58 protein-coding genes and 1 tRNA gene (1 of these 59 running past the window's edge) are annotated in these 57,671 nt (G+C 42.6%); 29 read left to right on the top strand and 30 right to left on the bottom strand.

Annotated elements, in window-relative coordinates; all coding sequences use genetic code 11:
* The 11 genes in view from ACLI09_RS09795 to ACLI09_RS09745 are tightly spaced (at most 45 nt apart) and all read right to left on the bottom strand, a layout consistent with a single transcriptional unit that may run on beyond the window.
* A protein-coding gene (locus tag ACLI09_RS09795) for an ArsR/SmtB family transcription factor (RefSeq protein ID WP_411419436.1) crosses the window boundary here: on the bottom strand, positions 1-253 show its 5' portion. It extends 29 nt beyond the left edge of the window; the window shows 253 of its 282 coding nt (coding positions 1-253); its start codon is at positions 251-253; its stop codon lies beyond the left edge, outside the window.
* Between the two features lie 45 nt (positions 254-298).
* Positions 299-850, bottom strand: coding sequence for a cupin domain-containing protein (locus tag ACLI09_RS09790; protein ID WP_411419435.1), 552 nt, complete (start codon positions 848-850; stop codon positions 299-301).
* A complete protein-coding gene (locus ACLI09_RS09785) occupies positions 850-1,377 on the bottom strand; it encodes a hypothetical protein (protein ID WP_411419434.1) in 528 nt (175 codons plus the stop codon). Before ACLI09_RS09785 ends, ACLI09_RS09790 begins: the two co-directional genes overlap by 1 nt.
* A 24-nt stretch (positions 1,378-1,401) precedes the next feature.
* On the bottom strand, positions 1,402-3,447 hold the full coding sequence (locus ACLI09_RS09780) for a M48 family metallopeptidase (protein ID WP_411419433.1): 2,046 nt from the start codon (positions 3,445-3,447) through the stop codon (positions 1,402-1,404).
* Positions 3,448-3,472: 25 nt separating this feature from the next.
* Positions 3,473-4,264 (bottom strand): TrmH family RNA methyltransferase, encoded by a 792-nt coding sequence (locus ACLI09_RS09775; RefSeq protein WP_411419432.1) that lies wholly within the window; start codon positions 4,262-4,264, stop codon positions 3,473-3,475.
* A gap of 21 nt (positions 4,265-4,285) precedes the next feature.
* Positions 4,286-5,305: a hypothetical protein gene (locus tag ACLI09_RS09770; protein ID WP_411419431.1), complete on the bottom strand. Its 1,020-nt coding sequence runs from the start codon at positions 5,303-5,305 to the stop codon at positions 4,286-4,288.
* Between the two features lie 21 nt (positions 5,306-5,326).
* Positions 5,327-6,679 carry a DUF58 domain-containing protein gene (locus ACLI09_RS09765; RefSeq protein WP_411419430.1) on the bottom strand — a complete coding sequence of 451 codons (1,353 nt, stop codon included), beginning with the start codon at positions 6,677-6,679 and terminating at the stop codon, positions 5,327-5,329.
* Positions 6,679-7,797: an AAA family ATPase gene (locus ACLI09_RS09760; RefSeq protein WP_411419429.1), complete on the bottom strand. Its 1,119-nt coding sequence runs from the start codon at positions 7,795-7,797 to the stop codon at positions 6,679-6,681. Before ACLI09_RS09760 ends, ACLI09_RS09765 begins: the two co-directional genes overlap by 1 nt.
* Positions 7,794-8,981: a DUF4350 domain-containing protein gene (locus tag ACLI09_RS09755; RefSeq protein ID WP_411419428.1), complete on the bottom strand. Its 1,188-nt coding sequence runs from the start codon at positions 8,979-8,981 to the stop codon at positions 7,794-7,796. Before ACLI09_RS09755 ends, ACLI09_RS09760 begins: the two co-directional genes overlap by 4 nt.
* Before the next feature lies 1 nt (position 8,982).
* The gene (locus ACLI09_RS09750; RefSeq protein ID WP_411419427.1) at positions 8,983-9,801 is read right to left on the bottom strand and encodes a DUF4129 domain-containing protein; all 819 of its coding nucleotides are present in this window, start codon (positions 9,799-9,801) and stop codon (positions 8,983-8,985) included.
* Positions 9,802-9,822: 21 nt separating this feature from the next.
* Positions 9,823-10,800, bottom strand: a complete 978-nt coding sequence (locus tag ACLI09_RS09745; protein WP_411419426.1) for a stage II sporulation protein M — start codon at positions 10,798-10,800, stop codon at positions 9,823-9,825.
* Positions 10,801-10,823: 23 nt separating this feature from the next.
* On the opposite strand from ACLI09_RS09745, the gene ACLI09_RS09740 reads away from it, so the two are divergent.
* The 13 genes from ACLI09_RS09740 to ACLI09_RS09680 all read left to right on the top strand — a co-directional run bounded on the left by ACLI09_RS09740 (position 10,824) and on the right by ACLI09_RS09680 (position 22,597).
* Positions 10,824-11,567, top strand: a complete 744-nt coding sequence (locus ACLI09_RS09740; RefSeq protein ID WP_411419425.1) for an RDD family protein — start codon at positions 10,824-10,826, stop codon at positions 11,565-11,567.
* 85 nt (positions 11,568-11,652) lie between these two features.
* Entirely contained in the window at positions 11,653-12,009 is a 357-nt protein-coding gene (locus tag ACLI09_RS09735; RefSeq protein ID WP_411419424.1) for a LysM peptidoglycan-binding domain-containing protein, read from the top strand.
* Between the two features lie 101 nt (positions 12,010-12,110).
* Positions 12,111-14,054, top strand: coding sequence for a LysM peptidoglycan-binding domain-containing protein (locus tag ACLI09_RS09730; protein WP_411419423.1), 1,944 nt, complete (start codon positions 12,111-12,113; stop codon positions 14,052-14,054).
* A 4-nt stretch (positions 14,055-14,058) separates the two neighbouring features.
* Positions 14,059-14,457 (top strand): OsmC family protein, encoded by a 399-nt coding sequence (locus tag ACLI09_RS09725; protein WP_411419422.1) that lies wholly within the window; start codon positions 14,059-14,061, stop codon positions 14,455-14,457.
* 86 nt (positions 14,458-14,543) lie between these two features.
* The gene (locus ACLI09_RS09720) at positions 14,544-14,774 is read left to right on the top strand and encodes a DUF3820 family protein (protein ID WP_411419421.1); all 231 of its coding nucleotides are present in this window, start codon (positions 14,544-14,546) and stop codon (positions 14,772-14,774) included.
* Between the two features lie 183 nt (positions 14,775-14,957).
* Positions 14,958-16,574, top strand: coding sequence for a CTP synthase (locus ACLI09_RS09715; protein ID WP_411419420.1), 1,617 nt, complete (start codon positions 14,958-14,960; stop codon positions 16,572-16,574).
* 54 nt (positions 16,575-16,628) lie between these two features.
* Positions 16,629-18,527 carry a membrane protein insertase YidC gene (yidC, locus tag ACLI09_RS09710; RefSeq protein ID WP_411419419.1) on the top strand — a complete coding sequence of 633 codons (1,899 nt, stop codon included), beginning with the start codon at positions 16,629-16,631 and terminating at the stop codon, positions 18,525-18,527.
* Between the two features lie 118 nt (positions 18,528-18,645).
* On the top strand, positions 18,646-19,359 hold the full coding sequence (locus tag ACLI09_RS09705; protein WP_411419418.1) for a hypothetical protein: 714 nt from the start codon (positions 18,646-18,648) through the stop codon (positions 19,357-19,359).
* Positions 19,360-19,403: 44 nt separating this feature from the next.
* Positions 19,404-20,591 (top strand): tRNA 2-thiouridine(34) synthase MnmA, encoded by a 1,188-nt coding sequence (gene mnmA / locus ACLI09_RS09700; RefSeq protein ID WP_411419417.1) that lies wholly within the window; start codon positions 19,404-19,406, stop codon positions 20,589-20,591.
* A gap of 23 nt (positions 20,592-20,614) precedes the next feature.
* Positions 20,615-20,830, top strand: a complete 216-nt coding sequence (locus tag ACLI09_RS09695; RefSeq protein ID WP_411419416.1) for a hypothetical protein — start codon at positions 20,615-20,617, stop codon at positions 20,828-20,830.
* Positions 20,820-21,227, top strand: a complete 408-nt coding sequence (locus ACLI09_RS09690; protein ID WP_411419415.1) for a putative toxin-antitoxin system toxin component, PIN family — start codon at positions 20,820-20,822, stop codon at positions 21,225-21,227. The genes ACLI09_RS09695 and ACLI09_RS09690 overlap by 11 nt, the downstream gene beginning before the upstream one ends.
* Positions 21,228-21,240: 13 nt before the next feature.
* Positions 21,241-21,903: a TatD family hydrolase gene (locus tag ACLI09_RS09685; RefSeq protein WP_411419414.1), complete on the top strand. Its 663-nt coding sequence runs from the start codon at positions 21,241-21,243 to the stop codon at positions 21,901-21,903.
* Positions 21,878-22,597: a ThiF family adenylyltransferase gene (locus ACLI09_RS09680; protein ID WP_411419413.1), complete on the top strand. Its 720-nt coding sequence runs from the start codon at positions 21,878-21,880 to the stop codon at positions 22,595-22,597. The genes ACLI09_RS09685 and ACLI09_RS09680 overlap by 26 nt, the downstream gene beginning before the upstream one ends.
* A gap of 57 nt (positions 22,598-22,654) precedes the next feature.
* Here ACLI09_RS09680 and ACLI09_RS09675 read toward each other — a convergent pair whose 3' ends face one another.
* From ACLI09_RS09675 to ACLI09_RS09660, 4 genes are all read right to left on the bottom strand, one after another.
* Complete coding sequence (locus tag ACLI09_RS09675) at positions 22,655-24,121, bottom strand: GyrI-like domain-containing protein (protein WP_411419412.1); 1,467 nt, start codon at positions 24,119-24,121, stop codon at positions 22,655-22,657.
* Positions 24,122-24,421: 300 nt separating this feature from the next.
* On the bottom strand, positions 24,422-25,033 hold the full coding sequence (locus ACLI09_RS09670; RefSeq protein WP_411419411.1) for a response regulator: 612 nt from the start codon (positions 25,031-25,033) through the stop codon (positions 24,422-24,424).
* On the bottom strand, positions 25,030-25,830 hold the full coding sequence (locus ACLI09_RS09665) for a sensor histidine kinase (protein WP_411419410.1): 801 nt from the start codon (positions 25,828-25,830) through the stop codon (positions 25,030-25,032). Before ACLI09_RS09665 ends, ACLI09_RS09670 begins: the two co-directional genes overlap by 4 nt.
* A gap of 116 nt (positions 25,831-25,946) precedes the next feature.
* On the bottom strand, positions 25,947-26,144 hold the full coding sequence (locus ACLI09_RS09660; RefSeq protein WP_411419409.1) for a hypothetical protein: 198 nt from the start codon (positions 26,142-26,144) through the stop codon (positions 25,947-25,949).
* A 76-nt stretch (positions 26,145-26,220) separates the two neighbouring features.
* Between ACLI09_RS09660 and ACLI09_RS09655 the strand changes: the two genes are divergently transcribed.
* Positions 26,221-26,604, top strand: a complete 384-nt coding sequence (locus ACLI09_RS09655) for a MazG nucleotide pyrophosphohydrolase domain-containing protein (RefSeq protein WP_411419408.1) — start codon at positions 26,221-26,223, stop codon at positions 26,602-26,604.
* Positions 26,605-26,771: 167 nt separating this feature from the next.
* Here the strand turns inward: ACLI09_RS09655 and ACLI09_RS09650 are convergent, their stop codons facing one another.
* Positions 26,772-27,839 carry a branched-chain amino acid aminotransferase gene (locus ACLI09_RS09650; RefSeq protein ID WP_411419407.1) on the bottom strand — a complete coding sequence of 356 codons (1,068 nt, stop codon included), beginning with the start codon at positions 27,837-27,839 and terminating at the stop codon, positions 26,772-26,774.
* Positions 27,840-28,038: 199 nt separating this feature from the next.
* Between ACLI09_RS09650 and ACLI09_RS09645 the strand changes: the two genes are divergently transcribed.
* The 4 genes from ACLI09_RS09645 (at position 28,039) to ACLI09_RS09630 (ending at position 30,191) form a co-directional block, all read left to right on the top strand.
* Complete coding sequence (locus ACLI09_RS09645; RefSeq protein ID WP_411419406.1) at positions 28,039-28,737, top strand: DUF4920 domain-containing protein; 699 nt, start codon at positions 28,039-28,041, stop codon at positions 28,735-28,737.
* Entirely contained in the window at positions 28,737-29,195 is a 459-nt protein-coding gene (locus ACLI09_RS09640; RefSeq protein WP_411419405.1) for a hypothetical protein, read from the top strand. Before ACLI09_RS09645 ends, ACLI09_RS09640 begins: the two co-directional genes overlap by 1 nt.
* Before the next feature lie 2 nt (positions 29,196-29,197).
* Positions 29,198-29,860, top strand: coding sequence for a tRNA (5-methylaminomethyl-2-thiouridine)(34)-methyltransferase MnmD (gene mnmD, locus ACLI09_RS09635; RefSeq protein WP_411419404.1), 663 nt, complete (start codon positions 29,198-29,200; stop codon positions 29,858-29,860).
* Positions 29,861-29,990: 130 nt separating this feature from the next.
* A complete protein-coding gene (locus tag ACLI09_RS09630) occupies positions 29,991-30,191 on the top strand; it encodes a hypothetical protein (RefSeq protein ID WP_411419403.1) in 201 nt (66 codons plus the stop codon).
* Positions 30,192-30,266: 75 nt separating this feature from the next.
* On the opposite strand, the gene ACLI09_RS09625 is transcribed toward ACLI09_RS09630, so the two are convergent.
* Positions 30,267-31,277 carry an aldo/keto reductase gene (locus ACLI09_RS09625; protein WP_411419402.1) on the bottom strand — a complete coding sequence of 337 codons (1,011 nt, stop codon included), beginning with the start codon at positions 31,275-31,277 and terminating at the stop codon, positions 30,267-30,269.
* A 97-nt stretch (positions 31,278-31,374) separates the two neighbouring features.
* The gene (locus tag ACLI09_RS09620) at positions 31,375-32,760 is read right to left on the bottom strand and encodes a TlpA family protein disulfide reductase (RefSeq protein ID WP_411419401.1); all 1,386 of its coding nucleotides are present in this window, start codon (positions 32,758-32,760) and stop codon (positions 31,375-31,377) included.
* Between the two features lie 151 nt (positions 32,761-32,911).
* Between ACLI09_RS09620 and ACLI09_RS09615 the strand changes: the two genes are divergently transcribed.
* Positions 32,912-34,534, top strand: a complete 1,623-nt coding sequence (locus ACLI09_RS09615) for an ABC-F family ATP-binding cassette domain-containing protein (protein WP_411419400.1) — start codon at positions 32,912-32,914, stop codon at positions 34,532-34,534.
* A gap of 115 nt (positions 34,535-34,649) precedes the next feature.
* Here ACLI09_RS09615 and ACLI09_RS09610 read toward each other — a convergent pair whose 3' ends face one another.
* From ACLI09_RS09610 to ACLI09_RS09600, 3 genes are all read right to left on the bottom strand, one after another.
* A complete protein-coding gene (locus tag ACLI09_RS09610) occupies positions 34,650-34,940 on the bottom strand; it encodes a chaperone modulator CbpM (RefSeq protein WP_411419399.1) in 291 nt (96 codons plus the stop codon).
* 2 nt (positions 34,941-34,942) lie between these two features.
* Complete coding sequence (locus tag ACLI09_RS09605) at positions 34,943-35,857, bottom strand: DnaJ C-terminal domain-containing protein (protein ID WP_411419398.1); 915 nt, start codon at positions 35,855-35,857, stop codon at positions 34,943-34,945.
* A gap of 537 nt (positions 35,858-36,394) precedes the next feature.
* On the bottom strand, positions 36,395-37,483 hold the full coding sequence (locus tag ACLI09_RS09600) for a M42 family metallopeptidase (protein ID WP_411419397.1): 1,089 nt from the start codon (positions 37,481-37,483) through the stop codon (positions 36,395-36,397).
* 80 nt (positions 37,484-37,563) lie between these two features.
* Here ACLI09_RS09600 and ACLI09_RS09595 point away from each other — a divergent pair, with 80 nt between their 5' ends.
* Positions 37,564-38,223, top strand: a complete 660-nt coding sequence (locus ACLI09_RS09595; RefSeq protein WP_411419396.1) for a DUF4294 domain-containing protein — start codon at positions 37,564-37,566, stop codon at positions 38,221-38,223.
* A 475-nt stretch (positions 38,224-38,698) separates the two neighbouring features.
* Positions 38,699-42,511 carry a glycosyl hydrolase gene (locus ACLI09_RS09590; protein WP_411419395.1) on the top strand — a complete coding sequence of 1,271 codons (3,813 nt, stop codon included), beginning with the start codon at positions 38,699-38,701 and terminating at the stop codon, positions 42,509-42,511.
* Between the two features lie 67 nt (positions 42,512-42,578).
* Here ACLI09_RS09590 and ACLI09_RS09585 read toward each other — a convergent pair whose 3' ends face one another.
* Positions 42,579-43,121 (bottom strand): hypothetical protein, encoded by a 543-nt coding sequence (locus ACLI09_RS09585; protein WP_411419394.1) that lies wholly within the window; start codon positions 43,119-43,121, stop codon positions 42,579-42,581.
* 148 nt (positions 43,122-43,269) lie between these two features.
* On the opposite strand from ACLI09_RS09585, the gene ACLI09_RS09580 reads away from it, so the two are divergent.
* Positions 43,270-43,545, top strand: coding sequence for a hypothetical protein (locus tag ACLI09_RS09580; RefSeq protein WP_411419393.1), 276 nt, complete (start codon positions 43,270-43,272; stop codon positions 43,543-43,545).
* Between the two features lie 7 nt (positions 43,546-43,552).
* Positions 43,553-43,846 (top strand): hypothetical protein, encoded by a 294-nt coding sequence (locus tag ACLI09_RS09575; protein WP_411419392.1) that lies wholly within the window; start codon positions 43,553-43,555, stop codon positions 43,844-43,846.
* A 123-nt stretch (positions 43,847-43,969) separates the two neighbouring features.
* On the opposite strand, the gene ACLI09_RS09570 is transcribed toward ACLI09_RS09575, so the two are convergent.
* Both ACLI09_RS09570 and ACLI09_RS09565 read right to left on the bottom strand, forming a co-directional pair.
* On the bottom strand, positions 43,970-44,611 hold the full coding sequence (locus tag ACLI09_RS09570) for a DUF1579 family protein (RefSeq protein ID WP_411419391.1): 642 nt from the start codon (positions 44,609-44,611) through the stop codon (positions 43,970-43,972).
* Between the two features lie 70 nt (positions 44,612-44,681).
* Entirely contained in the window at positions 44,682-46,265 is a 1,584-nt protein-coding gene (locus tag ACLI09_RS09565) for a hypothetical protein (protein ID WP_411419390.1), read from the bottom strand.
* Between the two features lie 169 nt (positions 46,266-46,434).
* Between ACLI09_RS09565 and ACLI09_RS09560 the strand changes: the two genes are divergently transcribed.
* From ACLI09_RS09560 to ACLI09_RS09545, 4 genes are all read left to right on the top strand, one after another.
* Complete coding sequence (locus tag ACLI09_RS09560) at positions 46,435-46,872, top strand: PaaI family thioesterase (protein WP_411419389.1); 438 nt, start codon at positions 46,435-46,437, stop codon at positions 46,870-46,872.
* 79 nt (positions 46,873-46,951) lie between these two features.
* A complete protein-coding gene (locus tag ACLI09_RS09555) occupies positions 46,952-48,010 on the top strand; it encodes a chorismate-binding protein (RefSeq protein ID WP_411419388.1) in 1,059 nt (352 codons plus the stop codon).
* Positions 48,011-48,114: 104 nt separating this feature from the next.
* On the top strand, positions 48,115-48,831 hold the full coding sequence (gene bshB1, locus ACLI09_RS09550; protein WP_411419387.1) for a bacillithiol biosynthesis deacetylase BshB1: 717 nt from the start codon (positions 48,115-48,117) through the stop codon (positions 48,829-48,831).
* A 63-nt stretch (positions 48,832-48,894) separates the two neighbouring features.
* Positions 48,895-48,970 (top strand) — tRNA-His (locus ACLI09_RS09545).
* 39 nt (positions 48,971-49,009) lie between these two features.
* Here ACLI09_RS09545 and ACLI09_RS09540 read toward each other — a convergent pair.
* The 6 genes from ACLI09_RS09540 to ACLI09_RS09515 all read right to left on the bottom strand — a co-directional run bounded on the left by ACLI09_RS09540 (position 49,010) and on the right by ACLI09_RS09515 (position 54,955).
* The gene (locus ACLI09_RS09540; RefSeq protein WP_411419386.1) at positions 49,010-49,744 is read right to left on the bottom strand and encodes a hypothetical protein; all 735 of its coding nucleotides are present in this window, start codon (positions 49,742-49,744) and stop codon (positions 49,010-49,012) included.
* Positions 49,745-49,774: 30 nt separating this feature from the next.
* Entirely contained in the window at positions 49,775-50,983 is a 1,209-nt protein-coding gene (locus ACLI09_RS09535; protein ID WP_411419385.1) for a hypothetical protein, read from the bottom strand.
* Positions 50,961-52,109, bottom strand: a complete 1,149-nt coding sequence (locus ACLI09_RS09530) for a phage tail tape measure protein (RefSeq protein WP_411419384.1) — start codon at positions 52,107-52,109, stop codon at positions 50,961-50,963. Before ACLI09_RS09530 ends, ACLI09_RS09535 begins: the two co-directional genes overlap by 23 nt.
* A gap of 384 nt (positions 52,110-52,493) precedes the next feature.
* Positions 52,494-53,699: a hypothetical protein gene (locus ACLI09_RS09525; RefSeq protein WP_411419383.1), complete on the bottom strand. Its 1,206-nt coding sequence runs from the start codon at positions 53,697-53,699 to the stop codon at positions 52,494-52,496.
* 579 nt (positions 53,700-54,278) lie between these two features.
* Complete coding sequence (locus tag ACLI09_RS09520; protein ID WP_411419382.1) at positions 54,279-54,548, bottom strand: hypothetical protein; 270 nt, start codon at positions 54,546-54,548, stop codon at positions 54,279-54,281.
* A 2-nt stretch (positions 54,549-54,550) separates the two neighbouring features.
* On the bottom strand, positions 54,551-54,955 hold the full coding sequence (locus ACLI09_RS09515; protein ID WP_411419381.1) for a hypothetical protein: 405 nt from the start codon (positions 54,953-54,955) through the stop codon (positions 54,551-54,553).
* A 647-nt stretch (positions 54,956-55,602) separates the two neighbouring features.
* Here ACLI09_RS09515 and ACLI09_RS09510 point away from each other — a divergent pair.
* Together ACLI09_RS09510 and ACLI09_RS09505 are read left to right on the top strand one after the other, a co-directional pair.
* Positions 55,603-55,815, top strand: coding sequence for a hypothetical protein (locus tag ACLI09_RS09510; protein WP_411419380.1), 213 nt, complete (start codon positions 55,603-55,605; stop codon positions 55,813-55,815).
* Positions 55,816-56,208: 393 nt separating this feature from the next.
* Positions 56,209-57,471 carry a hypothetical protein gene (locus ACLI09_RS09505; RefSeq protein ID WP_411419379.1) on the top strand — a complete coding sequence of 421 codons (1,263 nt, stop codon included), beginning with the start codon at positions 56,209-56,211 and terminating at the stop codon, positions 57,469-57,471.
* Positions 57,472-57,671 lie beyond the last annotated feature (200 nt).

Below are 57,671 nucleotides of genomic sequence, written 5' to 3'. Positions count from 1 at the left end.
AAAAAGTTATGTAATGGCCAAATACCTCTTTATCAATACTGTATTTAATATTACGTCCTTCTTTTTCGGGTATGAGCAGCCCGGCATCAACAAGCTGCTTAATGTGGTGCGATACAGATGGTTGCGCAAGGTCGAGCATATCGCAAATTTGTGCGCACGGCATCCATTCCAGTCGTTTTACCTCCTGCATTATACGCAGCCTGTGCGGGTCGCCCAGTGCTTTTGATATGCGTTCTATTTCTTTTGGCTTCATATTCAGATTGAAAAATGCAAATTTATCAATTAAAATCGTGATTACCTAACGGCAGTATTTTTCCAGCAGGCTTTTTTCGATTCCCTTTGCCACAGCGCGCTTATAGAACAGCCCGAAAATGGGCGCTATGGCCTTTGCAGCAGGATTAGAAAAATGAGTGTCGCCCCAGGTGTACATTATCGCGGTATGGTAAATATTCTTAGGGATTTGGTTTTTAGTTACTGTAAGCCCATCGTTAACCATACCAAACATTGCCTTTAAAAAATCTTCAAATTTTGGCTGGCCCGGCGTAAGCTTTACCCTGAAAATAATATCTTCAGTACTGTCGTTATAAAAACGATGGTGGGTGCGGGGCGGCACCACAAAGCTTTTGCCGGGTGGCAGATGCAGCTTTACACGCCCTTCCTGTAACCCAAGGCTGCCTTTTACAGCAAAAAATTCTTCCGAAAATTTAGTATGGTAGTGCAGGGGATTACTGCCTCCCGGCTTCAGGCATACCTCAAAGTGCGTATAGGCACCATCCGTATCGGCAGCACTTTGCAGTATAGTAGTATACTCGCCGTTTATGGGGTTGTGGTATGTTTTAGGGTTAGCCATCAGTCGCAGCTAAATTCGCACACTATCCTTTGCAGCTTATTATCCTTAAAATAAAACTTCCATTCGCAATCGGCTTCTGCTTCCGGAGGCAGCAATGAAATCACCTGAGTAGGCTCGTCATTTTCATCGTATTCTGTTACCATAATAAGCGCCGCATCAGGGTAGGTTTTGCTAAAGCTTTTAAGGGTAGTGGTATGGTCAAACCAATCGTCTTTTTGCTGGAAGTACATATTTTTTCGGGGTGTAAAATCAAGCTCCCTAAAGTTCATAATACCGTTGTCCATTTCATAACGGGCACCTTTGTAATATACCATTTTTACATTGGCTTCGTCGGCAGTGCCGCAGGTCTGTCCCGGTTCAGCGTCTGCAATGCGGTCGGCTTTTTTATATATTTTCTGGAAGTCGCTGTACGATACCGTAAGCGGCAGCCTGTTACTCACCTTTGCGGTTTCCCAGCTAAAGGTTTCGTCCTGAGCATGGCAGGTAAGTGTTAATAAAAGTGCAGAAAGGAATTGTAAAAACTTCATGGTGTAAATTTACTAATATCTTCTTCAGGATTCTAAGCCGGCCTGAAAATCAAGGAAATCTTTTTTGTGCGTAAAAAACTGTTTGCTTACCGACTCGTTAAACAGCCTTAATGCATCAAAAAGTATACCCAGCGCATTTTGATTATAAGTGCCACCGGCAAAATAAATATAATTTTTATCAAGGTACTGCTGTATCTTTTGTACTGTTTCTTCAGGAATATAATCTTTATATGCAGCTTCTGAAATGTATTGCTGCATTACTTCCTTAAGCTTAAGTTCATGGGGAAATAACCGCCTCAGGTTGTTTTCAATTTCATTTATAACGGTAGAAGTATTTAAAAACTGCACGTGCTTGTACACGTTGTTTATACAGGTAAATGCTGTAGCCTGAAAGTCGTTAAAGCTTATGTAGGTATCAAGTAACAGCTTGTATTCTTCCGCTGTGCCTTTCAGCCGGGCTTTACTGTAAAAATACTGCACTATCTTAGTGTTATTATCGTCTATCGCTGCCTTAAATTGTTGTAGCTGTTTTTCGAGTTCCGGCAAAAGGCTGTCAATATCCGTTTTGCTGTAACGTTTGCCGTCGTAATCAAATGATTTAACACCTGTATTGCCGGTTTTTACCTGCTTTAATATTTCAATATCATTTTCTATTCCAATAGCGTTATATACCAGTTCGATTTTTTCATTACTGAACAATTCAATTGCGCTTGTAACTGTGCTTTGGCCCTCATAATCTGATACGTTTATTTTGCTGAGGTTGGTATCATCAAAATAATTGTTATACATTTTTGAAAACGAGTTATTCCCGCGCTCTTTAGTATATTCCTGTTCAAAATCTTCATACGTATGCCAGCTTACTGCCCCATCATAATTTACCGCGCTAAACAGCTTTTCGGTAATGTCCCGCTGCATTTTTTCAGGATTTGAAAACAACGTCATTGCGGCAGTGCCGTTTTGCTGCTTGTCGGGCAGGTTCAGGCTTATTAACCTGTTTATGCGGTCTTTGTTGCTGGGGTGGCTCATCCACTGGGTGCCTATCTCTATTTTAGATTTATTAAACCTGCTTCCATGCTCATAGGTTAGTAAAGGCAGGCCGTCTTTAAATGGCAGGTCAAATTCTTTTGCCAGTACCGACATGGCAAAAAACTGCTTGGGGAATATATTTTGCGGCTTCAGGTTTTGGGACGCCCTGTTGCCGTAAAAACTGTAAATTTCATTTAATGATTTGCTGGCCAGTTCCATGCGTACCAGCGAAGTTATAAGCGTTTGTGGCCCGGCGATGTTTGCAGCCACCTCATCCGCATGAAACTCCATCTCGCGCGAAAGTGCCATATAGCTTATATTTACCACCTTATACACCTGTTGCAGCGTAAGCTGTATACCATATACTATGCGCATGCCTGCTATTATGGGCAGCGACATTGCCGCGTGTATATTGGCCAGTTTGCTTACAATATTAGTGTATCCTTCATTTTGGTACAGCATGTTGTGTATTATATAATTTACGTTATACACATAACTGCCTACCTTCATGCTGCGCTGCGAAAAATGCCCAAACTCATGGGCTATAATGCCTTTAAGTTCGTCTACTGTTACGGTATTCATTAGCCCAAGGCCGATGTGCAGGTTTTTGCGTACGGGCAGGAACATACTCCAAAATCCGGAATCGTAAAATACAGAGGCGTTTACCTCGTGGGAGATATAAACTTTTTTAGGAAAATCAGTACCGGCCTGTTCTACGACGCTGTCTATAAGCGCAAATATGCCCGGCTCTTCGTTACGGGTAATTTCGGTAAAGCCGGAAAGGTCGGTTTTATTGCGGGTAAACATAAATTTAATAAGGAAGAACAGGGTAAGCAAACCTACACCCACGCAGCCCAGTGCCAGCATTATGGTAATGATGCTTACATGAAACGATAATATATAAATGGCAGCATAGCCGCACAGTATGGCAAGCCCCACCGCGAGCGCCATAAGCGCTATGTAGGTTGCTACAAATAAAACAATAGATAAAATAGCCCGGTAGGCTTTCTTTTTAAATTGGGGGGTAACGGCTACATTCTGCATACGCTAATTGGTGGTTGGTTAATTATTATTTAAAATCGCGCTGGCGTTTCGCTTCAAATATAAGTATAGCGGCAGCAACCGAAACGTTCATAGAGTCGATAGCGCCCTGCATAGGTATGATAATGTTTTGGGTAGCGGCATAGCGCCATGCCTGGGTTAAGCCGGTAGCTTCGGTGCCCACCACAAGGGCGGTACCGGTAGTATAATCCTGCTCATGATACAAGGCGGAATCCTGTAGGGTAGCGCAATATATATTTATATTTTTTGATTTAAGGTAGGCAATAACTTCGTCAGTAGTGCCGGCTGCTATCTGGTTTGTAAAGAGGCAGCCCATACTGTTGCGTACTATGTTAGGGTTATAAAAATCAGTTTTGGCATTGGCAATAATTACCGCGTCAAGGTTTGCCGCGTCGGCAGTGCGCAGCATTGCACCAAGGTTACCGGGTTTTTCGGGTGCTTCCATCACCAGGATGAGTGGATTTTCTTTCAGTTGTAAGTCTTCAAGATTAAGGCTTTTTGTCTTGGCAATGCCTATCACACCCTCGGTACTGTCGCGGTAGGCCAGTTTTTGATACACTTCGCGGTTTATTTCTATACGCTCGGCATTGGCTCCGGCCAGCTGCGATACCTGCTGCTCGCTGAGCATATCGTGCACAAACAGCACCGTTTCTATCTCGTACCCGCCTTTACGTGCCAGTTCCAGCTCGCGCTGGCCTTCTATTAAAAAAGTACCGCTTTGTTTGCGGGCCTTGCTTTTTTCCTGAAGCTGTACAAGTTGTTTTATAAACGGGTTCTGGGCGCTGGTTATTTGTTTCATGGTTAAGTATGTGCGACAAATTTACCTTAAAAATTTTAAATACAGCCGTTCCTTCACTTCCATAAAACTGCGGTGGTTTAGAGGAAACTCCAGCAGCACGTGCCCAAAGCTGAGCAGGAACAGCCATTTAAGCCCGGTTTTATAATCTAATATATACAATGCCACTGAGGCTACCCATACGGCGATTATCGCCACGAGGTTAATACGTTTTGTATTATGCCATTGTATTACCGATGTTTTGCTGAACCAGTTGAGGTAGTGGTAGGTGTATGCAAAGGCAATAAAACGCATTACCTTGATGCCTGTGGTGGAGAAATAAATCATCAGGTCGGCATTAGTTAGGGAGGAACCGTCCGGAGTAGGTAAAATGGTGCCGTTTTGTGCGCCAAACATACCAAACAGCGCCATGAGTACTTTGCTCAACTTCCTGAAGCTACTATAGTTATTTTGAATGGCTTCTCCGGCTATTTCCATATTAAGTCCGGTACCTGCAAAAAGTGTTACAAGCGCACAGGTTACAAACACCCCTAATGATATTTTACCCGTAGTGCTGCTTGATTTCAGTGCGCCTATCAGTATAAAAAGGCCCGTAAACACAAACACGTGTATTATGGTAGGCATTAGGGTAGAGAAAATAATGCGGAAATACGTATTGAGCCCAAAATAAAACAGTGCGCCTACAATGGCAAACAGCATGGTAAACACTACTTTTTGCCTGTTGTTTTTTAACGTAATAAACCCCAGTGTACCAAAAAATACTATGAATGTAAGCAGCGGCACGTACCTCCGCAGTGGCGATTTAGTGAGTATCAACAGGCCTATTATGGCTATTAGCAGGTAGATAAAGCCATACTCATACCGGTTTTGTGTAAAGTACTTTTTTTTGTGCAGCCAGTTTATTTCAGTAAGATAATGCAGCGGACCCAGGAACGCGTACACAAACAGGAAGGTACTAAACGGCAGTAAAAATGCAGGCACTAATGACAGCAGCATCAGTGCTATATTGAGCCTGTCGGTTTCTAAAACAGTAAGCCTTCTCATAATTCTCCTGCATTTTATGGCTTATAATATTCCGCGTGCCTTTATTTCAAGGTATTTATTTATGCTTTCTACGGTAAGATTTTCCGGTTTTGTAAGCACCGAATGGATGCCATATTTTTTAAGTTCCTGTACAATGAGCCTCTTTTCAAAAGCAAATTTCTCGGCAATTACCTGGTCATAAATCTCGCGGGTGTTTTCGGCCTTTTTCTGTATGAGGTGGTCCAGCTCTACATTCTCAAAAAATACCACCACAAGCAAATGGTTTTTAGCTATGCCTTTAAGATAGTTCATCTGCCGTTTAAGTCCGTCGAGCGTTTCAAAGTTGGTATATAAAATAACCAGGCTGCGCTGGGTAATATTCTTTTTTATTTCGGCATAGAGCCTGCTGTAATCGCTTTCAAAAAAGTTGGTAGTTACATTATATAACCCCTCCTGAATTTTTTGCATCTGTATGGGGCGCCTGTCGGCAGGTATAAAGTTCTCTACCTTTTTACTAAATGAGAACATACCGGCTTTGTCCTGTTTTTTAATGATAACGCTGCTCAGTACTAACGATGAGTTTACGGCATAGTCCAGCAGGCTCAGGCCGTTAAACGGCATTTTCATTACGCGGCCTTTATCTATGGCCAGATATACACTTTGCGACCGCTCATCCTGGAACTGGTTTACCATAAGCTGGTTTTTCTTGGCCGTAGCTTTCCAGTTAATGGTGCGAATGTCATCGCCGGAAACATATTCCTTAATCTGCTCAAACTCCATGGTATGGCCCAGGCGGCGTATTTTTTTGATGCCGTACTCAAACAACTGGTTACTAAAAGCCATCAGTTCATACTTACGCAGTTGCTGATATGAAGGGTAGGTGGGTACCATGGCACCTTCGCCAAAGGCAAACCTCCGGGATACCAACCGCAGCGGGCTTGATACATAAATGTTTAATTTGCCAAAATGGTATTCGCCGCGCTCTACCGGGCGTAAAAAATAACCAAAGGCTATCGCCTTACCGGCAGGCACATGCTTTACCAGGCTAAAGTCGCGCACCTGGAACTGAAACGGCATTTCGTCAATAACCTTCACGCGTACCGGAAAACTATAGCCGTTTTCTACCGTTATGGTAACCTGGTTATCGTCGCCGTTACTGAATTTTTCAGGTGTTTTTCGGCTGGCCTCCATACGGTGGTTGCTTAAAAAAACAAGCAGGAAATCTACCAGGACAAAACCTAAAAACAGGTAGGTAACAAGCCAGGTAGCCTTATATAACGCCGGAAAAAGATAGGACAGTAAAAACAGCGCCAGTATACCCATAAAAAGGTAAAAGGCGAAATTATTAATATAAATCCCCTTGATAAAAGCGTATATGCGTTTTAAAACATCCATTAACGCGGAATTTCTACGGTATCTACTATCTGCTTGATAATCTGCTCGCTGGTAAGGCCTTCCATCTCACGTTCCGGCGCTACCACCACGCGATGCTGCAGTACCGGTATGGCGGCATCTTTAATGTCATCGGGCGTTACAAAATCGCGGCTCCTTAGCGCAGCATAGCCTTTTGCAGCGTTCAATATGGCAATTGACGCCCTTGGCGAAGCGCCCAGGTACAGGAACGCATTTTCGCGGGTGTTAACCACTATCTTGGCGATATATTCTATAAGCTGCGGCTCTATCACTATTTGTTTTACAATATGCTGAAAGCTGATAATGTCCTGCTGAGTAAGTACCTTGCGGATATTGCCTAATTTATCGTGGTCCTTAAGGGCATTTTCACGCTGTAATATGGCTATTTCCTCATCAATTTTAGGGTAGCTGATGTTTATTTTGAATAAAAACCTGTCCAGCTGGGCTTCGGGCAGTCGGTAGGTACCTTCCTGCTCTATGGGGTTTTGTGTGGCAATAACCAGGAACGGTGCATCTAAAATATAGGTTTCGCCCTCTACGGTTATCTGGCGCTCCTCCATTACCTCAAACAGTGCCGCCTGTGTTTTTGCCGGGGCGCGGTTTACCTCATCTATAAGTACAAAGTTTGAAAAGATAGGCCCCTTTTTAAAATTGAATTCTGATTTTGAGAGGTCAAATACCGATGTGCCCAGTATATCGCTCGGCATAAGGTCGGGCGTAAACTGTATACGGCTAAAATCAAGCGAAAGCGCTTTGCTCAATAGCTTTGCGGTAATGGTTTTTGCCACGCCGGGCACCCCTTCAAGCAATACGTGGCCGCCGCTCAGTATGGCTACAAGCAACTGGTCTACCATTTTATGCTGGCCTACTATTACAGAGCCTATTTCATGTTTTACGGCTTCTATACTACTGCGCAGGGCGTTAAGGTCGAGCCTGGTACTAAAGTTAAGGGTCTCGCTTTCGGGTACGGCCACAACAGGTACTTCAGGCGCTTCGGGTACTCCTAATGTGTCTGGCACCGGGGGCACTATATTTTCTAACGGGCGGTGCTCATTGTTTTCCGGTTCCTGGCCGGGGGCGGTGTTTTCAAATTCTGTCATAACCTGAGTTTTTCTATGGCTTTATTTATGGCTGCCAGATCATTGGCAGTACTTGTAAAATTATTGCGGTGCTTTTTTATCAGGCCTACCGCTGTGGTAATATCGTTTATGGATTTGCCGCTTTTAAGGTGCAGGCGTTCGATAAATTTTTCGTCAAGGCTAAATGTGTCAATAAGATACTCATTACGCACATGCTCCAGGAAATAGATAATTTTTTTATCAATTATGGTATGGTGGTCGCCTTCCTGAAAGTACAGGTTGCCTATGGTCTTAGCAAAATCTATAGTAGTGTTTGTAACCGGGTTGATAACCGGCACTACCCGCTGCCGGCGCCGTGCGTTAAAAAATATAAATATAAGCAGCGCCAAAAGCCCAAGGTACCAAAAAGCCCTGAATGCGGGCTGGTTAAGAAAATAACTTAGTTTAGACCTTTTATCCTGGTAGGTAGCGTTACCCACCTGCCACAATACCGCACCCTTAGGTATGCCTGCTAAAACGGACTCTGTATACTTATAATAATCATCCTTAAGCAGGTAGTAATTTGTAAAGGCGGCGGGCTGGGTGTGCAGTATAATGCGGCCATAGCCAAATTTTGCCTCTACAAAGTTAGGTAGCATGGCTTTCTTATTTTTTTGGTAGCCTTTTATAGTGATGCTGTCATTGCTAACCTTAAGGCTGTCGAAATAAGTAAACAGCCGGCCTTCGGCAAACTCATATTTCATGCTGTTATTATCGGCCAGGCTAAGGTTTAGGGTATCCCGGTTTTTGTGTGTGGCCACTGTAAGCCCCAGTGTGTCAAGTATTATCTGTGGGAACTCGGGCATTGATAAGAAAACCGTATTGCCGTAATCGGCATAATTAAGCAGCGACCGTGCCGACTCATCATCCATTTCATTCTCGGCCGTAATTTTCAGGTAGGTGCCTTTTACTGTGTAATCGCTTTGGTCGTAATCATACAAGCCGTCTATATATTCGTAAGGCGATGTATTGAATTGCTGTATGTCCTGGCCTTTAAAAAAATGTTTTGCTTCACGGTCAAAAATATACAAACCCAAAGGCCTTTTATCCGTTACGGATGCAGAGAAGGTCCAGTCTATTTTTTTTGGTGCCGATGCCTCCGCGGCGATAATTAACCCTATTAGCACCACCAGTACTGCCGAAACTATAATTATTGTTTTGCGCATGTTAAATGGTGTTTAAGGTTTTTTGAAAGGCGGCTTCGGCTTTGCCGAAACTTTTTTCGTCAATGGGGAACTCCCCATACCAGCTATGGTCGTATACATAAGAGAGGTACTTAAAATCATCCCTTAGGGTATTGTCTTTTATTTCATAATAATAGTCGCTGTTGGTTTTTTCCCAGTTCCAGTCTATAATATTTCTGGCAGCCATTTTTTTTAGCAGCCACAGGTAATAGTAGCGCAGTGCCAGCCTGTAATCGTTATTTGCTTTTGTCTGGCTTATCCGGGTTGCAAAATCTACCTCATGCAGGTTTTCTACGGTAAGGTCGTTGCTCACAATACGCTTAGACGACCGGCCAAAAATCCAGTAGCCCTCTTTTTGCAAGATGGCACGGGCTATAAAATATACTACAACCAGTAATACTATAACAGCCATAATTTCATAAATAGGGAAGCTGCGCCCTGTATTGCTGCGTGTACGGGTTTCTCCTTTACTGCCAAAAATAGCATCTAATACGCTGCGTATCCAGCTAAAAAATTGTTGCCCCCAACTGTCTCCCGCCTTTTCTTCTTTATAATTGAAATCGTCGTCGGTATAGCGTTTTTTAAAATCCCTGTCAAAAGATTTCTTTACATATACCGGTGGAGGCGGAGGTGTTGCCGCAGTTTGTTTTTCTTCGTAGCCGTCTTCTTCATAATTGCCGGAACCATACCCGTCAACAGTTGCAGAATCGCCTACCACAACAGTGTCAACATCTGCATCCTGCCAGGCGTAGTTAGATAGGGGTAATAATAAAAAAGATATATAAATAAGTATTCTGGTCACTTTAAATAGGCTTGGTTGGTTTTAAAGGCTTTTTAGGGCTTTTTTAATTTTGCGATGCACTATAAACGGGTAGATAAGATAATACCACGAAATTAGTGAAAGCGTAGATAATATTATAAAAATGTTTAATACCATGGGCATTTCTTTGCTGTAGCGGGTTACAAAGCCCTCCAGTATGCCGGCAAAAAGAATAAAAGGAAGCGTACTTAACCATATCTTGATACCGTTTTTAAACCCTGTTTTAAGCGAGTCTATGCGTGAATAGGTTTTAGGGAACAGCAGCCCGGCGCCAAATATAAATCCCGCCGCAGCGCATATAACTATAGAAAATATTTCCATAGCGCCGTGTATCCAGATACCACGCACGCTGGCCCAGAATACACCATGGTCATAAAAAAAATACTGAAATGCCCCAAGCATAATCGAGTTTTCAAATAGTTTCAAGGCAGTGCCAAAGCCACCTAAAAGTCCCAGGGCAAACTCTACTGCCGATACCTGAAGGTTGTTAAGGGTAATACCTATAGCGCTGCTCCAGCCGTCTGACGATTTGTATACCGCCACAGGGTCTCCGTTTTTAATATTTTGCAGCGTTTCATTAACATATCCGTCTCCAACAATCATTCGTAAAAGAGAATCGTCATATGAAGCAGAAAAGGCGCCGATACCTGTAAAGAGTGTAAACAGTAAAAAGGCATACAATATGTAGCGGCGGTTTTCATAGACTATTAACGGCACTTCTGTTTTAAAAAAATGTATGAGCCTGTTTTTTTCTTCGCGCTTGGTTTTATAAATCTTTTGGTAGGTTACCGCCGCAAGGTTATTAAGGTATACCACGCTTTTGCTTTTTGGGTAAAAGCTTTGTGCATAGGCAAGGTCATTAACCAGCTGGATATAGAGGCTGGCAAGGTCGTCAGGATTTTTTTTAGCTTTGCTAAAAATAGCCTGCTCAAATTCCAGCCATTTTTCTTTATTTTGTTTTATAAAAGCAACTTCTCTCATAGTAGGGCTAAAAATATAAAATTATGTCGCAACTAGCTATAACAACTACACAAAATGTTAATATAAATTTTAATACCGCGGGGGTGGGCGAGCGTGTTATTGCGTACCTTATAGACTTAGCAATATTTTATGCTTATTACTTAGTGGCTTATTCGGTAATTTTTGAATTGACCGGCTTTAACAGCTATCTTGCAGAGCAGGATTACTGGACTCAAAAATCAGTATATGGCCTATCTTGGCTGCCCATGCTGTTTTATGCGCTATTGTGCGAAACCTTTCTTGATGGGCAAACCATAGGCAAAATGGTAATGAAGATAAAAGTTATAAAAATAGACGGCTACCAGTCTTCCTTTGGCGATTACCTTATCCGGTGGATTTTCAGGATTGTAGAGGTTACCCCTCCAATGAGTATCATCGGCCTCATAGCAATGATAGTTAATAAAGACGACCGCCGCCTGGGCGACCTTGCCGCCGGTACCGCCGTTATATCGCTTAAGCGCGACATAAGTATCAACCACACTATTCTCCGCGAAATAGATACCCGCTACAAGCCTGTTTATCCGCTTGTAATAAAGCTTACCGATAACGATGTACGCATTATAAAAGAAACCTACGAAGCCAGCTACCGCCAGGCCGACTTTAACATGATGCAGAAACTACAGTATAAAATAGAGACCGTAACAGGTATAAAATCGGTAAGCGCTAATGCCACTGCCTTTGTAGATACGGTTTTAAACGACTATAATTTTTATACCCAGAACATGTAAACTTTAACAGTTAAATAGTTAAAACTTAAATAATTTCTTTTGTATATTGCCGTTAAATAATTCACAACAAAAACGACGGAAGGATATGAAAAGGAAAATGATTTTAACATTTGTCGCGGCATTGTTTTTTGGGATAGCAGCCAGTGCGCAGGAGAACGCTGAATTGAAAGAAAATTCTGAATTAACTGATAATAAATCGGTTAATGCAAATGAAGATGAGGTAGTAAATGTGGTTTCGCACAAAGTTCTGATGGGAGAAACCGTTATGTTAATCGCAAAAAAATATCACATTACCCCTAAGGATATTTATGAGCTAAACCCCGATGCAACCAAGGGGATTAGTTATAATATGATGATAAATATCCCTGCCGATAAAATAAATAAAAAGTATGACCGGAGGGCAACAACGGGCCACTTGGTTTCCGATAAGGGCGAAGAATAGGGAAAAATTGTTTTTAACGTAAAATTAGAAATAAAATCAGGCATACAGCCGTTACAAAATGTACCTTTGTAACGGCTTATTTATTATAAAACACACCGCACATGAAATTTATTTTGGTATTTGTTTTTGCATTATTTCTTTTTCCATCTGCTGTTAGCGCGCAGGGCCACCACAGTCATAAGGTTGAAAAAGGCGAAACAGTAGTAAGCATTAGCAAAAAGTACCAAATAACGCCTTACGATATTTACCGCCTTAACCCCGATGCGCGCAACGGCATACAGTTAGGCAGCACACTGCTGATACCTGACCCGCCCGTTAAGCCCCTGCCAGCAGGTACACCGGTAAAAGAAGTACCCACTAAAGTTGTAAATACAATACATAAGGTAGAGGCTAAAGAAACCTTGTACAGTATATCAAAAAAATATAATATTACACCAGAGGCGCTTGAAAAGGCTAACACGGCGTTGGTTAAAGACGGCCTTAAAGCAGGCGATGAACTCATTATTCCCATAAAAGGGAGTGGTGTTGCAGCACAGGCTGCCGTTGCCGAAAAGCAAATTGCAGCCGGGAAAGGGACTACATACATGTACCATACGGTTGAAGCGGGTGAAACGGTATACAGCATTGCAAAAACCTATGGCATGACCGTTCAGCTTGTAGAAGAGCTAAATCCCGAAGTTAAAGATTCGCTTCCCTTAGGGTTTAAGCTTAAGCTAGCAAAAAATGCCGTGATTGCAGAAAGCAAAGTACCACAGGTAGCGCCTGTAAATACCGGGGTTGTAAAGCCGTCTAACCCCCCAGTTGAGGACCTGTATATAGATTATACCGTACAGCCGAAAGAAACCATATACAGCCTGAGCAAAAGGAGCGGCCTGACCGAGCCCGAACTGATAAGTCTTAACCCCGAAATTAAAGACGGCCTGCGCGATGGAATGGTTATAAAACTACCTAAAGACAGCGGTACCTTTATACCGGGCCAGGTAGCCAGCCTTCAATCATCATTAGTAAAAACAAAACCAAAAAAACTGGCGCTTTTGCTGCCGTTCAACACCTATAGGATTGAAAGCGATACTGTAAGGGGTAAACTGCTGCGTACCGATAAGCTGCTTAACCTTACGCTCGATTTTTATGCAGGTGCGTTGGTAGCGATAGATTCTGCCAAAACACTTGGCCTGCCGCTCGATGTAAAAATACTTGATGCGAAAGAAACCTCACCGCGCAGCAGTGATGTAGCTACCCTTAAAGGACAACTTACAGGCGTAAACGCCGTAATAGGCCCATTCTTCCAGACAAATACTGAGAGTGCTGCCCTGCTGATGCCCAATGCTGCAGTAATTTCTCCCCTCGCTAAAGATACCGGCAGGGCATTGCCAAACCTGTATTACTCTATACCTACTGACGATATAATGCGCAAGGCACTGTTTGATTACATACGTAGTAAAGAAGGCAATGTAATAGCAATTATAGATAAAAAGAAAACCGCTTCTCGCGATTTTATAAAGGCAAATTATACGGCATTCCGTATTATTGACGCGGGCAGTACTGCCGAGGCGATAAAAGCCCTGCTTGTAGCAGGTAAAACAAACTATGTAATACTGGATGCCGAAAGCCTGGCCCATATTAGCGGTGCGTTACGTATTCTTACTGATGCCCAGAAGGACTATACCATACAGCTTGCGTTGCCCGATAAAACCGAGCGTTATGACCATGATGAAGTGGCGCTTGATAAGCTTGTAAAGTTAAAGTTGCTGTATCCCTCCATCACACGCGATGATAATGACGCGCAACACGAGTTATTTGCCAAAGTATTCCGGGAAAAGAACGGCTTTAACCCTACAGCCTATGCTATAAGAGGTTTTGATATTACCTTTGATACCATACTGCGCCTGTTTCAGGAGGAGGATTTTAAAACTACCATGGCGCAAAAAAACAGTGAGCAGGTAGAAAATAAGTTTATGTACCTCTCACAAGCCGGGGGTAACTACAATAACGGCGTTTACATTATGCAGTTTGAAGAAGGCCTTAACGTAATAAAAGCACAATAATAGCATGACATCTAAAGTAACTTACCTGGGCGATTTACGCACATCATCGATACATATACAGTCGGGAAGCGAAATAATTTCAGACGCTCCGCTGGACAACAACGGTAAAGGCGAGGCATTTTCGCCTACCGATACCGTAGCAAATGCATTGGCAAGCTGTATGTTTACTATAATGGGCATTAAAGCACGCGACATGGGTGTGGCGCTGGAAGGCAGCACAGCCGAAGTAACCAAATTTATGGCAGCCGACCCACGCCGTATTTCGGGTATAAAAATTGTTTTCAGCCTTAAAAGTGATGCAGATGAAAAAAGCCGCATTATACTTGAACGTGCCGCTATGACGTGCCCGGTACACCAAAGCCTGCACCCCGATATAGAAAAAGACATTACATTTAACTGGTAATCACCAGGCAGAAATAATTACAAGATTAAATTGCATGTTTGTAAAGCGAACTGTAATAACTTTAAACCTGTAACCTGAAACTTTTCTTGGACGACCAAAAACAATTTCTTATAAAGCTTGCACATACAAAAATGCCTTTTGGTAAGTACGAGGGTAAGTACCTTATAGACCTGCCCGAATATTATGTAGTGTGGTACAGTAATAAAGGCTTCCCGGCAGGTACACTCGGCCTGCAGTTGCAGCTTGTTTATGAGCTTAAGCTAAACGGGCTTGAAAATATTGTTCGCAACATAAAAGCGCAATACCCTAAGCCGTGATTAAATGCAGCAATTGTTTAATTTTTTAATGTATTCATTCTCTTATAGCTGCCATAAAAGGTTATCTCATAAATTGTTATATTAAGTCATTGTTACATTGTTTTATTCCTTTCGCAATCAATTAATTTTCGTACTTTTGCCACGTTTTTTTGCAACAACAACACAACTACAGGAGTAAAAACAATGAATCAGACTAAGTATATTTTTGTTACCGGAGGCGTTACTTCTTCCCTTGGGAAAGGGATAATTGCGGCTTCGTTAGCAAAATTATTGCAGGCAAGGGGCTATAGGGCCACCATCCAGAAATTTGACCCTTATATTAATGTAGACCCCGGTACGCTCAACCCGTATGAGCATGGCGAATGCTATGTAACCGATGATGGTGCGGAGACCGACCTGGACCTTGGCCACTACGAGCGTTTTCTTAACGTGCCTACATCGCAGGCAAATAACGTTACCACAGGCAGGGTATACCTTTCGGTTATCGAAAAAGAGCGCCGCGGCGAGTTTTTAGGTAAAACGGTGCAGGTGGTTCCGCATATTACAAACGAAATAAAGGAGCGCATGCAGCTTCTGGGCAACACCGGCAACTATGATATTGTTATTACAGAGATAGGCGGTACTGTGGGTGATATCGAGTCGCTGCCGTATATAGAGTCGGTAAGGCAATTAGTATACGACCTTGGCGAGAGCAACAGCATTGTAATACACCTTACGCTGGTACCCTATTTAGCGGCGGCAGGTGAACTTAAAACCAAGCCTACGCAACACTCGGTTAAAACTTTAATGGAGAGTGGTATCAAGGCGGATATACTGGTATGCCGTACCGAACATGAACTTAGCTCTGACCTTCGCCAGAAGCTTGCGCAGTTTTGTAACGTAAAGCGTGAGGCGGTAATACAGTCTATAGACGCTTCCACAATATACGATGTTCCTAACCTTATGCTTGAAGAAGGGTTGGACAAAGTAGCCCTTAAAAAACTTGACCTTCCTGAGAAAAACGCACCGGACCTTAGCCAGTGGAACGAGTTCCTGTTCAGGCTTAAAAACCCTAAGCATACCGTAAACATTGGCCTTGTAGGTAAGTATGTAGAGCTTCAGGATTCATATAAATCAATACTGGAAGCCTTTATACACGCTGGTTCTGCAAACGAAACCAAGGTAAATGTAATAAGTGTGCACTCTGAGTATATTGATAAAGAAAACGCAGCTGATAAGCTGGCAGGCCTGGACGGTATACTTGTAGCGCCGGGCTTTGGCGGCAGGGGTATAGAGGGTAAGATAGAAACGGTGCGCTACGCCCGTGAAAATAATGTACCCTTCCTGGGAATCTGCCTGGGTATGCAAATGTCTGTTATAGAGTATGCCCGTAACGTACTGGGCTGGAAAGAGGCAAACTCTACCGAGATGAACGAGCACACGCCATACCCGGTTATAAACATTATGGAGGAACAAAAAAACATTACTGATATGGGCGGCACCATGCGCCTGGGTGCATGGAAATGCCAGCTTGATGCAGGTACGCTTGCAAGCAACATATATAACGGGCAAAGCGAAATAAGTGAGCGCCACCGCCACCGCTATGAGTTTAACGGCGCTTACCTTGGCGAGATGCAAAAAGCGGGCCTTAAGCCATCGGGCCTTAACCCGGATACCGGCCTTGTAGAGGTTATAGAGCTTGATACGCACCCGTTTTTTATAGGCGTGCAATATCACCCTGAATATAAGAGTACCGTGGCAAACCCTCACCCGCTTTTTGTGGGTTTTGTAAAGGCTGCAGTACAGAAAAAGAACAAATAGCACGTGTAACAAAAGTAGCCTGATGCTTACTTATAGTGCAGAACTAAAAAAATAATGGAAGAAAAAAAATTAGACGTTAAAACAATTATTGGTTTCGGTCTTATCACGCTTTTGTTGTTATACATGATTTATAACAATACCGCCAAAAATGAAAAAGAAGCGCTTGAAAAAGAAAAGCAGGAACAAATAGATAAGGCTAAAAAAACTCAGATACCAGAGGAGGCTACCGCAGCTGTTGTAGCAGATACCACTGTAAATGATTCTGTAAAAACTGCAAAGCTTAAAAGTACGCTGGGTGCTTTTGCATATAGCGCTGCACTTCCATCGGCTAAAAGTAACGTTACCGAAATTAAGAACGCGCTGCTAACTATTAAGGTGGCAAATAAAGGTGGTTATATACAAGAACTTACCCTCAATAACTTTGAGCAGTTTAAAAAAGGCTCAGGGCAACGGGTTGAGCTCATTAACAAAGGTAATGCCGCACTCAACCTTCAGTTAAAAACGGCTGATAACCGCCTGCTTAACACCAGGGAAATGTATTTTGAACCTGTATATACTAAAGAAGGCCAAAACGAGGTGCTTACCATGAGGCTTAAAGCGGGTGCAAACCAGTTTTTAGAATATCGTTATGTGCTGAAGCCTGATGAGTATATGATGGATTTTTCTATCCGTTCGCAAGGTTTGGCACAAGTTGTTGACACATCTAAACCGGTAGACCTGGATTGGAGCATGAAAACCTACAGGAATGAAAACAGTGTAACCTTTGAAAACCGTTATACAAACCTTGCCTATGAGTATGAAGACGGTAAGAGCGATAAGCTCGGCCTTGGGAAATCTGAAAGCGAAAAACCGGAGGATGTAAGCTATGTGGCCTTTAAGCAACACATGTTTACGTCGGTTTTATTAACCGATACGCACTTTAAAACGGCCGACCTTACATCAGAAAACCTGGTTGCAGACGAAACTAAAGACACGATTTATACCAAAAACTTCACTGCAAAATTACCGCTTGAGTTTAAGGGTGGCGAGCTTAGTTATAACATGAACTGGTACTACGGCCCGTCTGACTATAATATACTTAATGGATATGACAGGAACCTTGACGAAATAGTACCATTGGGCTGGGGTATATTCGGCTGGATAAACCGCTGGATATTTATACCGGTATTTAGTTTGCTTAGCGGATTTTTACCCTATGGAATTTGTATTATTATATTTACCATACTGGTAAGGCTGGCCATGTCTCCGGTTACTTATAAATCATACGTATCCCAGGCTAAAATGAAAGTGCTTCGCCCGGAAATAACCGAGCTAAATGAGAAGTATAAGAACGATGCCATGAAAAAACAGCAGGAAACCATGAAGCTGTATAATTCGGCGGGTGTAAACCCTATGGCAGGCTGCTTGCCGGCATTAATGCAGATACCTGTGTTCTACGCGCTGTTCCAGTTCTTCCCGTCGTATTTCGACTTAAGGCAGCAAAGTTTCCTTTGGGCAAACGACCTTTCGTCGTATGACTCGGTACTAAAACTTCCGTTCAGTATCCCTTTTTACGGCAACCACGTTAGTTTGTTTCCTATACTTGCCTCGCTTGCCATTTTCTTTTACATGAGGATGACATCCGGCGACCAAAGCATGAGCGCTCCGCAGCAGGAAGGCATGCCGGACATGAGCAAGATAATGAAAGTAATGATTTACCTTTCGCCTATAATGATGCTTATATTTTTTAACAGCAACCCGGCAGGCTTAAGTTTATATTACTTTATATCTAACCTTATTACAATTGGTATCATGTATGTTATTAAAAACCATATTGTAAAAGAAGACAAGATACACGCTATCATCCAGGCGAATAAAACCAAGCCCAAAAAGCAAGGCGGGTTTTCTAAGCGCATGCAGGACATGATGGAGCAGGCGCAGCAGGAACAACAGAAGAGACAATTAAAGAAATAATGTTGATAAAAAGCACCCTGCGGGGTGCTTTTGCATTAATTTACGTTTGGCATTGTTTTGGTATCCGGTAAACAATAAAAAAAGTATATTCAGGTTTTATCCAAAAAGACACAAAGTAATGATCAGGAATTTTGCAACAGTGCTTTTAGCCATCATGGCCATAACTACAGCCGCAGCCCAGGCTGTTAACCAAAAAGATGCAAACGGTAACCGCCACGGACTCTGGAAAGGTACGTATGATAGTGGCAACCCCCGCTACGAAGGCACTTTTGAGCATGGTAAAGAAACCGGCACCTTTAAATTTTATGATGATTCTAGGTCCAATACATTAGCCGCAACGCGCGTTTTTGCTAAAGACGCCTCGTGCTATACCACATTCTTTGAGCCCACCGGTACCAAGGTTAGTGAAGGAAAGGAAGTAAACAAGCTACGCGAGGGCGAATGGCTGTATTACCATTTTAAGGCAAAAACCATAATGGCTAAAGAAACCTATAAGCAGGGCAAGATTGAGGGTGTGCGCAGGGTGTATTTCCCAAGCGGTATAGTAGCCGAAGAAACGGCTTATATGCATGGCGTTAAAGAAGGCCCGTATAAAAAATATACCGAGAAAGGCATAGTGCTTGAAGAAGCAATATATAAAAATGATAACTATGAAGGGCCTGCCATATACCGCGACAGTAAGGGGAATATCGCATCGCAGGGCGTGTATAAGGCAGGGCGTAAGAGCGGCGTATGGAAGTTTTTCGAAAACGGAAAACTAAAAGAAAAAAATATGGATATCAGCGCGCGTGACGCGGCGATTAGGGCGGTGAAAGAGAAAACAAAGAATTAATTTTTTATTGTACCTTTGCATCGAAATTTTTGAATGTATTTAAGATGAAGCGTGTAGTTGTAGGTCTTTCGGGTGGAGTAGATAGTAGCGTGGCAGCCTACCTGTTGCAGGAACAGGGGTATGAGGTTATAGGCCTTTTTATGAAAAACTGGCACGACGATACCGTTACCATATCTAACGAATGCCCGTGGCTGGAAGACAGTAATGATGCGCTGCTGGTAGCTGAAAAGCTGGGTATACCGTTCCAGACGGTAGACCTTAGCGAGGAATATAAAGAGCGTATAGTTGACTATATGTTTAACGAATATGAAAAAGGCCGCACGCCAAACCCCGATGTGCTGTGCAACCGCGAAATAAAATTTGACGTTTTTATGAAAATAGCCCTGAGCCTTGGCGCCGACTATGTTGCCACAGGCCACTATTGCCGTAAAGACACCATTATAAAAGACGGGCAGGAAGTACACCGCCTGCTTGCCGGAGTGGATGGTAACAAAGACCAGTCGTACTTTTTATGCCAGCTCTCACAGGAGCAATTGGCGAAAGCCTTATTTCCAATAGGGGAACTGACCAAGCCACAGGTACGTGAAATAGCCGCTAAAATGGAATTGGTTACGGCCGAGAAAAAAGACTCACAGGGGCTTTGCTTTATTGGCAAGGTACGCCTGCCGGAATTCCTTCAGCAGCAGTTGCAGCCTAAGGAAGGCGTTATCTATGAGGTAAATGCGGAACTTGAAACTTACAAAGCCGAAGTGCCACAGTTTACATCGGTAAAAGAGCAACTGGCATACGAAGCCGCTAACATAAACTACACGCCAGATATGGCTAAAGTGGTGGGTAAACACCAGGGCGCGCACTACTACACCATAGGCCAGCGCAAAGGCCTTAACGTGGGCGGTACTAAAGAAGCGCTGTTTATAATCGCTACCGATGTGGAGAGCAATGCCATATACACCGGGCAGGGGCACAGCCACCCGGGCTTGTTCCGTAAAGCGCTGTTTATCCAGGAAAGCGAGATACACTGGGTGCGCGAAGACCTGGCCTTAACCGATGGACAAACCATGGACGTTATGGTGCGCATACGCTACCGCCAGCCGCTGCAAAAAGCCAGGCTGCACAGGTTTGACAACGGTATGTATATATCGTTTGAGGAGCCGCAGAGCGCCATTACAGAAGGCCAGTTTGCCGCATGGCACATCGGGGATGAGCTTGTGGGTAGTGGGGTTATTTCTTAAATAAAAATTGTATATTTGTTATTATGGAATCATTTCAGATAGATATAATTAATCCTAAAGCTTTAAATCTGCTTAAAGAACTTGCAGAATTAAAACTTATTGCAATTAAGCCGGCTAACGAAAATAAATTTTTAAACGTCGTTGAAAAATTACGCAATAAAGCTTTAAAAAATGTTCCCTCAGCTGAAGAAATCGCAGCTGAAGTAGAAGCCGTAAGGTCTGAAAGGTATGCAAAATAAGTTAAGGCTTATTATTGATACTAACTTATGGATTAGCTTTCTGCTTACGAAGGATTATGCTAAGCTTGACAGACTTTTCGATACCAATACGCTAACTTTACTTTTTAGCGAAGAACTCCTGGCAGAATTTATCGAAGCTGCCCAACGACCTAAATTTACCAAATATTTTTCGACCAGAGATTTAAAAACGCTTTTAAGGGAAATTAATAATCAGGCAGAATTTATAAATGTTGTCTCTAGTGTTACACTATGTCGCGATGAAAAAGATAACTTTTTGCTTGCGTTAGCCACAGATGGAAATGCTGATTATCTTATAATAGGGGATAAAGATCTTCTTATTCTAAATAAGATTAACGACACAGAAATTTTAAGCTTTACAGATTTTTTACAAAAATAGAAAATAGCCATAAATGCTCCACAACCTCCATACCCACAATTTTACCAATAACCCTGATGTGATTGAAGTCGTAAACTGTTATCCCTATGAAGATATCAGTTCAACATATTTTTCAACGGGGATACATCCGTGGTATATTGATACTGAAAAAGTTGATGAACATTTAGCGATTATAGAACAACGCCTGCCATTGCGCAACTGCCTTGCCCTTGGCGAATGCGGGCTGGATAAGCGCATCGAAATTCCGCTTGATGTTCAGGCCGAAATTTTTGAAAAGCAATTATTATTGGCAATAAAATATCAAAAACCCGTAATTTTGCACCTTGTTGCCGCCTTTCAGGAACTTATTGAAATTAAGAACCGGCTGAATGTTAATGTTCCCATGATTGTACATGGGTTTAGCAAGAACGCACAGGTGGCAAAGCAACTGCTTGATAACGGATTTTATATCTCATTTGGCAAATACCTGTTGCGTAACCCGGAGTTGGGCGACGTTTTTGCGGGAGTACCGGACGATAGGTTTTTCCTTGAAACCGATACGATAGAGGAGGGAATAACCGAGGTATATGCGAAGGCAACGCAGGCACGAAATATTGATATACAAACGCTCACTGAAATAGTAAGCAATAACTTTAATACCGTTTTTAAAAATGGCAGTATGGCAGGAAAGAGCTGAACTTTTGTTTAAAAAAGAAGGGCTTGAAAATTTAAAGAAATCGCATGTAATGGTGGTGGGCCTTGGAGGCGTAGGATCGTTTGCGGCCGAATTCCTTGCCAGGGCAGGTGTGGGTACCATGACGATTGTAGACGGGGACACCGTGGATATTACCAACATTAACCGCCAGCTACCCGCGCTGCACAGCACAGTGGGCCAGCCTAAGGTAAAGATTGTAGGCGACAGGCTTATGGACATTAACCCGGAACTGAATCTTATACGCGTGGAGGAATTCCTTTCGCCGGAGCGGGCCTATGAGTTAGTTACCGAAGAATACGACTATGTACTGGATTGCATAGACAGCATTACGCCCAAATTAAACCTCATTATGTCGGCAAGGCGTAAAAAGGTTAAGATTATAAGTAATATGGGCGCAGGGGGCAAATTTGAGGCTTCTAAGGTGCGTGTAACCGATATTAGTAAGACCGATGTATGCCCGCTGGCCAAAACTGTGCGTAAGCGCCTGCGTAAGGAAGGCATTACAAAAGGGGTTAAAGCAGTATATTCGGTAGAAACACCGGACCAGACCAGCCTTAAAATGACCGACGGCAAGAACTTTAAGAAATCATTTTTTGGCACAAACAGCTGGATGCCTGCGTTATTTGGCCTCCATGCCGCCGAAACCGTGGTAAAGTATATCATCAAGAAAGCGTAAGATACTTCGTTAATAAATCTATAAGCCCCCGCCATCGGCGGGGGCTTATAGATTTACCTATTCCCCATCCTTGGGAGGGTTTAATCCATCGTCACCCGGTGCCAAAGGCTTTTGCGCAGCAGCTGTCTTGGGTTTTGGTGCGGTATCTGTAGTACGCTTTGGTGTAGTTGCAGTAGTTGCTTTGGGCTGTGTTTGCGTAGTTCCCTTAGCAGTTGTACCAGTTGGCTTAATTGTCGCGCCTTTAGGTTTGTTAGTGGTGCTTCCGGAGGTTGTACCGGTTTTAGGTTTAGTGCCGGTAGCGGTCTCGGTTGTAGTTTTTTGAGCCGTACCTGTAGCGGGTTTAACAGAGCCTGAAGCAGTAGGCTTTGTAACAGTAGCCGCAGTTTTAGTAGTATTTGTTCCGGTTGCCGGTTTTTGTGCTGCCGGTTTTTGAGTGGCCGTTACAGGCGTAGAACCGGTTGCCGGAGCAGCACCCTCCACCGACAGCGCTTCTATCGAAAGTTCCTGGTTGTTTACAGGAATGTAAATATCCGTTTGCCACTGCGATGGCCTCTGGGTTTGCGCGCCTGTTTTTACATAAACTTCTACATAATTCAGCGTGGTGTTTTCCACAAGCGCTTTTCCATTTATATAGCTGCCTGCTTTGCGCCAGGCTTCGGGCAGGTGCGAGTAATCTCCTTTTAGCGTGGTTTTAAGGGCAGTAAATGGCTGTAGCCGTCCTCCGGCATACTCACTGCCTTCGGCGGTATAAATTTCGTTCTTTATAGGTATGGCAAAAGTATATGAAGCTGTTTTTGCAGCTTTATTGTAATTATTGTATATAATAAACGGCGCGCCGGCCTGCTCCATTTTATTCTGTGCCGTAAAGGCAAGAAGTTTATTAAAGTTGTCAGTGGCTTTTGCGGTGATATTTTCAACACTGCCCTTTTGGGTATGGCCTATATAAAATACGCCATTTTTAGTAACAAGGCCTTCAATATCGGTAGTATAGTTACGCAATTCGGTTACTAAAAACGCCTGCAGGTTAGTAAGCCCCGCGCCCAGCGTTTTCTCAAAATCAGTAGCCACATTGCTTTGTAATAAAGACAACGCCTTTTCTTTAAAATTGCGGGTTCCGGTAAGGCGTACTTTTACATGCGTGCTGTTATTAAGGGTGTCAGTAAAAGTCCATGTAATAGTGCTTTCATGGCCATTATACATTACGGTTTGCTTAACGGAATCACTAACAAAAATCTTATCAGTCGTTATCTTGCCGGAATAATTATTTTTTTGCCACTGCATGTAGGCGCCGTTGCCGGCCGTGTTTTTAGAGAAGTTATAAGTGGCCGTAGTATCTGCCTGTGCCAGCAGGCCCAGGTTTTGCCAGTTTTTATAGTCAGTAATATAACTAAATAATACGGGTTTAGATACGTTAATTACCTTTTGCTTTTCTACGGTATACGTGCCATCCTGTGTTGCAATAAAAACAACGCCGGAAATAGAGGCCAGGATTAATAGCAGAAAAACATATTTTAAAATCTTCATTCAGCACTTTAATATGATGTAAAATTATAAATAAATATACAATGTACTATTTTCATGCCGTTTTTTATTGAAAATATAAACGTTCATATTCGGTGGGAAATTTTATAACAATCAAATGAGTTTTAGAAATTTATATTAAAAGTAAAAAATGCCCCCAGGACGGGAGCATTTTTTTTGTCCTAAACCAACTACAAAATAACTAAAATTGAATTTCAGTTCCCAATTCAGGGGTTTTGTTTGTTGTTACAAAGGTCAAATATTTTATACTACTGCAAAATACCCATTAGTGGGTATTTTATGTTAAAAATCATATTTCTTTTCTACCGAATAGCGCATCAGTTCAGATTTGCCCTGCAGGTTAAGTTTTTTAAGTATGTTTTTGCGGTGTGTATCTACCGTAGTTTTGCCAATAAACAATAGTTCAGAAATTTCCTGTGATGTTTTTCCTTCGCCTACCAGCTTAATTATTTGCTTTTCGCGCCTGCTTAGCAATACCTCATTAGCACCTGATTTTGGTTCGGATTTAATTGACTGGTCAAAAAAAGTTTCGCCCCTGTGAACGGCGCGTATTGCTTCAATAACCATTTTTAACGAAGAATTTTTGAGTATATAGCCAGATGCCCCTGCCTGCTGCATTTGTAGTATGGCCTCTTCCTGCTCAAACATACTAAAGGCAATAACCTCACACGCAGGGAATTCCTTTTTTATAATACGCGTGGCAGCAATGCCATCCATTATCGGCATGCGGATATCCGTAAGTACTACATCGGGTTTTTTTGCCCTCACAATGTCTAATAGCCGTTCGCCATTATTGGCTTCGCCTATTACTGTAAGGTCGGCTTCATAATCCACAAATGCCTTTATGCCGTCTATTAACGCCTGGTGGTCTTCAGCTATCGCTATTGTAATCATAATGGTAATTCTATTACTATGGTTGTGCCTTTATTTGGTGTGCTGTCTATTTCAAATGTGCCGTTTAGCAGCATTACTTTTTGTTTAAGCATTGTCAGGCCGGTTCCGCATGCGCAGGCTTTTTTTGGCATAAAGCCTTTGCCGTTATCTTCTACAATAATGTTTACCGTATGCCCGTGGTTAGTAAGCTGTATGGTAGCTTCGGTCGCATTGCTGTGCTTTACAATGTTAGTAGCAAGTTCCTGTACCATGCGAAAGATAGTAATTTCCAGCGAATTATTAATACGCTCTTCAAAACCGTAGCTCAGCACCTGAAAATTTACAGACTCTGTAGCCGATAATTTACCGGTTAGGTTTTTTAGCGCGGGTATCAGGCTGTTGCCGGGCAGCGTACCGGTGCTTTTATCAGATGCCAGCCGCCTTACGTTATAATAAGCTTCATCTATAATACTGTCAGTACGGTCAAAGATCTTATTCAGGTCGTCTTCGGGTATGTTGCGGCGTATTTTAAGGTTTTCAAAATTGTGCTTAAGCGTAGAGAGCATACTGCCCAGGCTGTCGTGCAGCTCGCGGGTTATCGCTACACGCTCCTGCTCCTGTACCAATATGAGGTTATCAACAGCATTAAGTTCATTTTCCTTAAATGTTTTTTCCAGCTTATACCGTTCAATATTAATTGATAAGGCCTGTATTTGCTTTTTTAAGCGGATAATTGTCACCGCAAGTACGCTGATAAGCGTCAGCGTAATTAAAATGGCCAGCGCATAAGCGGGCACTTGTAGTAAGAATAGTAGCATATTTTTTTTGTTTTGCTAATTCTCCGGGTCTAAAGATATAGCCATACAAAAATGCAAAATATGCCATTATTAAAAATACCCATATATAGGTATTTTTAATGTTACTAAATGTAAATTTAACTGGTTTGGTTTTTTGTGACGTATTTTATAACAAAAAGCATAGCGATAAACAGCAGGAAAGCTATTAGTATATAGTAGCTGTTCTTATAATACTTTTTATGCAACGGAAGGTCTTTACGGTATACATATACCATTACGGCTATAAATACTACAGTAAATAAACCTGCAAAAACCAGTTGTCCGGTGGTAAACATGTTGAAATCTTTTTTGCAAAACTACAATATAAAGCCTTATTTCGGCTTATTTTTAAAGCATTAATACAGTATAGCCATGAAAAAACAACTTGAAGCCGTTACGCTTTTCCACACATCTTTTAAGCTGGGGGTGGCAGATGCCCCGCGTGCGAGCCTGGGGGAGCATATAAACCTGCTGCGCTACAACCTGATGAAAGAAGAAAATGAAGAATACCTGGAAGCCGTGCAAAATAATGACCTTACTGAAGTTGCCGATGCACTGGGCGATATGCTTTATATATTATGTGGCACTATAATAGAGCATGGGCTGCAACATAAGATAGAAGATGTGTTTAATGAAATTCAGCGCAGTAACATGAGTAAACTGGATAGTAACGGGCTGCCCATATACAGAGAAGATGGTAAGGTAATGAAAGGGCCAAATTATTTTAAGCCAAATTTTGAGGAGATTTTGAAGTAGTGGTCAGTGTTCAGTCGCGGTAGGCAACAACATCACTCATACGGATACATTCTACAATAAAAAAAGCCCGTAAAATTTAAATTTTACGGGCTTTTCATATAGTATTCTTCACGAATCAGGTTTGCTTACTAACCACTAACCACTGACCACTGACCACTGACCAATGATTATATCTTCACCGTCCAGCCAAAGCTATCTTCGGCCAGTTTGTACTGTATATCGGTAAGCTTATCTTTAAGGAACAGCGACAACGGACTTTCCTGTTTAGGAAGTTCATAATATGTATCCTGGAAGCTAAAGCCCGAAATAGGGTTTATTACCGCTGCGGTACCCGCACCGAATATTTCCTGCAACGATCCGTTTTTCATTCCTTCAACAAGTTCTGAAACCAGTACAGGCCGCACTTCTACAGCTATCCCCAGGCTCTTGGCAAGATCTATAATACTCTTGCGGGTTACCCCATCAAGTATACGCTCGCTTGTAGGTGCGGTATATAGTGTATTGTTAATGCGGAAAAATACATTCATGGTACCGGCTTCCTCCAGTTTGGTATGTGTGGCGTCATCCGTCCATATTACCTGCTGGTAGCCCTGCTGGTTTGCAAGCCTTGTGGGGTAAAACTGTGCCGAGTAGTTTCCTGCTGCCTTAGCCGCGCCTATGCCGCCGTTTGCCGCACGGCTGTAGTGCTCTGCTATTAGTACCTTAACCTCGCCCTGGTAATATGATTTTGCCGGAGACAAGAGTATCATAAACTTGTAGTTAGCCGATGGCGCTGCTATAACGCCGGGGCTGGTAGCTATCATAAAAGGGCGTATGTAAAGTGATGTGCCTTTACCTTTTTTTACCCAGTCTTTATCAAGGTTTATAATGTGCTTAAGGCCTTCCATAAAAATTTCTTCGGGCACTTCGGGCATGGCAAGGCGCGCCGCCGACTTATTGAACCGTATAAAATTTTGGTCAGGGCGAAAAAGCCACACATCGTCCTGCTCATCTTTGTAGGCCTTCATACCTTCAAAAATAGCCTGGCCGTAATGAAACACCCTTGCAGACGGATCCATCATAATAGGTTCGTATGGCTTAATAACGGGTGTGCCCCATTCGCCATTCTTATAGTCGCAGTACAGCATGTGGTCTGTAAATACACTGCCGAATGTAAGGTTATCAAAATCAACCGAACCAATCTTAGATGTTTCAGACTTGTGTACTTCAAAAGTATAAGTTGGGTGTTCGCTCATTATTATATTGTAGTTAAAGATTAGGTCGTGCGTTATCGCAAATTTAATAAAAAATCATGTTATTGGGGATTTTGCACACCTAAAATGAAAAATAAAAAAACAAATTACTGAAACAAAGAAATATAAATAATGAATTTGGCATTTGCCTATTTCAACTTTCTGTATAAATTTGTAACACTACATGATAAATATGTTAAAAATGAATAAGATACTGTTTATTGCCGCAATAGCCTTTACTGCTACTGCCTGCAAAAAAAATGATACCGAAGTAAAAACCGGGGATACTGTTATAGAGGGCAAAGCCGATACCGTAATGATAGACACGGATACTATATCTGCCATGGATATAAAAAAAGCGGAACAACCGGGTACCCCTCAGGAGATTAAGGAGGCAACTGAAAAGGGAGAACCTGCTAAACTTATGGCAAATCCTGATGTGGCAAACCCCGCGGCGGCCGGTAAAAAAGTTAGTGTAGCTAAACCGGAAGAAAAGGCAGGCTATGCCTCCTTTGGCGATAAGATACTGGCGGATAATGCGCTTACTAAAGAGCAGATGCTTAATAAATATAAAAAGCTGAAACAGGGCGACACCCTAAATGTAAAATTTAAAACTAAAATAGCCGACGTATGCAAGAAAAAAGGCTGCTGGATGGCGCTGGAACTTCCGGGTACCGAATCTGCTTTTGTGAGGTTTAAAGATTACGGATTTTTTGTGCCGCTTAATGCAACGGGTGAAGAAGCCGTGGTAAGTGGTAAGGCTTTTGTAACCGAAACCAGTGTAGACGAATTAAAGCACTATGCTAAAGATGGCGGCAAGAGCGCTGCGGAAATTGCAAAGATTACCGCGCCTAAGGTTGAATATGGTTTCCTTGCCGACGGCGTACTGATAAGCAGGTAATGAAGAAATTTATTTTTCTTGCCACGCTGTCCATCACGCTGTTTTCTTGTAAAAATGAGGCATCAACACCTGTAACTACCATAAAAGACACCGCTAACTGCGCCAAACCAAAAGGCAAGGAATTTGAGATGTACCGGCTAAGCGAGATGGCCGCCCTTATGGAGCAGATGTATGTAGAAAATTCACAGCTTAAAGAACGGATAGAGAAAGGCGGGGCGATAGGCAAATTCCCGGAGCATATTTTAAAGATTCATACCGCGAAACTTACCGACCCTGATGATAACGATGCGTTTTTTAAAGATAATGCTGCCAAATTTATCACTGCCCAAAGGCTTATATATAGCGATACCATAAATGTAAAGCAGCATTTTAATGAAGGTGTGGATGCCTGTATTACCTGCCATAAAGGCAAGTGTGGCGGCCCGATAGCGCGGATAAAAAAACTTTACATTAAGTAATTTTGAAAAGAGAAATAATAGTTACCGATGATGGCTCTGTAACCATCTACCTGCCTGAAATGCAGGAAACGTACCATTCTAAGTTTGGCGCCATACAGGAAGCTAACCATGTGTTTATGCAAAACGGGCTCGCCTTAACTAAAGGGCAGCCCGTTGCTGTTTTAGAAATAGGATTTGGCACAGGGCTTAACGCGTTTATAACGCTGCTTGAGGCCATAAAATCGGGTCAGATAATAGATTATACCGGAGTGGAGGCTTATCCTGTAGAACCGGATGAATACGTTAAACTTAATTATGCCCAAGAGCTGGGCGATGGCGAGCATACAGGCATTTTTAACCGTATGCACAGCGCGGAGTGGGAAGTAGTAATACAACTCACAAATAACGTTACTTTAACTAAGCAGCAAAAATTTTTTCATGACATTTGCGACGTTGAAAAATACAACCTGATTTACTTTGATGCCTTTGGCTACCCGTCGCAGCCGGAATTGTGGAGCGAGGAACTTTTTGCAAAGATGTATGCCGCTTTAAAACCCGGAGGCATTTTAGTAACTTATGCATGCAGAACAGTTATTCGCAATGCTATGAAAACAGCGGGGTTTATAACTGAAAAGCTTCCCGGCCCGCCGGGGAAAAGGGAAATGCTAAGGGCGATGAAAAAGTAGTTTTTGTTATAATAATCTATATTTTAAATTTTTAATTGTAGAAAATTACCAACTATTTCGTTTTCGTGAAATATTTTTCATAATTTTGCGTTCATGTTCTTTATCACCTAACCTCAATATTATATATAGTATGCCTGCATCCATGTTTAGTTACACAAAAACAGTGTTAGAAAGCGTAAGCTTTGACGCATCACTTTTTTGTAAGGAAGTAGAAAAAGCGTTGAAAATGTTATTGCCTTATGAAGTGGAACAGCTTATAGAATGGCTGCACAGCTTTACGGTATCCAGGCCTGAATTGCAGGTTTGCCTTACATCTGTAGACAAACAGTAAGTTTAACCATATAAAACAAAAACGGTTACCCTGAAAAGGTAACCGTTTTTGTTTTATATTAAAAGGTAGTTTATGTTACCTGTCCGCGCCCTGGCGCTCTACCATCCATTGCGGGTATTCTTTTGCCAGTGCGCTTACCGAATCAATTTTTGCCAGATCCTGTGCAGAGAGGTCAAATGAAACAGATTTAAGGTTATCTTCTAACTGTGTTATGTTCTTAGCGCCTATAATAGTGCTGGTAATTCCCGGCTGCTGCCTCACCCACGCAAGCGCTATCTGTGCCGCAGATACATTGTAGGTTTTAGCTAATTCAGTAGTTACGTCAATAATATCATAAGCCTTATCCTTATTTACCGGAGGAAAGTCAAAAGTATCCCTGCGCCCCCCTGTCTTTTCGGTTTCACGTGTGTATTTTCCAGAGAGGAAGCCCCCTGCAAGCGGGCTCCACGGCATAATGCCCAGGTTCTGGTCCTGTGCAAAAGGCATTATTTCGCGCTCTATATCGCGGCCTGCAAGCGAATAATAATATTGTAACCCTATAAATTTATTCCAGCCGTTCATTTCGGCTATGCCGTGGGCCTTCATAACCATCCAGGCCGGCCAGTTGCATACCGCTATATAACGCACCTTTCCTGAAAGCACAATATCGTTAAGCGCGCGCATGGTTTCTGCTACCGGCGTGCGTTTGTCTACGCCATGAACATACAGGATGTCAATATGGCTTAGCTGCAGCCTTGCAAGGCTTTCTTCAACCGAATTGAATATGTGGTAGCGGCTAAGGCCTATGCTATTCGGTTTTTCGTCCATACGCCCCCGCACTTTTGTAGCTATAACGAGTTCATTGCGGTTAGCGCCAATGTCTTTAAGGCTTTGGCCCAGCAGGGTTTCACTTTCGCCATAAGAATATACATTTGCGGTATCTATAAAGTTAATGCCTGATTGTATAACGGTTTTCATCAGTTCGTTAACTTCGTCCTGTTGTGTGCGGCCTATATTTTCCCAAATACCCCTGCCGCCAAAAGTCATGGTGCCAAAACATAGCTCTGACACAAGCAGCCCTGTATTGCCTAAATAATTGTATTTCATTTTAAAGGTGAATTTTATTGTACAAAATTATCAGAAAGAAATTAAATGCCGCCTACGCTAATCAAACCATTATTTGCTAAATTCAAATAACCTGTAGCTACAGCGAATTGCTAAAGGTTTCGTCCAGCAGGTTAGTAAAGGCGTTTTTAATGGTACCGTCGCCATTAAGTATAATGGTTCGGTTAATTTTTGTCAAAACCCATTCCTGCCTTAGCTGTTCAAAGTCTGTGGCGCGCAAATGCCCTGCGTTGACTGCTCCATGCAGGGGCAGGTTTTTTTTCCACTCTGTATCATTATCTACATTTATGGCTATAAATGCCACGTCAGGATGCTGTTTTTTTAATTGTGCAACCCGGTTATATACCTTTCTAACCTGTACATGTGCACAGCTTGTCCAAAAAAAGATTACCGTTTTCTTATCAATGTCTGTAGCGATGTTAAAAGGTTTGCCATTTAAATCTTCAAGGCCAATATCCGGCAATTTACTTCCGGGATTAAGCTTTTTTATAGCAGCGCTTATCTGCTTTATTTCGTTTTCATTACTGTCATCAGTAGAAAGCTCGTCATAGCGCTGCAAAAATCTCTGGTTGTTTGCAATGTTCTGGTCTTCCAGGAGATAAGCAAAGGCAATATTGTTAAGTGCCTGATTTTTAACATCCTGGTTTTTAAATAACGAATCTGCCACATTAAGCCTGTTAATGTTGTACTGTAGCGTGTTTTCTTTTACAATGCCATGTTTTTTGGTTTTGCTAAACGCAAGGTTGTTTATAAGTCCGTTACTATAGCGTATAAACGGCGAAAAATTGGCCAGCCGTGCGTCGTTAAAATCAATTCCCTTGCGGAATTCATAATAATCCTTTGGCAACTCCGGCCGTATATCTTTTCCTGTTCGTCGTGCGTGTATATAAGGATAATATTCTTTTTTTGTATAATAATTAAGGTTAAGCCTGTTCAACGCAAAAAAATCAAACTCATCGCTCCACGCTATGTCATCTTTATTTTTTTCATAAAAGGTTTTCCTCAATTTGTATAACGAGTCGATGGTTTTAATAAATCCCTTACAATCATTGGCATATAAAGCATAGGAATTTTTTCTGTCAGTATCGCTAAGCAGGTACTGCTCCATCAAAAAATTATTTTTCCTGTCTCCGCGGCCGCTAAATACTATCGATTCGTCAAACTTGCCGGCATCAATGGCTACAGTAAGGCTGTCATTTTTCTCAAAGTATACAAACTGGTAATCAGGCTCATGCTTAAAGGTGTAAAGGCCGGGAGCAAGCGAATCGAATTTTACAAAAAAACGATTATTTTTGTCGAGTTTTATGGTATCTATTATAGTATTACCGTTACTAAACAGCAGGTAGGGCAGGCGCGGGTTTTTAACCTGGCCGGCAAAGTAAGCGGTATAGTTATCATTACCCCCGCAGGAAGAAAGAATAACAAGTAGTGTGAGTAGTAAGGTAAACTTGTAGAATTTATACATTCCTGATTTGCTAATTATGCAACATGCAAAAATATTTGTAATCTTTTGGTAACGTTGTTAAAGCATAGTTAAATTACGCATAACGTATGTTGTGCGGGCAGGGGTGGCACAGGCAGTTATTTTTTTATATTTTTGCAAAAATTTTTTATACATGCTATCAGTTTCAAACCTGTCGGTACAGTTCGGCAAAAGAATATTGTTTGACGAAGTAAACACCACCTTTACACAAGGCAACTGCTACGGCATTATTGGCGCTAACGGAGCCGGTAAGTCTACATTCCTTAAAATACTTGCGGGAGAAATAGACCCAACATCTGGTCACGTGCACCTGGAGCCGGGCAAGCGTATGAGCGTGCTGAACCAGAACCACAATATGTTTGACGAGCAAACTGTGCTTGAAACGGTAATGATGGGCAACAAAACCCTGTATGCCGTTAAAAAGGAGATGGATGAAATATACCTGAAGCCTGATTTTAGCGATAAAGACAGCGAGCGCGTAGGGGAGTTACAGGTAATTTTTGAGGAAATGAATGGCTGGAATGCTGATTCTGATGCTGCTACATTGCTGTCTAACTTAGGAATAGGCGACGAGCACCACTATACTCTTATGGGAGATATGGACGGTAAGCTTAAGCTGCGTGTGCTATTGGCACAGGCGCTTTTTGGCAACCCGGACGTGCTGATAATGGATGAGCCTACCAATGACCTTGACTTTGAAACCATTGCCTGGCTGGAGAACTTCCTGGCAAATTATGATAATACCGTTATAGTAGTATCGCACGACAGGCACTTCCTGGATGCCGTATGTACACATATTTCAGATATTGACTTTGGTAAAATAAACCAGTATTCGGGTACCTACACTTTCTGGTATGAGTCGAGCCAGCTTGCCGCCCGTCAGCGTGCGCAGCAGAATAAAAAAGCTGAGGAAAAAAAGAAAGAGCTTCAGGAGTTTATTATGCGCTTTAGCGCAAACGTTGCTAAAAGTAAGCAGGCTACCAGCCGTAAAAAAATGCTTGAAAAGCTTAAAGTTGACGATATCAAGCCATCAAGCCGCCGTTACCCCGCCATTATTTTTGAACAGGAGCGCGAGGCCGGCGACCAGATACTTAACGTAAAAGACCTTTCGGCATCGGTAGAGGGCGAAGTGCTGTTTAAAGATGTAGACCTCAATATGGCTAAAGGCGACAAAATCGTTGTTTTTAGTAAAGACAGCCGTGCTACAACTGCGTTTTATGAGATACTGAACGGTAACATGACAGCCGACAGCGGTACTTTTGAGTGGGGTATAACTACCAACCAAAGTTACCTACCGGCAGATAACCACGCGTTTTTTGAAAATGACTTAACATTAGTTGACTGGCTGCGCCAGTGGGCTAAGACCGAAGAAGAGCGCGATGAGGTGTATGTGCGTGGCTTTTTGGGCAAGATGATATTTAGCGGCGAGGAAGCCCTTAAAACCGGCCGTGTACTGTCGGGTGGTGAAAAGGTGCGCTGTATGCTAAGCCGCATGATGATGCTCCGTGCAAACGTGCTGATGCTTGATGAGCCTACAAACCACCTTGACCTTGAGAGTATTACCGCGTTTAACAACTCGCTTAAAAACTTTAAGGGCTCGGTACTGTTTACTACGCATGACCACGAATTTGCGCAAACCGTTGCAAACCGGGTAATAGAAATTACACCTAAAGGTGTTATAGACCGCTATATGACCTTTGACGATTACCTTGACGACCCTAAAGTACAGGAATTGAGGAAGAAAATGTATTCTTAGTAAAGCTTCTGAGCTTCTGAGCAGCTAAGCTACTGAGCGGCTTAGCTGCTTAGCGACTAAGAAGCTAAGATGCTGAATAAAAAACTCCCGTAAGTTTAAGGCTTACGGGAGTTTTTTATTCATATAAATTAAGCCTGCTGCGCAATGTGTTTAGCTCTGTCTGCAGGCTGCCTATTTTATCCAGCAGGTGTACCGCTACCGCCAGAGCTTCGCTATCCAGCTTAAAATCGTTGTGCAGTCGTATCAGTTTTTCTAAATGGGGCAGGTGGCTCACGGCGATATAGGCTACATTTTCATGTGTTATAATCTCCACAACCTGTAATTCATACAGCGCGTTTATAAATGATGCTTCCACATGGTAATGGATGCTAAACGTATCTAAGGGTATAAGTTCGGTATTTTCCATGCTTAGTCTTTTTTGGCAATTGCTGCCAGTTCGGTAAACAGTTCTTTCTCTTTATCTGTTAGTTTTTCAGGTATCAGCACCTGGTAGGTTACATACAGGTTGCCAAATTCTCCTTCTTTTTTATATATGGGAAAGCCCTTTCCTTTCAGCCGCACTTTTGTGCCATTCTGGGTACCTGGGGCAACATTTAGTTTAATTTTACCGGCCATTGTGTCTACAAAAATCTCTCCGCCCAGTATCGCGGTATAAAGGTCAAGCTCTTTGGTTGTATAGAGGTCGTCTCCGGTTCGTTTAAAGCCGGCCGTGTTGGCAACATTAAATGTAATATATAAGTCGCCGTCAGGCCCGCCGTTTGTACCGGGGGCGCCCTGCCCACCCAGTTTTATGGTTTGCCCGTCGCCTATACCTGCCGGTACTGTAATGCGCAGGCTTTTTCCGTTTACAGTAAAAGTTTGTTTGTGCGTAGTGTAAGCCTCATCAAGGGTAAGGTTAACTTCAGCGTTATAATCCTGGCCTTTGTATCCTGCCCGGCTGCGTGAATTGCCTCCTTGCCGCCCGCCGAACATCGACCCGAAAAAATCAGAAAAATCTCCTCCGCTAAAGTCATTGCCAAAGCCTTCAAATCCGCCACTGCCTCCTGAGTAAGCACGTTGCTGGTTTTGCTGCTGCTGGTATTTTTCATACTCTTCGCCACGCTCCCAGTCCTTACCGTAGCGGTCATATTTTGCCCTTTTTTCGGGGTCGCTCAATACGGCGTTAGCCTCATTTAGCTGCTGGAATTTTTGGTTGGCCTCCTTATCGTCAGGGTTCAGGTCGGGGTGCAGCTTGCGGGCCAGTTTTTTATAGGCCTTTTTTATATCTTCCGGAGCGGCTGTCTTATCAAGCCCCATCACTTTATAGTAATCTGTAAACGCCATGTTGATGTGTTGTTTTGTAACATAAATTTACAACTATTCCTTACTAAAAGAAATGATGATTATGATGCTTAATACATTTTAGAAATAATTTAACGCAAAAAATCCCGTAGCGGTTAACCGTACGGGATTTGGTATGTATAATAAAAAGTTATTCTTCGCCTTCTACTTTATAGCCGCCTATCATCAATATATCATAAAGTCCAAATACAATCATCTATATCGTAACAATCAGCAGGTAAAACTTTGCAGTTATAGAAGCAATCAGTACGAAAGAAAATCCGATAAGTAAGGATAACCCACCTGCAAAGGTGCGTGTCAGATAAGGAAGCTTATCGCGTTTAATTTCATGGAATAGTAATGCCGCCTCCATTAAAAAATAAGCAATGCTAATACATACTATTAAAACATAATGCTCATAATATGAAGCAAAGGCCAGTCGACTTTACACAGCCAAATGGCAATTACAATTAAAATGATGCCACGTGTTACTATCCAGAATGGTGCGGTTTGTTCGAAAAAGTTCCTCATCCCGGGATTTTATTTAAAGTAAGAAAAACTTTCTTCATTCTCTAAATTCAGCAACGTTTCATAAATTAATTTAATTACGTTTTCAACATCATCCCTGTGCACCATCTCTACTGTGGTGTGCATATAGCGCAATGGCAGTGATATAAGTGCCGAGGCCACACCGCCGTTACTGTAAGCAAAAGCGTCGGTATCGGTACCCGTTACACGGCTCGATGCCAGGCGCTGGAAAGGGATTTCGTTTTTATGTGCAGTATCCAGTATAAGTTCGCGCAGGTTGTTTTGTACTGCAGGGGCATAGGTAATAACCGGGCCTTTGCCTATCTGGGTTTCGCCCTCAATACGTTTGTCTATCATAGGTGTCGTACTGTCGTGGCACACATCGGTAATAATGGCAACATTAGGGCGAAGTGTTTTAGTAATCATTTCGGCACCCCTTAAGCCCACCTCTTCCTGTACAGAATTTGTTATATATAAGCCAAACGGTAATTTTTTGCCATTTTCCTTAAGCAGTCGGGCTACTTCGGCAATCATAAAGCCGCCTATGCGGTTGTCTATGGCGCGGCAAACGAATTTATTTTCGTTAAGCACCATAAAATCATCAGGGTAGGTAATAACACAACCCACGTGCACTCCCAGTTTTTCTACCTCTTCTTTGGTAGAACATCCCAGGTCTATAAATATGGTCTCTATTTTTGCAGGCTCCTCTTTACTGCGGTTGCGGGTGTGTATGGCCGGCCATCCAAAAACACCTTTTACAATGCCGTTTTTAGTATGTATGTTTACACGCTTACTGGGCGCTATCATGTGGTCGCTGCCGCCGTTGCGTATAACGTATATCAAACCGTTATCGGTAATGTAGTTTACATACCATGAAATTTCGTCGCTGTGGCCTTCTATCACCACTTTGTAAGGGGCATCGGGGTTAATAACACCTACCGCTGTGCCGTAGGTATCTGTAATAAAGGTATCAACATAGGGTTTAAGATATTCCATCCATATTTTCTGGCCCTCGCTTTCGTAGCCGGTAGGAGACGGGTTGTTTAAGTATTGCTCTAAAAATGCCATTGAAGCATCGTTTAGTATGGTTTTTGAAGACATAAATTTAATTTTTGGCTAAAATATAAATAACATAGCAGAGTTATAGAATTATATATACATTTGGATACAAATTTATGAAGATGAAAGCGCTTTTATTTGTGGTTTTGTTTTTGTTTTCGGGGCTTTGCGCATCGGCGCAGGTTACGGAGCAGGATAGCATAGCTGCCGACTCAATTTTAATTAACGCCCAGCTGCGGGAAATTGTGATAAGCAATGTAAAGGATTCGCTTACCGAAGAGGATAAAAAGCAGCTGTACCTGCTGCGCCGCCGTGTGCTGAAAGTGTACCCGTATGCAAAAGTAGGCGCAGAGCGGCTTAATGCGCTAAATGCCAACATGGCAAAGCTAAAATCTGAAAAGGAAAAGAAGCGCTATGCCAAGATGGTAGAGAATTACCTGCAGGATGAATTTGAAGGCCAGCTTAAAAAATTATCGCATAAAGAGGGGCAGATATTGGTAAAGCTTATTTACCGCCAAACCGGCAAAACCACCTTCGACCTTATTAAGGAGCAAAAAAGCGGCTGGAAGGCATTTTGGAGCAACCGGGTGGCGCGTGTCTTTAAAATAAACCTGAAAACCGGCTACAGCCCCGGTGCGGTGCCTGAAGATTACCTGATAGAGGGCATATTGATAAAAGCATTTGAAGAACACCGCCTTGTAAAACAGGACCCTGCTTTTACTATAGACTATGTAGCTATAAAAAAAGCGTGGAGGGCAAAGAGCAAAAAATCGGAAGGATAAATTGATTTAGAATTACATATCTAAATTACTTTTTAATAAATAAAATGGAGCAGGTTTAAACAAAATAATTGTTTAAACCTGCTCCATTTTATTTATTCCCTGAAAATAACAACCTCTAAAGCCCCTTAAAAATACGATTAAAAGCACATATTCCTCAACACGCTACCGCATCGTTTAAAGTTTTTAAAGAAAACGTTTTCGTTTATTCAGGTTTACGGCTTGTATAGGTCGCCACTGCAATTGCCGATGTACAGCGGAATAACGTAAATGCCCCACTTTTTTAATAATCCCCCTGCCTATACAATACTACACACTGTAGTACTGATGTGGTGTTATTGTGTAAATCCAATCAAATAATTGATAAATTCGTAATGATTTCGTGTTTGAATATTGAATAATTATAAAATTAAGATATTAAATACAATTATTTAAAAATCAATTTTTTTCAAATACAACTATTCTAAACTTTATTTTTATGAAACAAATCTATTTGTGTATCGCGGCGCTCGCCATCGGGGGATGGCAGGCCGCGGCCCAGACACCGGTAGCGGTTGGGGCAGGCAGCTATGCTTCTTCCACGCCCGCGTCTGAAAATGTAGACTGGAACAACGATGGGGTGGGAGACATCTTCCCTTTTATTAACGACCAGACCATTTATGTACAGTCAGGCGAAACAAGGCCCATCCCAACAAATGACTGGTGGACCAGCCTTTTGGTAGAACAGTACAGCGGGCAATTGTGGGCGTATCCATTAATGGTAGATGCCGACAATTTCGGGCCAAGTATTTATTTTCCTACAACGTTTGCCGCTAATGGTGATAACCTGCTGCCCGGTACAGCGTTACAGGTAAAAGCCACGGGTTACACACCGGAAAAAGCCATTGCTAAAGACTGGAACGACTGGGCAGTGGTAATGGGCATGCCCAATGCCGGTGCTACTAAGAACATTGATGTAACCATGGCGCACGGTGTGCCGTTCGTTTGGCTGCAAACCACAGGTATTAACCCTGAGCTTTCATTTACCGCCGGGGCCACTTACCTTACCGCTGCGGGCGCGCCGCTTACCTTTCCTACAACTGCCTCATTTGTAGTACAAAGCGACGGCCGCTACTTTGGTATCCACATGCCGGGTGGCACCGTATCAGCTGCTATCCAAAACCAGCAGTATGTGCAGGTAGACCTTGGCACGAGCCAAACCGTTAACAAAGTAAACTTTACATGGGAAACCGCATACGCTAAAGGCTACACCATACAAACGTCTACAAACGGAACCACCTGGACATCGGTTGCCAATATTACCAATGGCGACGGCGGCAGTGACAGTGTAACCTTTGCTAATACCACAGCGCGCTACGTGCGTGTTACCCTAAACGAGCGTGGGACTATTTATGCCTTTTCGCTGTACGAATTGCAGGTGTATAATACCAATACATTGCTTTCGCTTAACAAAACGGCTACAGCATCGTCTTACGAAGGAGCGTTTACCGCAAACCTGCTAACCGACGGCGACCTTGGTACACGCTGGTCAAGCGACTCTTCGCAGGTAGAAAAGCTGGTTATCAATACCGGTAACACTAACAGCTTTTTTGTGGTATCGGCACTGCACAACCCAGCTGAGCTTACTACGTACGAAACCTACGCCTTTAACCGTGTTACAAATACTCAGGTAAATTATGACTATACGGCATCTACCGGTAAAGTTGCCACCACGTGGAATGTAACCACTACCAACCTTAAAGGCCAGGCAAATGGCAGCACCGTTCAGGGCTTTTTGCCACACCTGTACCTTGATGCGGCTAATACGGTTAGCTTTGCCACAAATACCTACACTACTACACACGGCACTTTAAAAACCGCTACGGGTACAAGCTTTACCTTTACTTACGATTTTAAAGGAATATTGCCAAACTATAATGCACCGTACCGAAATACTGCCGATGCAACACCGTATGATGCAAACGTGATGTTTGACCTGCTTACCACTTTTAGTAAAAAGCAGGGTTACGGTGGTGATACCTACTGGGGCGGTAAAGATTTGGTTAACTACGCCAAGTATATGCTTATGGCTAAAGAAATGAACCACCAGGCATACGAGTCGCTTAAGGCTAAAACAAGGGCGGCGCTGGTAGACTGGCTTACCTATACACCGGGTGAAACCAGCAAGTTTTTTGCACGTTACGACCGATGGAAAGCTGTGGTAGGTTTTGACGAATCGTACGGTTCATCGCAGTTTACCGATAACCATTTCCATTATGGCTATTTAATACAGGCCTGCGCGCTGTATGGCATGGTAGACCCGCAGTTCCTTACCGATTACGGCGACATGATAAAAGTGGTGGCAAAACAATATGCCAACTGGAACCGCAGTGACACCTTCCTGCCGTACCTGCGCACGTTTGACCCATGGATAGGCCACAGCTATGCCGGTGGTACCAGCTCGGGCACCGGTAACAACCAGGAATCTACCTCTGAAGCGATGCAGTCTTGGACTGGCTTATTCCAGTTAGGCGATATGCTTAACGATGAATCGATAAGGGATGTGGCGGCATTTGGCTATTCAGCCGAATCGTATGCTACGTTGGAATATTGGTTTGACTGGAAAAACAGGATTTTCCCATCCAATTATACGCATGACATAGTAGGAATATTGTTTAATGGCGGTATGGCCTATGGCACTTACTTTAGTGCCAGCCCTGTACACATCCACGGCATACAGTACCTTCCGGTAAACCCGGGCTTCCGCTACCTGGCACGCGACAGGAGCTGGGCGAATACAGAATATACCAATATGAAAACCGAAGCACAGGCTGTAGACGGCTATACTACCGAATACCAGTTTGGCCGCGACTGGGCTAACGTGGCGCTTGGCTTTAAGCTGTTGTCTAACCCGCAATACACAACTGCCTATATCGCTAATAACATGGCTTCATTTGCTCCAACGAGCGATAACTATATCATGAGGGATGAAACAGGGGGGATGACCTACTACTACGCGCATGCCCAGCAAAACCTTGGCTATTTCTCTGAAAACTTCAGGACCGATTTCCCACAAAGCAGTGTGTTTGAAAATGCCTCAGGCGTCTTTACTTACGCGGTGGCTTATAACCCTACCGCTACGGCAAAAACCTGTACCATTTACAACAACAGCAATGGGGTAGTGGCTACCTTTAGTGTACCCGCACGCACGCTGGTTACTTACCCTACACTGCCTGCAACAGGCCAGCAGCCTGCGGGTTGCTATGGCTTATCTCCGGTATCGGCTACCGCTACTTCGGGTGGTACAAGCATCCCTGCGGCTATAGACGGCAACCATGGTTCACGATGGGAGAGTGCCTTTGCCGACCCTCAAACCTACACAGTAGACCTTGGTATTGTAAGCCACGTAGATAAAATCACCCTTGACTGGGAGGCTGCGAGCGCTAAAGATTATACCCTGAGCGGAAGTGTAGACGGTACCAACTGGACGTTGTTAGACACCCGCACCAACATGACCTCTGTAGATCACCGTATTGATATTAAAGACGGTATAAACGGCGAGTACCGCTACCTTAGGATGGTGGGTACTGCCCGCACCATACCTTACGGATATTCTCTTTACGAATTTGAAGTTTGTGGTTCCGCATCGCAAAGTACAGCAGGCTATGTGGTGCTTCCTGCTAAAGTAGAATCTGAAGCATATACTGCAATGAGCGGTATACAAACTGAGGCCACAAGCGATACCGGCGGCGGCCTTAATGTAGGCTGGATAGAGGCTGGTGACTGGATGGACTATAAAGTAAATTCGCCCACCGCGAAAACCTATACGCTGCAGGCACGTGTAAGCAGCCTGTATGCCGGTACATCATTCCAGATTCGCAACAGCGGAGGTACTACACTGGCTACCATCAACGTGCCTAATACGGGCGGATGGCAAACCTGGCAAACGGTTACCACAAGTATAACCCTGCCTGCCGGCAACCAAACGCTAAGGTTTTATGCTGTAACTAATGGCTTTAACATTAACTGGCTTAACTTTCAGAATGTGGGCGCGCGCATGGCAGCACCGGATAGCGCATCAGAAGAAGTTACCATCCTTTCATCTCCGGAGCTGTACCCTAACCCGGCACACGGCGTTGTGAAGTTTGTTTCTGATAAAGATACTGAACTGAATATCTTCAGCATCAGTGGCGCCCTGGTTAGCACCCATGCCATAACTAAAGGCGAAAACACCATTGCCATTGATGGGCTTTCGGCGGGAGTATACATGCTAAGGGCCGGGGAGAAAAACTACAGGCTTGTAGTAAAATAACCGATTTTAATACCTAAGTAATGTAGCAGTCCCGGTAACTACCGGGGCTGTTTTTTTATACCTTTATTTACCACTCCGGTGTAGCACATGATATTACTTTATCCCTATTTTTTGCACCTACATAGCCGTAGCCTTTCTGGTAATAAAATATAAAAGTTACCTTCTCATATCGTGCCTCAACCGCCATAAGGTTGCTGTAATTGCAGTAAGGGGTTTGCAATTCGGCATGATACGAAAGCAGGGTATAGGTTACGTCTTTTTTTTCAGATTGCCAGGTATGGCCCTGCTCAAAAAACTGGTCGTAACGCACGGTTTCCGTTTCGCAGCAGGCATCATATTGCAAGACTTTACCATCTTCCTCCCTAAGGTACATGTGATCTATGGTGCCGTTTTTCCAGCTTTGCCTAAAGGCTTTATAGGTCTTTCCATTTAGGGTTATATCGCCTTTATATTCTTCAACGTACCAGGTGTCAGACCATAACAACTTTTTCTTTTTAATAAGCGGAAAGTAATTTCCGTCTTCGTCGCCCCCGCAAAAGCTTTGTCCTTCGCTTTGCGCTATTGCCGGTACGCAGCATATAAGTAAAAAGAAAAGCAGTAATTTTTTCATGAGCATCATTTTTTACTAAATAACTGCAATTTATTATACTATGCAAGTAGTAGGTAAAATTACCTGATTTGATAATTCAGGTAATTTCACGCTAAAACGCGTTTAACAAATTTTTAATATTTGTACCGCATACAAAACCAATCAGATTATGAATTTAAGGATTTCATTTATAAAGCGATCAGACCATAGGGTTATGGCAGAAAGCATATCGAAAAAGGCAATGGCTTTTCCTGATGACAGGCTATTTAACTGGAAGGAAATAACTGAAATACTGGTTTTTGTAAGCCGGTACATGGATTATAAAGGATGGATGTCGCCCATAACGGCAAAAAAACTGGAATGGGAAATAAAAACTCTCCTTCCCTATACAGTAAAAACACATTATGATGTAATGGTTTGGCTTGACAATAACTTTAAGCGATAGCCAACGTATGTTTACAATAAAATACAAACAGGGTTTCGATAAAGAATGCCTTACCTACACTTACAAATGGGAGGCTGTAAGCAATACATCGCTTAAAAATAAAAAAACGCTTGACCGTACTAACGGCGCAGAGATACTGCGTTTTATAAACGATTTTTTCAGTTCGCAAAACCTTTCGAGCCTAATGTCGTTTAAAAAAGCCGAGAGCCTTATTTATAACCACCTGCCCATTAATATTAAAGACAAAAAAGAGATTACATTTTGGTTACTAAAAAACTGGGATACCGAATTCTATATATAGCAGGTCAATACACCCCATAATACCAGGTACGGCGCTCACCTCGCTGTGCCACCAATCACCTGACCGAAGAGATAACCGTAGCCCACACTACGGTTATTTTGATTTATAGCACAGCAATGCGAATCACCTTCTCTTCATTACAATTTCTAAACTCTTATATTCCTTAAGCCCGTCTTTTTTATCAAACGTTTCCATTTTTCGGGTTTTGCCATCTACAAAGGTATACACCTCCCGGAATTTTACAGGCTTACCGGTAACAACGTCGGCCATTTCGCCGGTAGAGATTATGGCTTTTACCCCTTCATCATAATGCCCTTTGGCTACCATCATGCCTGTACCGGTATTGTCTATAAATGTTGAGGTAAACATCCCGGTCTTGTTGTTATAAGAAACCGTACTTTTACCCTGCCAGTCCATACCCATCATATTACCATTGTAAATCGCTTCCTGGTAACGGCCGCCCAATACCATATTTACATTAGCGGTAGCGCTGGCGGTTTCGGCTTTAGCATCGGGTCCTTCCCAAAACGTCATGGTTACATCCCATGTGCCGGTTTCTTCGGCCAGGAGCTTGTGCATTTCTCCGGGGGCCATATATTCTGCCCACGCCCTGTTTACTTCAGCCGTATCTACAGGCTTGGGTACAGTATCAGTTTCCGTTATTACAATAGTATCGGTTTTGGTAACCGTATTGGTTTCCGTCTCTTTTTTGCAGCCGGTAAGGCAAAGGAGGGCTAAAGTGCCACCTAAGATTACTTTTTTCATAATGGTTTGTTTATTAGAATGTTTCACCCTAAAATTATGAAAAAAGCTACAATATTATCGTAATAATATGTTAATCCTCAGCAGGTACACTTTCATACGCGCCCATATCCGGAGTGCTGCTTCGGGTGGTGCCGGTAATATCTGTAGTAAATAACGTATCAACTTCAGGGTCTGCCGTGCCTTCGGGGCCATCTCCTTCAGTACCGGTTATCAGCTGTAGCTTGTTGTTAGGTGCATCTATAAAATCGGGCTTATTGTCAGTGGTGTTGGTAGCAATTTTACATGCGGTATATTCTACCATATTTGTAGTATCAGCTGCATTTGCAGTACCCGGATACAATGGGTTGCTATTAAGCTGGTTGCCCAAGTCTATTAATTTTAGCAGGGAGTTGCGGTAATTAATATGGAAGTCCGTACCACCACCCTCAACTTTTTCCATTGAGACACTTAGGTTTGATGAGCCATACATAATGCAGTTTTCAAAATTGGCCGTAAGGTCCTGCACGGTTATGGCAGTTTCGCTTACCTGCTGGTAATCGTTTAGCAGCAATGGCACCTGGTTGTAGCTGTTAAAATAATTACCGAATGTGCTATACTTAAAGTTATAGGTACCGCCACGTGTAAACGCTACTGCTGCCGTGCCTGCGTTATTAGCCACAAAATTTTCCCCTGAGATTGTAGCGCCCACAGCGAGAATGCCAAAGTTAGCGCAGTTATATATCTGGCTGTTATTTATGGTAAGCTTAGGGAAAATACCCGCTTGTTGTGCCTGCGCGAGTATGCCCACACCCGCATTTTTAAGGGTAAGGTGGTTTATGGTATTTTCCTGGTCAGACATTACAATTATAGCGCCCCACTGCCCGGGTATGTCGGCAAAATCAGTTTCCAGGCGGTCGCCTTCAAAAATCACCTCATTTTCCATTGCATCGGTGTTGGAAAGGCCACCGTTAACTACCAGCTTGCCGCCCTGTTTTATAATAAGCCCTGAATCGGCATGAAAATGTACGCGCGCGCCGGGATCTACCGTAAGGGTTTCGCCGGTGGGTACCGCCCCATACCCATATATTACATAAGGCTTTGTGTTATTCCAGTGGTATTCGTCATCATGGTCTAAATGGTCAAGGTTAAAGCCATATACATTTAACGTATCGTTATATGGTATGGTTTCATAGTTTCCCTCCTGGTCGCGTTGCGGGTATAGAAAGTATGCATCCTGCACCAATGTAACTAATTCTACCTTCTGCGTTTCGCCCGTGCTGCTAAACTGTATGTTATCGGTATATAAAAATGTTGTGGAGTTATTGGCATACTCTGTATAATCTATTGTGGTTTCAATAAACACAAACATGCTGTCTTTTGCCAGTAGCTCTACATTGCTGAATTCTTTTCCGGGAATACCGTCTACCATAAGGCGGTATTTAGAGTTTTGGCCCTGGCCAAGTTTTATGCTGGGTATGCTGATATCCTCATTACTGTGGTTGTATACTTTTAGCGTGTATGTGCTTGAACCAATGTTAGTAAACACCGTGTCTAAGTATACGGTATCGCGGCTAAATTCTAAACCGCCGCTGCTGGGCTTAAATTCAAAATCATCCCGGCAGGATGACAGCGTAATACAAAAACCAATGAGCAGCAGGTATATAAGTTGGCGCATAGCAAATAACAATTTTTGGTAAAAATAGCTAAAATTTTTATTAGTCAGTAAGTAAACGCTGTCGCGGAGGTTTTAGTTTATACATAAGTCAAATAAATGCGCGCCCGTCCGCTCAATCCGCGTCATTCGCATTCCATACTTTCGTATTTTTGCAAAAATATTTTACCAAATGGCATTTGATAAAGAAAGAGCGCTTAAACTGTGCAACGACTATAGCAAAAATACCCTTATGGAAACACTGGGCATTGTATATACTGATGCTGCCGAGGGCTTCCTGCAGGCTACTATGCCTGTAAACCCAACCGTACACCAACCTATGGGCTTACTGCACGGCGGGGCAAGCGTGGCCCTGGCCGAGAGTGTGGGCAGCGCGGCATCGTTACTGTTTATAAACCCTGAGGTACAGGAAGTGCGCGGCATAGAAATATCGGCTAACCACCTGCGCAGCAAGCGCGAAGGCATGGTTACAGGTACTGCCCGTATTGTACACCAGGGCAGGAGCATACACCTGTGGGAAATAAAAATAACTGATGAACAGGACCGCCTGATATCGCTGTGCAAGATTACTAATATGATACTGCCGAGGAAGAAAAGCAGCGGTCAGTAGTCAGTGTTCAGTCGCAGTTTGCAGCAATAGGCATCGGACTTCCGACCTCGGACTTCTGACAATCTCAACAAACAACTAGATGACCGATATATTTTTAAAATTAAAAAAGCAATATGAGGCTAAGCTGCCGTTTGCGGTATATGCCAAGCCGGGCAGCAGCAGCCTTACAGGGGTTTTTCAAACAACACCTGAAACTTTTACTAACGCGGAATTGAACGGCAGCGGATTTATCTTTGCGCCTTTTACCGATGGTGAAACCGTATTTATACCTTATGATAAAGCGCAGATTGTGGTGGCTGAAGTAAAGGAGAACGATGGCACTATTGCAAATCACGCCCGTGCTCCCGAAATAAATATTGAAGGAAAACGTGATTTTGAGGCTTTAGTAACCAAATGTATCGAAGTAATAAAGCATAACGGTTTTGAAAAGCTGGTGGCATCCCGTACCGAAACGGTAGAGACAGTAAGCAGTGTGGAAGGCATCTACAAAAAGCTTTTAGCATTGTACCCTAATGCGTTCAGGTACGTATTCTATAGTCCGTTAAGTGGATTATGGATGGGAGCGACACCTGAACAGTTACTTAAGGTCGAAAATAATGCCGTACATACGGTAGCTCTTGCCGGTACGCAGCTGTATAACCCTGCAGAAACTACAGTATGGGAGGAAAAGGAACAGCAGGAGCAACTTTTTGTAACCAATTATATAGTGAATCACCTGAAGCCTTTTTCGGAATCTGTAGTTACAACCGAGCCTTATACCTTTAGGGCCGGGGGAATAGTACATATAAAAACAGATATTAGTGCAGAACTTAGCGAAACAGTCAGCCTTGCCGATGTAATTAAAACGCTGCACCCTACGCCTGCAGTATGCGGCCTACCGAAACAGCAAGCTAAGGAATGGCTTTTACAAAATGAAGGCTATAACCGGGAATACTACAGTGGCTTTTTGGGCGAACTGAACCATGATTTTGCCACCAGGCAACCTAAAACCGACTTGTTTGTAAACCTGCGCAGCATGAAGTTGTCAGCAGGAAATGCACAACTGTTCGTTGGCTGCGGTATCACTAAAAACAGCGACCCCGAAAAGGAATTTTTTGAAACGGTGAATAAAAGCATGACAATGCGGCGGGCACTCTGATTTGAGATTTTAGATTTTAGATTGGGCTACAGGGCTTCTGAAAAACTTTGTACCTTTGCATCGGCTAAGCAGCTAAGTAGCTAAGCCGCTAAGAAACTTAAAGCATGAAACTCGATATACTTGTTTTTGGTTCCCATCCTGATGATGTGGAACTTAGCTGCGGGGCAACCCTGGCAAAAGAAATTTCACTGGGTAAAAAAGTCGGTATTGTAGACCTTACGCGTGGCGAACTGGGCACCCGGGGTACTGCCGATATACGCGATGGAGAAGCCGCCGATGCCGCTAAAATACTGGGCATTACCATAAGGGAAAACTTAAGGTTTCGCGATGCATTTTTTACCAATGACGAAGCCCATCAGCTGGAGGTGATAAAAATGATACGCAAATACCAACCGGAAATTGTTATTGCCAACGCGGTAGATGACCGCCATATAGACCATGGAAAAGGCAGCAAGCTGGTTAGCGATGCCTGTTTTCTCTCCGGCCTGCGCCGCATAGAAACTGTTTTGGAAGATGAAAACCAGGAAGCCTGGAGGCCAAAGCTAGTATACCACTATATACAATGGAAAAACCTGGAGCCCGATTTTGTGGTTGATGTTACCGGCTTTATGGATATAAAAGTTGCCTCGCTTATGGCATATAAGTCGCAGTTTTATGACCCTGACAGCAATGAGCCGGTTACGCCCATAGCTACAAAAAACTTTAAGGACAGTATACTTTACCGTGCAGCCGACCTTGGCAGGCTTATAAATACTGAGTATGCCGAAGGTTTTACGGTAGAAAGGTATTTGGCAGTGAACAGCTTAGGAGATTTGATATAAAAAATATGTTTTTTGCTTGCAAACGTAACAATAACGTAATATATTTGCCCTCGCAAAACAGATGGTGGTTTTAGCTCAGTTGGTTAGAGCGCTAGATTGTGGTTCTAGAGGTCGCCGGTTCGAGCCCGGTATTCCACCCTTAGCCGAAACCCACTCCCAAAAGGGGTTTCGGCTTTTTTTATTCACTTTCGAGACGTGTAGCTTTTATCAAACGACAATGTAAAACTACCGTTATGACACAAACTTTTAACGGGTGTACCCATACTGAACCATGGGCATCACCTAAAGACTGGCGTACAACTACCGCCAAATCCGCACTTAAAAAATCATCTTCAACCGCTTTTTTCTCGGCATCCGTCAGTAATTCAAATTCGATTTTACTGTTCCTGTCTGCAAAAATTTCTTCTTTGGCCGCAAGCAGGTTTTTGAGGTGCGCAATAAGGTTGTCGTACTCTTCCTGATTGAATTTATCCTGCAAGTCCTGTTTTGCTTTTTCCCGATGGGACAATGCGGCAAGGTCGGTGGCCAACTGTTGTTTCAGGCGTTTCTGCTCGGCTTCAGATACGCCGTCGGCAAAGTACTGCTTGTTGAATTCGTCCTCAATTTCCTTGCGCGATTTGCCTATCCGGGCAAGCTCTGTATTATGTGCTGCCTGCCTGAGCATTGCCTCACGGTCAAAATCGGCCTGTATATCCTGAAGCCTTTTTGATTCGGCTTTTGTGTAAATCGTTTCGAGCGCCAGTGTATGCCTGCTCTCCTCTATTTCAATAAGGTTGTTGATGTGCGCGTTTTTCTCTCTCCAGGCTTCTTTTACGTGCTTCCAGTATGCCTTGGTAAGTTTATCGGCATTGGGGTCCTGAATTTTAGCGTCTACCTGGTCCAGCTGCGACTGCTCTATCAATTCTTTTTGCAAATCAGCCAGTTTTCGCCTGTGGTTTTCATTCTACAGGGCTTCTTCCTTATCAAAACCTTCAGTCATTAGCGCCAGGCGGTCATCAATGGCCTTGCGCTCCAGGTCTAAATTATCCTCAATGGCTTTTTTTGCCTCATCCTGTGCTTCCTTGCGTGATTTTTCGCGAAGTTTCCGGGCTTTCTCAGCGGCGCGCTCGCTGGCTTTGTCTTTTCCTGCATCGCCGGGAAGTGTGGCCGTACCTTTAGGGTCGGCATCCACTTCTATTTTTGCAGTGTAATTAGCGGCCTGCTCTTTTAAAAGCTGGTCTATTACTTCCTGTATTTCCTGTTTTGCGCCCTCTTTATTTTTTAGCGCGGTTTGTAAAATTGCATATGCGGTGCTACCGGGCATTGTGCCGCCACCAGTTTTTGCAACATTCCACAGCTGCTCCATATAACTGATGTTATCCTTAAGGCTTGACTTTTCCACGTCCAGCAACTGGCCGTACAGTTCTGTAATTTTAGAGGCCACCGCTTTTGCCCTGGCAGATTTTTCGAGGGCAACGATATATTCATCAAGCAATTTTTTACCCTCCTTGGTTGCGATATTTTCCAGGGTAAGGCCTTTCAGCATTTCCGGGTTCAGCGCGATGATTTCCTCCAGGGCTCTTTTGCGGTCCTTTTCAGACCGGTTCATGTCATTTGCAACCTTCAGGCGCATGGCCAGCGCGTCTTTTTCTTTCTTCACTTCAATTGCGGCATCGGCAATTACATCATTAAACATTTTGGCCTGTCTGGTGGCTTTATCCTCACTGTCGGCAAAGACAATGTATGCAGCCGCCACAGCCGCCACGAGGCTTAAAACCAATCCCCACGGCGTGGTTTTCATTGTTGTGGCCATTACCCGGATGGCCTGTGTTGCACCCTTAATATTCCCGGTTAATAGCATGGTTACGGCGGCATAGGCCTGAGACGCCACAATGCCAATATTTTCCATTACAACCTTTGCTTTTAAGCCCAGCGTATATAGTTTTGATGCCTGCCAGGCTTCGGTTGTGGTAAGGGCGATGATTTTCATCCATGTTACATTGGTAACCAGGGCGGATGACACAACAACAATAGCCTTCGCCAAAAAAACAAGTGTGTTCCGGAAAGCGGTCATTCCGCCACCGGTATCTTCGATAGCGCCCACAAATTTTGCAAACTTGTCTACCGCCGAAGTAATGAATGCCACCACGCTATCTGAAGTAAACCAGCCCACAACCGTTTTTTTTCAACCTTTCGAGCGTTGCTGCCAGGTTGTTGTTTTTCAAGTCATATTCTTCGGTAAGCGATGTGGCCTCGCTCATGGCAGTACCGGCAAGGCTTATTTTATCCCGGAACTTCTGCACGTTGTCTGAAGCCGCGCCCAACACCTGTTTTACCTGCTGATCGTTCAGCTTCAGATAATCCAGTATTTTAGAAAGTTCTGTCGCATCCAGCCCTTTAAGCGATTGTGCAAACTGCAGGAAAAATTCTGTAGGGTCGGTATTGATGAGTTGTTTCAGTTCTTCTGCCGGGCGGCCCATTACCTTTGCGAAAGCAGCGTAATCAAGGGAAGCAATGCCGATTAATTTGCCGTAATTATTTCCGGCAATTTCAGCCATAAGGCCGCTTTCTTCAAAAGCTGCACCCAGGCCAAGCGCCTGCTGGATAGAAGGCTTGAGCTTTCCGGGGATTGTGCCCACAGCCTGGACAAACTCTGCCACGTTATGGGCGCTGGCGGTACCATCGGCCCCCAGTTCATTTAAAGCGGATCCAACGCTTTCAAATGCCGGTTCAACACCACTGTTGCGCAGTTCTTCATACAGCCCTTTAATTTTTCCCAACTTATTGGCCACTACTTCAGGACCGCCTTCAAAGGCATCGCCCAGGGCAACGGCCGATTTGTTCATTACTTTAACGAAGCTGGCAATTTCTTCCTTTGCAACTCCCAGTTCCCCGCCTACGGCCGCAATATTTAAAAGGTCGGCACGGGAGGTACGTGTTTTAAGCAGGCCAAATGATTTGGAAAGTTCGTCTACTTCTTTCCTGGTCATGCCGGTGGTCTTTTGCACATTTACATATGAATCAGACAATTTACCGTTAAAGTCGAGTATTTTTTGTACAGAGAGCACCATACCGGTACCCGCGGCAATAACCGATGCACCCAGGGCAGCGTATCGGTTAAATTTATCGGCCAGGCCGCCTATGCTCCAGCTGGCTTCTTTACCCTTGCCTTTGAGCTCGTCCATCCTGGCAGTGACTTTGCCCAGCTCGGCGTTGTATTTTTCAAAGTCTGCCGTACCCGGAACTAAATGGCGTAAGGTTGCCTGGAGCATTGTAGCTTCAGTGCGCAACTGCCCCATTGTTTTGTCGGCCAGGCTAAGCTCAGATGTTAGTTTTTTTATACTGGCATCGTTTTCAGTAACGGCGGCAGTGTTTGACCTTATGGCTAACGAAAGTTTCCGGTATTCCTCGGTATCGGTTTTCTTCTGTCGCTCCAGTTTTTTTAACTGGGATTCCTGTTCCTTCAGTTCAGTTCGCAGCTTAAAATTCGCCTTCTCAAGGTCCAGAATTTCCTTCTAGGCCTCATTGCCATTGATAATTATGGTAAGCTTAATCTGCTCGTCTGAAATGCGCCTGGCCATGGATAAAATTTTACCCGTAAAAGAAAGGCGCGCCGATTAGAAACGCTGTAACATGAAAAAAGCCCCAAGAGTGGGGCTTTAACTAGATATTGGTAATAGATTTTAAAACAAACCTAAGGAAAAGTTTGCTATCATTATGCCAACGATTTGCACCCCTATGAATACAACATTTCCAATCACGAAACTTTTTAAGCGCGATATTTTTAAAATGTCCGGCATTGTAAATATTAGCCAAGTCTCTAGAAAAAGAAAATCCAGTATTAATGTTATAGAATTGGCAATGAAAAGCGGATTTACCAGAGCCAGTGGAATAAAGCAAATAATATGAAAAAGTGACATTGAAGCATACATATAAGCACTACATGAAATAGAATGTTTATAGTTCTTTTTTCCGCGTTTCATTAGCGAGAAAATACATCCAAGGATTACTATAAGTATTATGTCTATTGCATATTCAATTATTCTATCCCAAAATTTGTTCCCTTCAATTTCAGAAGCTGCTTCATAATACGCAATCTTTAATTCGGATGGCGTATCCTTTTTGCTAAGTAATTTTTTTACATCATCAGCAGTCCTAATATTCAATTTTGACTCCAATACTAATTGAAGGCCTGACATCCCATCAACAATAAATTCTGAATACATTTCTAATTCGGGATTTTCGTCCATACGGGATTCTAAAATGTATAAAGCGAGTTGCTGATTTGTACTTTGCTGAGATATGAAATTATCTTTATAAATATACTTATCCATAATATATGGTAAAATATTATGGATAGGATTATCATCTATTGGATTATTCTGCCATTGTTTTGACTGTACATAATATATTAAATACGCAGCGGATTTTTCCCCTGGGGGCAGATTTAATTCCTTAGATAAGGGTACTGCTAATGCCATTATACCTATTACATAGAATATTGATCCCAGCAGAAGGGATTTAGATCTTATTTTTCCCTTTATTAGATCAAAAGGAGTTACAATAAGAGGTGCAATTTTCAATATATAATTTAATATGGGGAATGCACATATCTGATCCCAAATTTCTTTAATGTTCCCCTTTAATTTAGAGTTTTCTTTTTGAAGATAAGTTAATTGTATCAATATAAAACCCAAAATCAATAAAACAAGTACTGATTTCCACAAGGAACTCAATAAATAGTGAATGAAATTTGCGAGTTTTAAATACCCATAGTGATGCAATACTATAGGTATAATCGCAAGTAAACATCCACAACCCCCATAGCTTGACTTAGATCCGGAATTTGGTTTTGTTTGTGAAGTTTTATCAATTTCAGATTTCCCCATGGTAGAAATAAATAGTTGGTTTTCAAATATAATTAATTGTTGGTGTGTACGTTACGGTTTTTTACAAATGTTTTAACAAAAGGAAAGTATATTATAGATATTGAAGTTGAAATGTTTTTGTAGGTATGTTATGTAATTACAGGAAGCAGTAACCGTTTTTTAAATTATGGTACCCTGGGAAATCTTGGCGGATGGGGAAATTCGGGCGGGTGCTCCGGTGGACGAAACAATTCTATGATTTTATCAATCCCCAGTAATTTTCCAATATCACCAATTAGTCCAATAACTTTCCAGCCATACCAATCCTTAGTTGGTATTAAAAGTACGATTACAGCAACTACAAAACACCATTTTGACAATTTCCTCATGCTGTTTATGACCCAAACATACCAGCGACCACGGTCGGCTAAGTATAAAAGTAAAAGCCCTATAGCTATAAAAACCAGCGCAATCAGAAAACTGTAGTCATTTATATAGTCAAAAATTCTATTCACTAGTTCTAACATATTAATAATGAAAAACAATGCAATTTATTAATTTCGGGTAAATTAATAAATCCCCATTCAAGGGGATTTTTAGTTATGTACAGGCAAATGTGAGCGTCATGCAATGATGCCGTTTATCTATATTAATGTACCGGGGAATAACACCCCGGAAGCAACGCAGAGCTTCCGTATACTGCGCCTCTTTATGATACTTAAAGCAAACGTATACCACGCGTTCATCAGATACCACAGCATCAACACTGTTAACCTGGCCCAGTAACGCCACAGGCAATTGCAGGGCTGCGGGCAACGCACCTAATACCGGCATACGGCCGAAGTTAGGGACAAAGGATGTTGTGGTCATTTTTAGGCAATCCTGTTAAATAGAGGTTCGGCATTGGCAAAATCAATGGTAAGGTGAGCATCATCGCCCACAAGGATGAGTGTGCCTGAGCGCAATTTCCAGAGGCTGCCGGGGTCGGCCTCATTGCCGCGATCGTCTTTTAACAGGAGTTCGTTTCGGTACAGGGCTTCAAAAGAAAGTTCCTCGAGTACTTCATCAAAAGTGTCGAGTCCCTGGCGGTACATTCCCAGGCGATAGGCATCGTAAAGGATGTGCAGGCCAATATCCGGGCGAAGGATGGCCAGTGGCGCATTCTCGCTGAAGCTGCGCGACTCGGGGCCACGCACCAGTTCGAGTACTGAACAATCGGCATGGGGGTTTTGCGTACCGTCCTGGTACAACAAAACAAGCGTTGTTTTTGCATCCATAACCTACAGGTTTACAGATGCTAAGTTAAATAATTGACTCTTAATTACTACAGCGTTAAAAAATAGCTTGGTTTGCGTGCGCTTGCGGCGCGGGTTGACATTAATAAATGCCTTTTTTTCTGTGTTTAGCATAACATAAAAAGGAATAATGGTGGCGGAGCTGCTAAACACAGTCACCTAAGTGAAGTAATTCCCGGGGCATTACTGACACCGGACTCCGCCATTATTATTATAAAGATATGTCTCCTGATTTGAGTTCAGGCAACTGTATTTAGCGAGGCTAAAATATGAATAAAAATGAAATTTCCCGCATTGGGCGAGAGAATATTTTACCAAATTGTCCTATAGTGAACCCTTGTAAATACTAGGCTTTTTAATGATGAAAAAAAAGTGTCCTAAATTAAAATTTTAGAATACTGATTGTTAGTGTTTTATATCATATGGCTTTCTTGTTATTACATAATCTGTCCTATTGTAAAAGAGTTGCAATAAAGACCTTTACATCAAGACATAAATATGGTGAATGTTTTGATTTTTAGTGTCCTATTATTCGAACTAAAGTACCAGTAAAACCCGGAACCTTTTTGATTCGACAAGACCTTAAGAGAAACCAACCACCGCGAGATCACTCAAAAAAAATTAAAACGATGATTTTACAAACAGCCAAACAATGGCTAAAATCAAACACGGCAGCTGCCCTGATCTGGGTAAATGCCAAAACTACGCAAGTAGGAAACTGGGCGCAAAAAACGGCAAAAAATATCGGAAACTGGATGTTGGCCGATGTTATTGTCGGATGGATTAGCGACAATCTGAAGGACGTAATCGATGTTTGTATAACCGCGTTGCACCTCAAGTAACGAAACCCAATCTCCAACAGAAGGCCCGATGAATCATCGGGCCTTTTTTTTGCGCCGTTTTTGGTGTCCAGCTCCCTACAGATATGTAGGAGTTTCTAAAATCCGTCCTTCAGACCAGTTGAAACTCTCGATGGCAAATTTTAAATCAAAAAAAATGAAAACCAAAATTAGATTTGCCTTAAGTATCAACGTAAAGATTACTGAAAAAGATTTCAAAAAAGTGCTTAAGCTGTTGAAAAAGCTATCGAGAATAATTCTCTAACCAGGATGAATCCCGGCAAATTGTCGGGATTTTTATACCCATTAAAGGGTATTTTTGTTTGTTTGTCAGAATAATTTTAACATTTAATTTTTTTTTTGAGTAGCTTTGAGGGAACTGATTTACAAACAACAATGAATGATATAGCCGGACTTCTAATCACCGAGTTGAATGAAATTTCAATCAAACTGAACAACCATACTTATAGCAGAGCAGACGAACAGTTTGATATATTAAATATATCCGCACCTCCTATAAACAGAAAAATAGTGTTGGGCTTGATTAGTTCCCTGGTGAAAAAGCTAGAAAAATTTGATATTGCTGAAGGCGACGATGATACTTTTAATAGTTTGGTACTGCTACATGAAAGGCTCATTCATTATAAAGTCAATAGCCTAAGTGGATTTTTTAATGCTCAACAAGTAGTGGGCAGAGTTAATGGTTTACTAAATCTCTTACAATGTATTGACTTAATAATAAGCCCCTTTTATAACGACTGGGAGCATGTGGATAAAAATTCTTTGCCAAAATCGCTAGTAAAAAGTATAACTCAAACCGAAAGCGAACTCAGCGAATTGATTAAGGATAAAGACAAACTTGCATCCTATATAAAAACAATAAATGATGCGGGAAAGCTTATTGAAACTTTAGAACAGGAACTAAATCAAATTGGAGGCGCTAAAGAAAGGTCTGAAAATGATTCTAAAAATATTGAACGATTGAATCTGCAGGCTGCTACTACGAAGGTTGAATTTGATAACATATTTATAGAACTTGATAAACGAAAGACTGAAGCAGACCAAATAATAAAAAGAGCAAATGAGGCATACGGCCTTGCTACAACTGTTGGCCTTGCGGCATCTTTTGATTCCAGGGCAAAAAAGTTAACGCAGTCAATGTGGCTTTGGGTAGTGCTATTATTTGTTGCTCTCGGAAGCGGCATTTATATTGGACATGAACGATTTACTGCTGTAAATGATGCTTTAAAAGACAGAACATTTGTAACCGGAAATATATGGATACTAATATTTCTTTCTGTACTGAGTTTGGGTGCTCCAATTTGGTTTGCATGGATCGCCACAAAGCAAATAGGGCAGCGTTTTAAGCTGTCAGAGGACTATGCTTTTAAATCGTCTGTGGCAAAAGCATATGAAGGCTATCGAACAGAAGCCGCTAGAATAGACCCGGCGTTAGAGGCAAGACTATTTGCTTCTGCCTTAACACGCTTAGATGAATTGCCTATAAGGTTTATGGATAAGGAGACACATGGCAGTCCATGGCAGGAGCTTTTAAATAATCCTGCCCTAATGAAAATGCTAAAGGAGAAGCCTGAGGCATTAACAGAGTTCTTTAAGGAGTTTTCAACAAGTTATTTTTCGAAGAAAAAGGATGATTAGTAAACTGTAATTATCTTAGTTCTAAAAATATCGGCTTACCCACTAGGTGGAAGTGAATACTATTTATTATGAGAATTGTGTATTAAATTTTATTAGTCGATTTAGAACCAATATTGTATATTTGACTAGCTTTCAAACTAACTAATTCAAGTTGCTAGTTAATAGCTTTAGTTAACTGTAATCCAAACACAAACAAAGTC

The sequence above is a fragment of the Flavobacterium sp. RHBU_24 genome (assembly GCF_046613695.1).
GTDB lineage: Bacteria > Bacteroidota > Bacteroidia > Flavobacteriales > Flavobacteriaceae > Flavobacterium.
This window is presented reverse-complemented; position numbering and strand designations above follow the sequence as displayed.

Bases quoted from the DNA above. Each gene is read 5' to 3' on its own strand.
- ACLI09_RS09565 (WP_411419390.1), bottom strand. From the start codon at position 46,265: ATGCGCCAACTTATATACCTGCTGCTCATTGGTTTTTGTATTACGCTG.
- ACLI09_RS09505 (WP_411419379.1), top strand. From the start codon at position 56,209: ATGAATGATATAGCCGGACTTCTAATCACCGAGTTGAATGAAATTTCA.
- ACLI09_RS09520 (WP_411419382.1), bottom strand. From the start codon at position 54,548: ATGACCACAACATCCTTTGTCCCTAACTTCGGCCGTATGCCGGTATTA.
- ACLI09_RS09620 (WP_411419401.1), bottom strand. From the start codon at position 32,760: ATGTATAAATTCTACAAGTTTACCTTACTACTCACACTACTTGTTATT.
- ACLI09_RS09595 (WP_411419396.1), top strand. From the start codon at position 37,564: ATGAAAGCGCTTTTATTTGTGGTTTTGTTTTTGTTTTCGGGGCTTTGC.
- ACLI09_RS09775 (WP_411419432.1), bottom strand. From the start codon at position 4,264: ATGAAACAAATAACCAGCGCCCAGAACCCGTTTATAAAACAACTTGTA.
- ACLI09_RS09780 (WP_411419433.1), bottom strand. From the start codon at position 3,447: ATGCAGAATGTAGCCGTTACCCCCCAATTTAAAAAGAAAGCCTACCGG.
- ACLI09_RS09625 (WP_411419402.1), bottom strand. From the start codon at position 31,277: ATGAAATACAATTATTTAGGCAATACAGGGCTGCTTGTGTCAGAGCTA.
- ACLI09_RS09735 (WP_411419424.1), top strand. From the start codon at position 11,653: ATGAAAAGGAAAATGATTTTAACATTTGTCGCGGCATTGTTTTTTGGG.
- ACLI09_RS09600 (WP_411419397.1), bottom strand. From the start codon at position 37,483: ATGTCTTCAAAAACCATACTAAACGATGCTTCAATGGCATTTTTAGAG.
- ACLI09_RS09605 (WP_411419398.1), bottom strand. From the start codon at position 35,857: ATGGCGTTTACAGATTACTATAAAGTGATGGGGCTTGATAAGACAGCC.
- ACLI09_RS09575 (WP_411419392.1), top strand. From the start codon at position 43,553: ATGTTTACAATAAAATACAAACAGGGTTTCGATAAAGAATGCCTTACC.
- ACLI09_RS09530 (WP_411419384.1), bottom strand. From the start codon at position 52,109: ATGGGGCAGTTGCGCACTGAAGCTACAATGCTCCAGGCAACCTTACGC.
- ACLI09_RS09725 (WP_411419422.1), top strand. From the start codon at position 14,059: ATGACATCTAAAGTAACTTACCTGGGCGATTTACGCACATCATCGATA.
- ACLI09_RS09705 (WP_411419418.1), top strand. From the start codon at position 18,646: ATGATCAGGAATTTTGCAACAGTGCTTTTAGCCATCATGGCCATAACT.
- ACLI09_RS09730 (WP_411419423.1), top strand. From the start codon at position 12,111: ATGAAATTTATTTTGGTATTTGTTTTTGCATTATTTCTTTTTCCATCT.
- ACLI09_RS09640 (WP_411419405.1), top strand. From the start codon at position 28,737: ATGAAGAAATTTATTTTTCTTGCCACGCTGTCCATCACGCTGTTTTCT.
- ACLI09_RS09690 (WP_411419415.1), top strand. From the start codon at position 20,820: ATGCAAAATAAGTTAAGGCTTATTATTGATACTAACTTATGGATTAGC.
- ACLI09_RS09645 (WP_411419406.1), top strand. From the start codon at position 28,039: ATGAATAAGATACTGTTTATTGCCGCAATAGCCTTTACTGCTACTGCC.
- ACLI09_RS09715 (WP_411419420.1), top strand. From the start codon at position 14,958: ATGAATCAGACTAAGTATATTTTTGTTACCGGAGGCGTTACTTCTTCC.
- ACLI09_RS09770 (WP_411419431.1), bottom strand. From the start codon at position 5,305: ATGAGAAGGCTTACTGTTTTAGAAACCGACAGGCTCAATATAGCACTG.
- ACLI09_RS09760 (WP_411419429.1), bottom strand. From the start codon at position 7,797: ATGACAGAATTTGAAAACACCGCCCCCGGCCAGGAACCGGAAAACAAT.
- ACLI09_RS09525 (WP_411419383.1), bottom strand. From the start codon at position 53,699: ATGGGGAAATCTGAAATTGATAAAACTTCACAAACAAAACCAAATTCC.
- mnmA (WP_411419417.1), top strand. From the start codon at position 19,404: ATGAAGCGTGTAGTTGTAGGTCTTTCGGGTGGAGTAGATAGTAGCGTG.
- ACLI09_RS09555 (WP_411419388.1), top strand. From the start codon at position 46,952: ATGACCGATATATTTTTAAAATTAAAAAAGCAATATGAGGCTAAGCTG.
- ACLI09_RS09790 (WP_411419435.1), bottom strand. From the start codon at position 850: ATGGCTAACCCTAAAACATACCACAACCCCATAAACGGCGAGTATACT.
- ACLI09_RS09675 (WP_411419412.1), bottom strand. From the start codon at position 24,121: ATGAAGATTTTAAAATATGTTTTTCTGCTATTAATCCTGGCCTCTATT.
- ACLI09_RS09610 (WP_411419399.1), bottom strand. From the start codon at position 34,940: ATGGAAAATACCGAACTTATACCCTTAGATACGTTTAGCATCCATTAC.
- ACLI09_RS09665 (WP_411419410.1), bottom strand. From the start codon at position 25,830: ATGCTACTATTCTTACTACAAGTGCCCGCTTATGCGCTGGCCATTTTA.
- ACLI09_RS09590 (WP_411419395.1), top strand. From the start codon at position 38,699: ATGAAACAAATCTATTTGTGTATCGCGGCGCTCGCCATCGGGGGATGG.
- ACLI09_RS09765 (WP_411419430.1), bottom strand. From the start codon at position 6,679: ATGGATGTTTTAAAACGCATATACGCTTTTATCAAGGGGATTTATATT.
- ACLI09_RS09755 (WP_411419428.1), bottom strand. From the start codon at position 8,981: ATGCGCAAAACAATAATTATAGTTTCGGCAGTACTGGTGGTGCTAATA.
- ACLI09_RS09615 (WP_411419400.1), top strand. From the start codon at position 32,912: ATGCTATCAGTTTCAAACCTGTCGGTACAGTTCGGCAAAAGAATATTG.
- ACLI09_RS09580 (WP_411419393.1), top strand. From the start codon at position 43,270: ATGAATTTAAGGATTTCATTTATAAAGCGATCAGACCATAGGGTTATG.
- ACLI09_RS09630 (WP_411419403.1), top strand. From the start codon at position 29,991: ATGCCTGCATCCATGTTTAGTTACACAAAAACAGTGTTAGAAAGCGTA.
- ACLI09_RS09515 (WP_411419381.1), bottom strand. From the start codon at position 54,955: ATGGATGCAAAAACAACGCTTGTTTTGTTGTACCAGGACGGTACGCAA.
- ACLI09_RS09510 (WP_411419380.1), top strand. From the start codon at position 55,603: ATGATTTTACAAACAGCCAAACAATGGCTAAAATCAAACACGGCAGCT.
- ACLI09_RS09695 (WP_411419416.1), top strand. From the start codon at position 20,615: ATGGAATCATTTCAGATAGATATAATTAATCCTAAAGCTTTAAATCTG.
- ACLI09_RS09740 (WP_411419425.1), top strand. From the start codon at position 10,824: ATGTCGCAACTAGCTATAACAACTACACAAAATGTTAATATAAATTTT.
- ACLI09_RS09685 (WP_411419414.1), top strand. From the start codon at position 21,241: ATGCTCCACAACCTCCATACCCACAATTTTACCAATAACCCTGATGTG.
- ACLI09_RS09585 (WP_411419394.1), bottom strand. From the start codon at position 43,121: ATGAAAAAATTACTGCTTTTCTTTTTACTTATATGCTGCGTACCGGCA.
- ACLI09_RS09660 (WP_411419409.1), bottom strand. From the start codon at position 26,144: ATGTTTACCACCGGACAACTGGTTTTTGCAGGTTTATTTACTGTAGTA.
- ACLI09_RS09570 (WP_411419391.1), bottom strand. From the start codon at position 44,611: ATGAAAAAAGTAATCTTAGGTGGCACTTTAGCCCTCCTTTGCCTTACC.
- ACLI09_RS09655 (WP_411419408.1), top strand. From the start codon at position 26,221: ATGAAAAAACAACTTGAAGCCGTTACGCTTTTCCACACATCTTTTAAG.
- ACLI09_RS09650 (WP_411419407.1), bottom strand. From the start codon at position 27,839: ATGAGCGAACACCCAACTTATACTTTTGAAGTACACAAGTCTGAAACA.
- ACLI09_RS09785 (WP_411419434.1), bottom strand. From the start codon at position 1,377: ATGAAGTTTTTACAATTCCTTTCTGCACTTTTATTAACACTTACCTGC.
- ACLI09_RS09560 (WP_411419389.1), top strand. From the start codon at position 46,435: ATGGCATTTGATAAAGAAAGAGCGCTTAAACTGTGCAACGACTATAGC.
- ACLI09_RS09670 (WP_411419411.1), bottom strand. From the start codon at position 25,033: ATGATTACAATAGCGATAGCTGAAGACCACCAGGCGTTAATAGACGGC.
- ACLI09_RS09745 (WP_411419426.1), bottom strand. From the start codon at position 10,800: ATGAGAGAAGTTGCTTTTATAAAACAAAATAAAGAAAAATGGCTGGAA.
- bshB1 (WP_411419387.1), top strand. From the start codon at position 48,115: ATGAAACTCGATATACTTGTTTTTGGTTCCCATCCTGATGATGTGGAA.
- ACLI09_RS09680 (WP_411419413.1), top strand. From the start codon at position 21,878: ATGGCAGTATGGCAGGAAAGAGCTGAACTTTTGTTTAAAAAAGAAGGG.
- yidC (WP_411419419.1), top strand. From the start codon at position 16,629: ATGGAAGAAAAAAAATTAGACGTTAAAACAATTATTGGTTTCGGTCTT.